Annotated in this window: 49 protein-coding genes and 2 pseudogenes (1 of these 51 running past the window's edge); 24 read left to right on the forward strand and 27 right to left on the reverse strand. The window is 66.2% G+C overall.

Features of this window, described 5'->3' with window-relative positions:
• The first annotated feature begins 328 nt into the window (after positions 1-328).
• Together AC3WRR_RS23755 and AC3WRR_RS23760 are read left to right on the forward strand one after the other, a co-directional pair.
• A complete protein-coding gene (locus AC3WRR_RS23755) occupies positions 329-1,072 on the forward strand; it encodes a response regulator (RefSeq protein ID WP_010812236.1) in 744 nt (247 codons plus the stop codon).
• A 52-nt stretch (positions 1,073-1,124) separates the two neighbouring features.
• Positions 1,125-2,396, forward strand: coding sequence for an ATP-binding protein (locus tag AC3WRR_RS23760; RefSeq protein ID WP_010812237.1), 1,272 nt, complete (start codon positions 1,125-1,127; stop codon positions 2,394-2,396).
• Positions 2,397-2,425: 29 nt separating this feature from the next.
• On the opposite strand, the gene plsY is transcribed toward AC3WRR_RS23760, so the two are convergent.
• The 6 genes from plsY to AC3WRR_RS23790 all read right to left on the reverse strand — a co-directional run bounded on the left by plsY (position 2,426) and on the right by AC3WRR_RS23790 (position 6,924).
• A complete protein-coding gene (gene plsY / locus AC3WRR_RS23765; protein ID WP_011614592.1) occupies positions 2,426-3,034 on the reverse strand; it encodes a glycerol-3-phosphate 1-O-acyltransferase PlsY in 609 nt (202 codons plus the stop codon).
• Positions 3,035-3,144: 110 nt separating this feature from the next.
• Positions 3,145-3,636, reverse strand: coding sequence for an aminoacyl-tRNA deacylase (locus AC3WRR_RS23770; RefSeq protein WP_010812239.1), 492 nt, complete (start codon positions 3,634-3,636; stop codon positions 3,145-3,147).
• Between the two features lie 23 nt (positions 3,637-3,659).
• Complete coding sequence (gene xerD, locus AC3WRR_RS23775) at positions 3,660-4,598, reverse strand: site-specific tyrosine recombinase XerD (RefSeq protein ID WP_010812240.1); 939 nt, start codon at positions 4,596-4,598, stop codon at positions 3,660-3,662.
• Positions 4,595-5,074: a methylated-DNA--[protein]-cysteine S-methyltransferase gene (locus AC3WRR_RS23780; protein ID WP_010812241.1), complete on the reverse strand. Its 480-nt coding sequence runs from the start codon at positions 5,072-5,074 to the stop codon at positions 4,595-4,597. Before AC3WRR_RS23780 ends, xerD begins: the two co-directional genes overlap by 4 nt.
• Before the next feature lie 106 nt (positions 5,075-5,180).
• Complete coding sequence (locus AC3WRR_RS23785; RefSeq protein ID WP_010812242.1) at positions 5,181-6,149, reverse strand: tripartite tricarboxylate transporter substrate binding protein BugE; 969 nt, start codon at positions 6,147-6,149, stop codon at positions 5,181-5,183.
• Between the two features lie 103 nt (positions 6,150-6,252).
• Entirely contained in the window at positions 6,253-6,924 is a 672-nt protein-coding gene (locus AC3WRR_RS23790; protein WP_492298277.1) for a chalcone isomerase family protein, read from the reverse strand.
• 187 nt (positions 6,925-7,111) lie between these two features.
• Here AC3WRR_RS23790 and AC3WRR_RS23795 point away from each other — a divergent pair, with 187 nt between their 5' ends.
• Entirely contained in the window at positions 7,112-8,005 is an 894-nt protein-coding gene (locus AC3WRR_RS23795; RefSeq protein ID WP_010812244.1) for an AEC family transporter, read from the forward strand.
• On the opposite strand, the gene queG is transcribed toward AC3WRR_RS23795, so the two are convergent.
• Positions 8,002-9,207 carry a tRNA epoxyqueuosine(34) reductase QueG gene (gene queG, locus AC3WRR_RS23800; RefSeq protein WP_010812245.1) on the reverse strand — a complete coding sequence of 402 codons (1,206 nt, stop codon included), beginning with the start codon at positions 9,205-9,207 and terminating at the stop codon, positions 8,002-8,004. The genes AC3WRR_RS23795 and queG overlap by 4 nt on opposite strands.
• Before the next feature lie 16 nt (positions 9,208-9,223).
• Between queG and tsaE the strand changes: the two genes are divergently transcribed.
• Together tsaE and AC3WRR_RS23810 are read left to right on the forward strand one after the other, a co-directional pair.
• Entirely contained in the window at positions 9,224-9,736 is a 513-nt protein-coding gene (tsaE, locus tag AC3WRR_RS23805; protein ID WP_010812246.1) for a tRNA (adenosine(37)-N6)-threonylcarbamoyltransferase complex ATPase subunit type 1 TsaE, read from the forward strand.
• Positions 9,730-11,232 (forward strand): N-acetylmuramoyl-L-alanine amidase, encoded by a 1,503-nt coding sequence (locus AC3WRR_RS23810; RefSeq protein ID WP_010812247.1) that lies wholly within the window; start codon positions 9,730-9,732, stop codon positions 11,230-11,232. The genes tsaE and AC3WRR_RS23810 overlap by 7 nt, the downstream gene beginning before the upstream one ends.
• 56 nt (positions 11,233-11,288) lie before the next feature.
• Here the strand turns inward: AC3WRR_RS23810 and AC3WRR_RS23815 are convergent, their stop codons facing one another.
• On the reverse strand, positions 11,289-12,314 hold the full coding sequence (locus AC3WRR_RS23815; RefSeq protein ID WP_058698352.1) for a bile acid:sodium symporter family protein: 1,026 nt from the start codon (positions 12,312-12,314) through the stop codon (positions 11,289-11,291).
• Between the two features lie 103 nt (positions 12,315-12,417).
• Here AC3WRR_RS23815 and AC3WRR_RS23820 point away from each other — a divergent pair, with 103 nt between their 5' ends.
• Positions 12,418-13,335, forward strand: a complete 918-nt coding sequence (locus AC3WRR_RS23820; protein WP_492298280.1) for a LysR family transcriptional regulator — start codon at positions 12,418-12,420, stop codon at positions 13,333-13,335.
• A gap of 15 nt (positions 13,336-13,350) precedes the next feature.
• Here the strand turns inward: AC3WRR_RS23820 and AC3WRR_RS23825 are convergent, their stop codons facing one another.
• Positions 13,351-14,130 carry a class I SAM-dependent methyltransferase gene (locus AC3WRR_RS23825; protein ID WP_492298281.1) on the reverse strand — a complete coding sequence of 260 codons (780 nt, stop codon included), beginning with the start codon at positions 14,128-14,130 and terminating at the stop codon, positions 13,351-13,353.
• 155 nt (positions 14,131-14,285) lie between these two features.
• Between AC3WRR_RS23825 and AC3WRR_RS23830 the strand changes: the two genes are divergently transcribed.
• Complete coding sequence (locus AC3WRR_RS23830) at positions 14,286-15,098, forward strand: MmyB family transcriptional regulator (protein WP_010812251.1); 813 nt, start codon at positions 14,286-14,288, stop codon at positions 15,096-15,098.
• An 18-nt stretch (positions 15,099-15,116) separates the two neighbouring features.
• Here AC3WRR_RS23830 and AC3WRR_RS23835 read toward each other — a convergent pair whose 3' ends face one another.
• The 7 genes from AC3WRR_RS23835 to AC3WRR_RS23865 form a co-directional block, all read right to left on the reverse strand.
• Positions 15,117-15,875: a 3-hydroxyacyl-CoA dehydrogenase gene (locus AC3WRR_RS23835; protein ID WP_011614598.1), complete on the reverse strand. Its 759-nt coding sequence runs from the start codon at positions 15,873-15,875 to the stop codon at positions 15,117-15,119.
• Positions 15,876-16,092: 217 nt separating this feature from the next.
• Complete coding sequence (adk, locus tag AC3WRR_RS23840) at positions 16,093-16,758, reverse strand: adenylate kinase (protein WP_058698351.1); 666 nt, start codon at positions 16,756-16,758, stop codon at positions 16,093-16,095.
• 382 nt (positions 16,759-17,140) lie between these two features.
• Positions 17,141-17,950 (reverse strand): 3-deoxy-manno-octulosonate cytidylyltransferase, encoded by an 810-nt coding sequence (gene kdsB, locus AC3WRR_RS23845; protein ID WP_010812254.1) that lies wholly within the window; start codon positions 17,948-17,950, stop codon positions 17,141-17,143.
• Between the two features lie 9 nt (positions 17,951-17,959).
• A complete protein-coding gene (locus tag AC3WRR_RS23850) occupies positions 17,960-18,166 on the reverse strand; it encodes a Trm112 family protein (protein WP_010812255.1) in 207 nt (68 codons plus the stop codon).
• Positions 18,147-19,250, reverse strand: coding sequence for a tetraacyldisaccharide 4'-kinase (lpxK, locus tag AC3WRR_RS23855; RefSeq protein ID WP_492298284.1), 1,104 nt, complete (start codon positions 19,248-19,250; stop codon positions 18,147-18,149). The genes AC3WRR_RS23850 and lpxK overlap by 20 nt, the downstream gene beginning before the upstream one ends.
• A gap of 150 nt (positions 19,251-19,400) precedes the next feature.
• Positions 19,401-19,832, reverse strand: coding sequence for an ExbD/TolR family protein (locus tag AC3WRR_RS23860; RefSeq protein WP_011614599.1), 432 nt, complete (start codon positions 19,830-19,832; stop codon positions 19,401-19,403).
• A gap of 21 nt (positions 19,833-19,853) precedes the next feature.
• On the reverse strand, positions 19,854-20,474 hold the full coding sequence (locus AC3WRR_RS23865; RefSeq protein WP_010812258.1) for a MotA/TolQ/ExbB proton channel family protein: 621 nt from the start codon (positions 20,472-20,474) through the stop codon (positions 19,854-19,856).
• 1,072 nt (positions 20,475-21,546) lie between these two features.
• On the opposite strand from AC3WRR_RS23865, the gene xseA reads away from it, so the two are divergent.
• Positions 21,547-22,932, forward strand: a complete 1,386-nt coding sequence (xseA, locus tag AC3WRR_RS23870; protein ID WP_492298286.1) for an exodeoxyribonuclease VII large subunit — start codon at positions 21,547-21,549, stop codon at positions 22,930-22,932.
• A 211-nt stretch (positions 22,933-23,143) separates the two neighbouring features.
• A complete protein-coding gene (sodB, locus tag AC3WRR_RS23875) occupies positions 23,144-23,725 on the forward strand; it encodes a superoxide dismutase [Fe] (RefSeq protein ID WP_010812260.1) in 582 nt (193 codons plus the stop codon).
• 187 nt (positions 23,726-23,912) lie between these two features.
• Here the strand turns inward: sodB and AC3WRR_RS23880 are convergent, their stop codons facing one another.
• The 3 genes from AC3WRR_RS23880 to AC3WRR_RS23890 form a co-directional block, all read right to left on the reverse strand.
• A complete protein-coding gene (locus AC3WRR_RS23880; protein ID WP_492298288.1) occupies positions 23,913-27,014 on the reverse strand; it encodes an efflux RND transporter permease subunit in 3,102 nt (1,033 codons plus the stop codon).
• A complete protein-coding gene (locus tag AC3WRR_RS23885) occupies positions 27,011-28,198 on the reverse strand; it encodes an efflux RND transporter periplasmic adaptor subunit (RefSeq protein ID WP_081645155.1) in 1,188 nt (395 codons plus the stop codon). The genes AC3WRR_RS23880 and AC3WRR_RS23885 overlap by 4 nt, the downstream gene beginning before the upstream one ends.
• Before the next feature lie 103 nt (positions 28,199-28,301).
• Positions 28,302-28,919, reverse strand: coding sequence for a TetR/AcrR family transcriptional regulator (locus AC3WRR_RS23890; protein WP_010811215.1), 618 nt, complete (start codon positions 28,917-28,919; stop codon positions 28,302-28,304).
• Between the two features lie 101 nt (positions 28,920-29,020).
• Here AC3WRR_RS23890 and AC3WRR_RS23895 point away from each other — a divergent pair, with 101 nt between their 5' ends.
• Together AC3WRR_RS23895 and AC3WRR_RS23900 are read left to right on the forward strand one after the other, a co-directional pair.
• Positions 29,021-30,529, forward strand: coding sequence for an efflux transporter outer membrane subunit (locus tag AC3WRR_RS23895; protein ID WP_058698349.1), 1,509 nt, complete (start codon positions 29,021-29,023; stop codon positions 30,527-30,529).
• A gap of 651 nt (positions 30,530-31,180) precedes the next feature.
• The gene (locus AC3WRR_RS23900; protein WP_037025141.1) at positions 31,181-31,966 is read left to right on the forward strand and encodes an HpcH/HpaI aldolase family protein; all 786 of its coding nucleotides are present in this window, start codon (positions 31,181-31,183) and stop codon (positions 31,964-31,966) included.
• 315 nt (positions 31,967-32,281) lie between these two features.
• Here the strand turns inward: AC3WRR_RS23900 and AC3WRR_RS23905 are convergent, their stop codons facing one another.
• From AC3WRR_RS23905 to AC3WRR_RS23915, 3 genes and pseudogenes are all read right to left on the reverse strand, one after another.
• A complete protein-coding gene (locus tag AC3WRR_RS23905; protein WP_010811218.1) occupies positions 32,282-32,863 on the reverse strand; it encodes an NAD(P)H-dependent oxidoreductase in 582 nt (193 codons plus the stop codon).
• Positions 32,864-32,904: 41 nt separating this feature from the next.
• Positions 32,905-34,203 (reverse strand): carboxylesterase/lipase family protein, encoded by a 1,299-nt coding sequence (locus tag AC3WRR_RS23910; RefSeq protein WP_492298291.1) that lies wholly within the window; start codon positions 34,201-34,203, stop codon positions 32,905-32,907.
• Between the two features lie 396 nt (positions 34,204-34,599).
• Positions 34,600-34,758: pseudogene (locus AC3WRR_RS23915) on the reverse strand (integrase); the annotation flags it as partial.
• A gap of 141 nt (positions 34,759-34,899) precedes the next feature.
• On the opposite strand from AC3WRR_RS23915, the gene AC3WRR_RS23920 reads away from it, so the two are divergent.
• From AC3WRR_RS23920 to AC3WRR_RS23975, 12 genes and pseudogenes are all read left to right on the forward strand, one after another.
• Positions 34,900-35,955 (forward strand): medium chain dehydrogenase/reductase family protein, encoded by a 1,056-nt coding sequence (locus tag AC3WRR_RS23920; protein WP_492298293.1) that lies wholly within the window; start codon positions 34,900-34,902, stop codon positions 35,953-35,955.
• Positions 35,956-36,271: 316 nt separating this feature from the next.
• Entirely contained in the window at positions 36,272-36,898 is a 627-nt protein-coding gene (gene ycaC / locus AC3WRR_RS23925) for an isochorismate family cysteine hydrolase YcaC (protein ID WP_010811221.1), read from the forward strand.
• A gap of 14 nt (positions 36,899-36,912) precedes the next feature.
• A pseudogene (locus AC3WRR_RS23930) lies at positions 36,913-37,257 on the forward strand (alginate export family protein); the annotation flags it as partial.
• 482 nt (positions 37,258-37,739) lie between these two features.
• The gene (locus tag AC3WRR_RS23935; RefSeq protein ID WP_011614608.1) at positions 37,740-38,834 is read left to right on the forward strand and encodes a porin; all 1,095 of its coding nucleotides are present in this window, start codon (positions 37,740-37,742) and stop codon (positions 38,832-38,834) included.
• 46 nt (positions 38,835-38,880) lie between these two features.
• A complete protein-coding gene (locus AC3WRR_RS23940) occupies positions 38,881-39,861 on the forward strand; it encodes a tripartite tricarboxylate transporter substrate binding protein (protein ID WP_010811224.1) in 981 nt (326 codons plus the stop codon).
• 59 nt (positions 39,862-39,920) lie between these two features.
• The gene (locus tag AC3WRR_RS23945) at positions 39,921-41,630 is read left to right on the forward strand and encodes an amidohydrolase (protein ID WP_492298296.1); all 1,710 of its coding nucleotides are present in this window, start codon (positions 39,921-39,923) and stop codon (positions 41,628-41,630) included.
• Positions 41,631-41,666: 36 nt separating this feature from the next.
• Positions 41,667-42,059 carry a 5-carboxymethyl-2-hydroxymuconate Delta-isomerase gene (locus AC3WRR_RS23950; RefSeq protein ID WP_011614610.1) on the forward strand — a complete coding sequence of 131 codons (393 nt, stop codon included), beginning with the start codon at positions 41,667-41,669 and terminating at the stop codon, positions 42,057-42,059.
• A 55-nt stretch (positions 42,060-42,114) separates the two neighbouring features.
• Entirely contained in the window at positions 42,115-43,206 is a 1,092-nt protein-coding gene (locus AC3WRR_RS23955) for a porin (RefSeq protein WP_010811227.1), read from the forward strand.
• A 244-nt stretch (positions 43,207-43,450) separates the two neighbouring features.
• Positions 43,451-46,060 carry a type VI secretion system Vgr family protein gene (locus tag AC3WRR_RS23960; RefSeq protein ID WP_492298297.1) on the forward strand — a complete coding sequence of 870 codons (2,610 nt, stop codon included), beginning with the start codon at positions 43,451-43,453 and terminating at the stop codon, positions 46,058-46,060.
• Positions 46,050-47,876: an esterase/lipase family protein gene (locus AC3WRR_RS23965; protein ID WP_492298299.1), complete on the forward strand. Its 1,827-nt coding sequence runs from the start codon at positions 46,050-46,052 to the stop codon at positions 47,874-47,876. The genes AC3WRR_RS23960 and AC3WRR_RS23965 overlap by 11 nt, the downstream gene beginning before the upstream one ends.
• A complete protein-coding gene (locus AC3WRR_RS23970; RefSeq protein WP_058698346.1) occupies positions 47,873-49,087 on the forward strand; it encodes a T6SS immunity protein Tli4 family protein in 1,215 nt (404 codons plus the stop codon). Before AC3WRR_RS23965 ends, AC3WRR_RS23970 begins: the two co-directional genes overlap by 4 nt.
• A gap of 213 nt (positions 49,088-49,300) precedes the next feature.
• Positions 49,301-49,789 carry a T6SS immunity protein Tli4 family protein gene (locus AC3WRR_RS23975; RefSeq protein ID WP_439668570.1) on the forward strand — a complete coding sequence of 163 codons (489 nt, stop codon included), beginning with the start codon at positions 49,301-49,303 and terminating at the stop codon, positions 49,787-49,789.
• A 55-nt stretch (positions 49,790-49,844) separates the two neighbouring features.
• Here the strand turns inward: AC3WRR_RS23975 and AC3WRR_RS23980 are convergent, their stop codons facing one another.
• Together AC3WRR_RS23980 and AC3WRR_RS23985 are read right to left on the reverse strand one after the other, a co-directional pair.
• Positions 49,845-50,786: a LysR family transcriptional regulator gene (locus AC3WRR_RS23980; protein ID WP_037025144.1), complete on the reverse strand. Its 942-nt coding sequence runs from the start codon at positions 50,784-50,786 to the stop codon at positions 49,845-49,847.
• An 82-nt stretch (positions 50,787-50,868) separates the two neighbouring features.
• Positions 50,869-51,882, reverse strand: coding sequence for a LacI family DNA-binding transcriptional regulator (locus tag AC3WRR_RS23985; protein WP_010811233.1), 1,014 nt, complete (start codon positions 51,880-51,882; stop codon positions 50,869-50,871).
• Positions 51,883-52,107: 225 nt separating this feature from the next.
• On the opposite strand from AC3WRR_RS23985, the gene AC3WRR_RS23990 reads away from it, so the two are divergent.
• Complete coding sequence (locus AC3WRR_RS23990; protein WP_010811234.1) at positions 52,108-53,049, forward strand: zinc-binding dehydrogenase; 942 nt, start codon at positions 52,108-52,110, stop codon at positions 53,047-53,049.
• 263 nt (positions 53,050-53,312) lie between these two features.
• On the opposite strand, the gene AC3WRR_RS23995 is transcribed toward AC3WRR_RS23990, so the two are convergent.
• From AC3WRR_RS23995 to AC3WRR_RS24005, 3 genes are all read right to left on the reverse strand, one after another.
• Complete coding sequence (locus AC3WRR_RS23995; RefSeq protein WP_010811235.1) at positions 53,313-54,233, reverse strand: dioxygenase family protein; 921 nt, start codon at positions 54,231-54,233, stop codon at positions 53,313-53,315.
• A gap of 394 nt (positions 54,234-54,627) precedes the next feature.
• Entirely contained in the window at positions 54,628-55,182 is a 555-nt protein-coding gene (locus AC3WRR_RS24000; protein ID WP_011614618.1) for a cupin domain-containing protein, read from the reverse strand.
• A 214-nt stretch (positions 55,183-55,396) separates the two neighbouring features.
• Positions 55,397-55,997, reverse strand: partial view of a UdgX family uracil-DNA binding protein gene (locus AC3WRR_RS24005; RefSeq protein ID WP_492298301.1) — the 3' portion only. It continues 11 nt past the right edge of the window; only the last 601 of its 612 coding nucleotides appear in the window; the start codon falls outside the window, past its right edge; the stop codon is at positions 55,397-55,399.

The raw sequence follows: 55,997 nt of genomic DNA on the forward strand, positions 1-55,997 counted from the left end.
CGGGGGGGCGGCGCGCGCGGCGCGCCTGCAATGTTCGGTCTGGCAAGTGACGATGCAGCAGTATGCCGCAACGCCACGGGCGCCGGCCCGCCGCGTGGAGGGGCACGCCGCGGGTGGCCGGCAGGCCGGCAAGTGCCGTGTGGCGCGCAATGCGGCGGCGCCGGTGGCACGTCATGCCGCAAGGATAATGTGCGGGCCCGGACGCCCGTATTTCGGCGCCCGGCGCTTTTATTACAGCGGATTACCAGCGCCCCGGGTGTAACCTCCGGAAACAAAACCGCCCGGCCAAACCGGCATGTGTGGCGCCGGGGCTGACTATCATGTGCCTATGCGAACGAACCAGCCTACCCAGATCCTCGTCGTCGACGACGATCCCGAACTTCGCGACCTGCTGCGCGAGTACCTGACCCAGCAGGGCTTTGCCGTCTCGGTGATGCATGACGGCGACGGCCTGCAGGCGCGCCTGGAGCGCGAGCGCCCGGCGCTGATCGTGCTGGACCTGATGATGCCCAAGGTCGACGGCCTGACCGCGCTGCGCAACCTGCGCGCCAAGAACGACGACATCCCCGTAATCCTGCTCACGGCCCGCAGCGACGAGATCGACCGCATCGTCGGGCTCGAGATCGGCGCCGACGACTACCTCGGCAAGCCGTTCTCGCCGCGCGAGCTGCTGGCGCGCATCAACGCCGTGCTGCGCCGCAAGCTGGCACGCCCCGCGGCCGCGCCCGAGGACCGCGAATCGGTCGCCTTCGGCCCGTTCCGCGTCAATTTCCGCCAGCGCACGCTGAGCCGTGCCGGCCAGACGCTGTCGATCAGCGATACCGAGTTCGCGCTGCTCAAGCTGCTGCTGATGCATCCGCTCGAAGTGCTGTCGCGCGAGCGCATCGTCGAGCTGATGTACGGCAGCGCCAGCGGCATCAGCGACCGCGGCATCGACGTGCAGATCTGGCGCCTGCGCCGCCTGCTCGATGAAGACGCGCAGCGCCCGCGCTATATCCAGACCGTGCGCGGGCGCGGCTATACCTTCGTGCCCGACGAAGCGGAAGAGATGTCCGCGGGACTCCCCGAATAATGGCCGCGGCGCCCGCCCCCTGGCGCCGCATGCCACCAGACCCTGCTTTCCGATGAAGTTGCGACGCATCGATACCCTGTTCGGCCGCATTGCGCTGCTGATTGCCGCCGTGCTTGTGATCAGCCATTTCTCATGGCTGGCCATCCTGCGCATGGACCGCCGCCAGCAGCAGGTGGACTATTCAGTCGAGCAGATGCTGTTCCAGCTCGACAGCATCGAGCGCGCGCTCGACGCGCGTCCGCCGGCGAAGCTGCCCAGCCTGGTTGAGACAGCCAACACGGCCGACGCCGAAGAGCATGCCGTCGTGCCCAAGGGCGGGCGCTCGCGCCGGCTGGTCGAGCAGTTCATCGGCAGGCTGCCGCAGGGCACCGAGATCCGGCTGGAGGACGAGACCACGCCGCGCATCTGGATCAAGCTGCCCAGCCGCGCCCGCTGGATCGCCATGCCGATCCTCTGGGTCCACAATCCGCCGCCTGACAACCGGCTGGTGCCTGGCGTGATGCTGGTGGTGGGCGTGGCCATCGTCTTTGCCGTGCTGATCGCCTGGCAGATCCAGCGGCCGGTGCGCGACATGGCCAATGCGGCAGAGCTGCTGTCGCGCCAGCACGCCGTGCCGCCGCTGCGCGAGCGCGGCCCGCATGAGCTGCGCCAGCTGATCGAGCGTTTCAACCGCATGGTGGCCGACCTGGCGCGCATCGACCAGGAGCGCAACACCATGCTGGCCGGCATCGCGCATGACCTGAAGACACCGCTGGCGCGGCTGCGCCTGCGCGCCGAGATGCTGGCCGATCCCAAGGCCGCCGCGGGGGTGACGCGCGACGTCGAGTCCATGTCGGCCATCGTCGAGCAGTTCCTGAGCTTCGCGCAGACCAGCGAGTCGACCGCGCGGCCGGTGCCGGTGGACCGGCGCGTCAATGAGCTGGCCGCGTCGCTGGCCGAGCAGGAGCGCCAGGTGGTGCTGTCGCTGGGCGCGGGCGAGGGCTTCCGCATGATCGCCACGCAGCTGGACCGCATCGTCGGCAACCTGGTCGACAACGCCTACGCGTATGGCAAGCCGCCGGTATGCATCGCGACCGCGCGCACGCCGGAGGGTTACCTGCTGGTGGTGGAGGATCAGGGCGCCGGCATTCCCGAGGATGACAAGGAACGCGCCACGCTGCCCTTTGTGCGGCTGGACCCGGCCCGGGGCGGCAATGCGCATTCCGGGCTGGGGCTGGCGATCGTGGACCGGCTGGTGCGGCAGGCGGGTGGGAAGCTGAACCTGGTGAATGCCGATGGTGGCGGGTTCCGGGTGGAGATGCTGTTCGGGGCAGCCGAGGCCTGAGCCGGCGTCAGGGCTGCCTCAGGCCGTTTTCAGACCTTCTTTTTCTCCCCGATCCGGCTTTCCTTCCCGGCCAGCAGCTTGGCAATATTCTGCCGGTGCCGAGCAATCAGCAGCACGCTGATCACGAAGATCGCCCCCGTCATCACATCCACGCCGTTCATCAGCACATGGAAGAACGGCGCGAAGATCGCCGCCACCAGTGCCGCCAGCGACGAGTAGCGGAAGAAGAACGCGATGATCAGCCACGTGGCCAGCGTGCCCAGGCCGAGGATCGGGTCGATGGCGAGCAGGATGCCGGCCGCGGTGGCCACGCCCTTGCCGCCGGCGAAGCGGTGGTACACCGGGAACAGGTGCCCCAGGAAGACCGCCAGCGCCACCATGGCCAGGCCGGTTTCGTTGAGCCCGTAGGCCGGCCCGAAGCGCGCGGCCAGCCATACCGCCAGCCAACCCTTCAGGGCATCGCCGATCAGCGTCAGGATGGCGGCCTTCTTGTTGCCGGTGCGCAGCACGTTGGTGGCGCCGGGATTGCCGGAGCCATAGGAGTGCGGGTCCGGCAGGCCCATCAGCTTGCTGACGACCACAGCGAAGGAAACGGAGCCGATCAGGTAGGCGGCGAGGGCGAATAGCAGATTGGCCATGTGTAGTGGGGTGTTTTCAGGCTGGCGCGATTGTAGCGCGGCAGGGGCCTCGCTACGTCCGTGACTTTCCGGATTGGCATCGAGGCTTGCCTCGGTTTGCGCGGGGGCTCTCAGTCAGGCAGTGCGCATTGCACCGGCTGGGCGTCCACCAGCATGGGCAGCAGCTTCGGGTCCACGCTGACCAGGTAGCCGCGGCGCCCGCCGTTGATATAGATGCGCGCCAGCTCCAGCACGGTCGATTCGACGTAGACCGGCATGCGCTTGCGCGTGCCGAAGGGCGAGGTGCCGCCCACCATGTAGCCGCTGTGGCGCTGCGCCACCTCGGGCTTGCACGGCTGCACGCTCTTGCGGCCGGCCTGGCGCGCCAGGTTCTTGGTCGAGACCGAGCAGTCGCCGTGCATCAGCACCACCAGCGGCTGCGCGCGCTCGTCTTCCATGATCAGGGTCTTGATCACGTCGTGCTCGGGAACGCCCAGCTGGCGCGCCGATTCGCCGGTGCCGCCGTGCTCGACATAGTCATACGGATGCTCGCCGAAGGCGACGCCATGCTTGCGCAGGTACTGCGTCGCGGGGGTTTCTGATACGTGCCTGGTCTTGCTCATGACAGTGGTCGCCGCCCGCTTGCTCAGCCGCGCGGATGGTGCTGCTGGTGCAGCTCGCGCAGGCGTTCGCGGGCGACGTGCGTATAGATCTGGGTGGTGGAAATATCGGCGTGGCCCAGCAGCAGCTGCACCACGCGCAGGTCGGCGCCGTGGTTGAGCAGGTGCGTGGCAAAGGCGTGCCGCAGCGTGTGCGGCGACAGCGGCGCGTGCACGCCGGCATCGCGCGCATGGCGCTTGATCAGGTGCCAGAACGCCTGCCGCGTCATGCCTTCGCCGCGCTGCGTGACAAAGAGCGCGTCGCAGGCGCGCCCGGCCAGCAGCGCGGGGCGCGCACTGGCCAGGTAGCGGCGCAGCCAGTCGCCGGCCTGCTGGCCGAACGGCACCAGCCGCTCCTTGTCGCCCTTGCCGCCGACCACGCGCGCCACGCCTTCGTTCAGGCCGATCTCGATGGTCTTCATCTGCGTGAGCTCCGACACGCGCAGCCCGCTGGCGTACATCAGTTCCAGCATGGTGCGGTCGCGCAGCCCCAGCGGCGTGTCGGTGTCGGGCGCTTCGAGCAGCGCGTCGACCTGGGACTCGGTCAGGGTCTTGGGGTAGCGCGGCGGCTGCTTGGCGGGGCGCAGCAGCAGGCAGGGGTCGGCTTCGACCAGGTGTTCGCGCAGCGCCCACTGGTAGAAGCGGCGGAACACCGCCAGGCGACGGTTGGCCGACGAGGCGCGGCTCTGCGTGTGGCGTGCGTTGAAGTAGGCCGACAGCGCGCCGTCGTCCGCGCCCGGCAACTCGCCGCGGTGCTCATGCTGCAACCAGCGCGCCAGCAGCGTCAGGTCGCGCCGGTAGGCATCGATGGTATTGCGCGAGAGGCCGTCTTCCAGCCACAGCGCGTCGCAGAAGCGGCTGACCAGTGCCACGTCGGCGTCGCTGGGCGCGGCGGCGATGTCAGGTGCCTGGGCGGCGCCGCTCATATCAGCATGGCGCCCTCATGGCGCAGCAGCCAGCGTTTGACGTCGAGGTAGAAGCCGTCTTCGGCATGGTGCGAGAACCCGCCGATGCCGCGCGCCGAGACTACGCGATGGCAGGGGATCACGATCGGGAACGGGTTCTGCCCGCAGGCCTGGCCCACCGCGCGCGGCATCGCGCCGATGGCCTCGGCGATGGTGCCATAAGTGGTCACCGCGCCGCGCGGCACCGCGCTGATGGCCTGCCACACGCGCTGCTGGAAGTCGCTGCCGGCCGGGGCCAGCGGCAGGTCGAAGGCGGCGTCGGGGTTGGCGTAGTAGGCCTCCAGTTGCGCCGCGAGCTGTTGCGTCAGCGCGTCCGCCGGGGCGCGCGCCTCGACGTGCCCGGGAAGGTACACGATGGCCCGGATGCGCGCGCCGTCCGTGCGCACCCCGATCTTGCCGAAGGGGGCGGGGAGGATGGCGTCATAGGTGGCGGGCATGGCGGTCAGGCTGGGGCGAATGCTGGATTTTAGTGCTTTTTGGCGCGGGCAAGAAAAAAGGGCCGCCTCGCGGCGGCCCTTTGCGGGTGGCGTCACACCGGCCGGATCATTGCTCCAGCTTGATGTTCTGCACCTTCACAAGATTCTTCATCTTGTCGAATTCCTTCTTGATCTCGGCCGCATGCTGCGCCGGCGTGTTGCCCGACGGCTCGGCGCCGGCGGTGCGCAGGCGCTGCTGGAAGTCCTTGTCCTGCAGGGCCTTGACGGCGGCCTCGTTGAGCTTCTTGATGACGTCGTCAGGCGTGCCGGCCGGCGCCACCAGGCCGTACCAGGCCGGGTCGTTCGGCTCCTTCAGGCCCATTTCGCCGAAGGTCGGCACGTTGGGCATGGATTCCAGGCGCTTGTTCCAGGCCACCACGATCGGGCGCAGCTTGCCGGCCTTGATGTAGGGGATCGAAGAGGGCAGGTTGTCCACCATGATCGGCACCTGGCCGGCCAGCACGTCGTTCAGCGCCGGGCCCGCGCCGCGGTACGGGATATGGACCATGAAGGTCTTGGTCGAGACCTTGAACTGCTCGCCCAGCATGTGGCCGAAGCCGCAGGTGCCCGACGAGGCGTACGAATACTTGCCCGGGTTGGCCTTCAGCACGGCCAGGAACTCCTTGTAGTCCTTGGCCGGGAAGCTCGGGTTCACGGCGATCACGTTGGCCACGTTGGCCAGGTTGGTGATGGGCTTGAAGTCCTTGATCGGGTCGTACGACAGCTTGGGGTTGCAGGCCGGGTTCACGGCCATGGTCGAGACCGTGGAGATGCCGATGGTGTAGCCGTCCGGCGCGGCCTTGGCGATCGCGTCGGCACCGATCGAACCGCCCCCGCCGGCGCGGTTCTCCACCACCACGGGCTGGCCCAGGATGCGGCTCATCTGGTCCGCGGCGCCGCGGCCGACGATGTCGGTGGTGCCGCCGGGTGCGAACGGAATGATCAGTCGGATCGGCTTGGTGGGGTAGCTCTGGGCCTGCGCCGCGGTGGCGGCGGCGGCCAGGGCCAGGGTCAGTGCGAGTTTGCCAGCTTGCATGAGATCATGTCTCCCGTCAGGAAATCCGGGCAGGGTGCCGCCCGGAAGAAAAGAAGCCGTCGCCGTGCCACAGGTGGGGCCGTGCGCCGGCAGCGTAATTGTGTCAGCCGCCCAGCAGCCCGTGCTTGACCTCGGCGTCGACCGGGCGCTCGCCCAGGAAGACCCGCAGCACGGCCTGGTAGAAGTCTTCGCCGGGGATCGGCCGGCCGCGAGGCGTGCCGTTGATGGCGATGACGGTCCCCGTCTGCGGGGAAAAATCCAGGTTGATCACGTCGCCCTTGTGCGCGGTGCCGACCTCGCCCAGGGTGCGCTCGAACTGTACCAGCCGCGTGGCCAGCCCCTGCATCTGCTGCTCGCTGTGGTTGTTGCGGATACCCTGGCGGATGGCGCGCACGACGTCCGGCGGTTCGGTCTCGCGCAGCATGCGCAACTGTAGCCGCTTTGCGCCGGGCGTGCCCAGCACCAGGGCCGCGTTGCGGGCTTTCTCCTGCAGGTACAGGGCGGCCACGTAGCCCTTGGCCAGGAAGCCCGCGCGCAGGGCGGTGCCGTTGAGCTGCAGTTCCTTGCCGCCCACGCGCGCCGCATCGTCAAAACGTATCCCTTCGATTTCCACCGAGCGTGCCGGCACCGGTACGGCGCCCGCGGCCGTGGCGGCGCACAGCGCCACCAGCACGGCGGCCAGGCGCAGACAGCGGCCCGGGTGCAGACCAGGGCGGAAGGGGGCTCGGAGGTGGGTGTCCGGGCGCGACGGCGCGGACCGGGTGCGGGACAACATGGCGGCAGGCGTACAACTTGGCATGCCATGCTGGCCTAAATCTGGAAAAATACCTATCCGTATCTGCCCTAGTCCGCACATTACGGTTTTTTGCCGTTATCTACCCCCCGCCACCGCCGCCGCAATCCCGCGCGACGGCCCGCAGGGCAGCTGCCGCGTCATGCCACCGCCACCAAAACAACGATAAATGTCTTCTGCTCTCCTGCTGGTCCCGGACTTCAGCCTGATCCTCATCGGCTGGCTGCTGGTGCGGTATACCCCGTTCGACCGTGCCTTCTGGGGCGGGGTGGAGCGCCTGGTCTACTTCGTGCTGTTCCCGGCGCTGCTGCTGCAGTCGACCAATACCGCGGTGCTGGATTTCTCGTCGACCTCGGCCATGCTGGGGCTGGCGCTGCTGGTGATGGCCACCGGCATGGCCGGCGGCTACGCCGTCAAATGGGTGTTGCGGCCGGATGCGCTGAGCTTTGCCTCGGGCCTGCAGACCGCGTTCCGCTTCAATTCCTATATCGGGCTGGCGCTGGCCTCGCGCCTGGGCGGCTCCGAGGGGCTGGCGCTGATGGCGGTGATCGTCGGCTGCACGGTGCCGCTGTGCAACGTGGCGGCGGTGTGGGCGCTGGCGCGGCACGGCCAGACCGCGCTGTGGAAAGAGCTGGCGCGCAACCCGCTGATCCTGGCCACTGCCGGCGGCCTGCTCACCAACCTGATGGGGCTACATGCGCCCGAGGTGCTGGGCATGACGCTGAACCGGCTGGGCTCGGCCTCGACCGCGCTGGGGCTGATGACGGTGGGCGCCGGGCTGCAGATGAGCGGTGCCACCGGTACCGCGGGGCCGGTGGCCTGGTGGACCGGGGTCAAGCTGCTGGCGATGCCGTGCGTGGCATGGCTGGTGGGGCGGCACCTGCCGCTGACCGCGCTGCAGTACCAGATCGTGGTGCTGTATGCCTCGCTGCCCACGGCCTCCAGCGCGTATATCCTGGCGGTGCGCATGGGCGGCAACGGGCCGATGGTGGCGGCGACGATTTCGCTGATGACGGTGGCGGCGATCGTGACCACGCCGCTGTGGCTGGCGCTGGTCAGCTAGTCCGGCGGCGGGCCGCCCTGGGCCAGGGCCCAGTCGATATGCTCGCGCACCAGCGGCGTGGCGCTCTCGCGCCGCTCCAGCAGTGCTGCGCGGATGCGCGCGGCCAGGGCCGCGTCTTCGGCGCGCGTGCCCGACAGCGCCGCGCGCAGGCTGTTGCCCAGCCCCACAGCCAGGTTGCGCAGCCAGCGCTCATGGCCGATGCGGCGGATCGGGCTGCCTTCGAGCCGCTGGTTGAATTCCGCTTCGGTCCACTGGAACAGCGCCACCATGTCGGGCGCGTCGAGCCCGTTGCGCACGTCGAAGTCCGGCACCATGGCCACATGCGCGAACTTGTTCCACGGGCAGGCCAGCTGGCAGTCGTCGCAGCCGTAGACGCGGTTGCCCATGGGCGCGCGGAACTCCACCGGAATCGGGCCCTTGTGCTCGATGGTCAGGTAGGAGATGCAGCGGCGCGCGTCCAGCCGGTACGGCGCCACGATGGCGCGCGTGGGGCAGATGTCCAGGCAGCGGTGGCAGTTGCCGCAGTGGCCGGACTCGGGGGCGTCGGCCGGCAGCGGGATGTCGACCAGGATCTCGCCCAGGAAGAACATCGAGCCGCCGTCGCGGTCCAGCAGCAGCGTATGCTTGCCGCGCCAGCCGAGCCCGCCCTGGCTGGCCAGCGCCACTTCCATGACGGGTGCGGAATCGGTAAAGACGCGGTAGCCGAATTTTCCGATTTCGGCCTCGATCCGGCTGGCCAGCTGCTGCAAACGGCTGCGCAGCACCTTGTGATAATCGCGGCCGCGCGCATACAGCGACACCACCGCCGTGGCCGGATCGTCCAGCCGCGCCAGCTCGTGCCGGCGCCAGTCGGTGGCGCCGGCCTGCGCGCCGGCAGCCGGAAGGTACGGCATCCGCGCCACGATCGCGCGCACGGTGCCGGGCACCAGTTCGGCCGGCCGGGCGCGCCGCAGGCCGTGGTTCGCCATATAATCCATGTCGCCGTGGTAGCCCTGCGCCAGCCACGCCATCAGCCCCGGCTCGGCATGACTGAGGTCGACATCGGCGATGCGCACCGAGGCAAAGCCCAGTTCCGCGCCCCATGCGCGGATCGACGCGGCCAGTGCCGCAAGTTCCCCGGGGCCCGCGGCCAGGTGGGCGGCGGTGCCGGGAACGGGGGTAGGTGGCGCATCTGCCTGCCCTGGGGCGACTCGGTCGATCATCCCTGAATTGTACGCAATGCCCTTGCTCGAAGAACGCACCCTGACGCTGCCCGACGAAGCCGCCACCGCGCGCCTGGGCGCCGCGCTGGCCGCCGCCGTGCAGGCCATGCCGCCGCGCACGGTGCATGTGCAGCTGTCCGGCGACCTGGGCGCCGGCAAGACCACGCTGACGCGCACGATCCTGCGCGCGCTCGGCCATGCGGGCAAGGTCCGCAGCCCCACCTACACGCTGTGCGAGCCCTACGAGGTGGCCCGCGCCGACGGCTCGCCGCTGACTGTCTACCACTTCGACCTGTACCGCTTTGCCGATCCCGAAGAGTGGATCGACGCGGGTTTTCGCGACTGCTTCGCCGAACCGGCCTTCAACCTGGTCGAGTGGCCGGAAAAGGCCGGCCGCCTGCTCGGGGAACCGGATCTCCATATGTTGCTCCAATCGGACATGGCCGGGGCGGATGATGCCGGCGAGCGGCGGATCGCGACGATGCGCGCCTATACTCACACTGGACTTACCCTGCTGAACGCATGCTGATCAAGCGACTTGCCACCGACCGCCCCGATGGACCCGACGGCCTGCTGCAGGCGCGCCGCAAATGGATGGCGCAGGCACTGAAGCTGGGCGCGGGCACGGCCGTGCTGACCCTGGCCGGCCCGCAGATCGCGTTTGGCGCCGGCATCGTCGCGGTGCGCGTGTGGCCCGCCGAGGACTACACCCGCGTCACCATCGAATCCGATTCCCCGCTGGCCGCCGTGCACCAGATGATCCGCGACCCCGACCGCCTGGTGGTGGACATCGACGGCCTGGACCTGTCGCCCACGCTGCGCGAGCTGGTGGCCAAGATCACCCCGAACGACCCCTATATCCAGACCGTGCGCGTCGGCCAGAACCGCCCGCGCGTGGTCCGCATGGTGTTCGACCTGAAGGAAAACGTGGCGCCGCAGGTGTTCACGCTGGCGCCGATCGGCAGCTACCGCAACCGCCTGGTGTTCGACCTGTACCCGGTCAATCCGCCCGATCCGCTGTGGAAGCTGGTGCGCGACACCGAGGAAAAGCAGCGCCGCTTCGCCACCTCGGACCCGGCGCCGGGCAACGATGGCATCGCCGGCGCGCCGGCCGGTGCCGAGGAAGACGCGATCGGCGCGCTGGTGCGCCGCTTCGACGAGAAGGGCGAGGTGCCGCCCACCACCGCGCCGCTGCCGCCGCCGGTGGCCTCGGCCCGGCCCAGGCCGTCGGCACCGCCGGTGCCGAGCCCCAATGCCCCGGTGGTGCCGCCGGTCGCACGCGACAATCCCACCGCCGAACGGCCCTTCAAGATGCGCCGCCTGCTGACCGTGGCGATCGATCCCGGCCACGGCGGCGAAGACCCGGGCGCGATCGGCGCCGCCGGCTCGCGCGAGAAAGACGTGGTGCTGCAGATCGCGCACCGCCTGCGCGCCAAGATCGATGCCCAGCCCAATATGCGCGCGATGATGACGCGCGACGCCGACTTCTTCGTGCCGCTGAACGTGCGCGTGCAGAAGGCGCGCCGGGTGCAGGCCGACCTGTTCGTATCGATCCACGCCGATGCCTTCCTGTCGCCCGAGGCACGCGGCGCGTCAGTGTTCGCGCTGTCCGAGCGCGGCGCCTCCAGTACCGCGGCTCGCTGGCTGGCCAACAAGGAAAACGCTTCCGACCTGATCGGCGGCGCCAACATGGGCAACAAGGATGCGCAGGTGGCGCGCGTGCTGCTGGACCTGTCCACCACCGCGCAGATCAATGACAGCCTGCAGGTCGGCAAGGCCGTGCTGGGCGAGATCGGCGGCATCAACAAGCTGCACAAGGGCAGCGTCGAGCAGGCCGGGTTTGCGGTGCTGAAGGCGCCGGATATCCCGTCGATCCTGATCGAGACGGCCTTTATCAGCAATCCGGAAGAAGAGCGCAAGCTCAACGATAACGCGCACCAGGAGCAGCTGGCCAATGCCATCCTGAAGGGGATCCGGTCGTACTTCGCGCGCAATCCGCCGCTGTCGAAGAATCCGTCAGTGTGAGTCTGGCGGGCACAAAAAAACCGGGGCATGCCCCGGTTTTTTCATGGCTGCGTGCCTCAGGCCCGCGCCGCGGCCTGGTCCTCCTGCAAGGCATCGCGGTCGGCATAGCGCGACGCGATCACCGAGCACACGATCAGCTGCAGCTGGTGATAGACCATCAGCGGCAGCACCAGCAGGCCCAGCGCCGGATGGCCGGCAAACAGGATCTTGGCCATCGGGATGCCGTTGGCCAGGCTCTTCTTGGAGCCGCAGAACACCGCCGTGATCTCGTCCTCGACAGAGAAGCCAAGGCGGCGCGCGGTCAGCGTGGTAAAGCCCAGCACCACGAACAGCAGCACCGCGGCGATCAGCATCACTGCGCCGATGGTCTGCCACTGGTACTGGTGCCACAGGCCCTGGGCGGTGGCATCGCAGAATGAGGAATAGACGATCAGCACGATCACGCCGCGGTCGATCTTGTTGGTGATGTGCTTCTTTTTCGCCAGCCAGCTGCCGATCAGCGGACGCAGCAGCTGCCCCAGCGCGAACGGCAGCAGCAGTTGCAGCGCCACGCCGGTGAGCGCCTTGCCCAGCGGCATCGAGGCGCCGCTGGCGCTGATCACCAGCCCCATCAGCAGCGGCGTGACCAGCATGCCGATCAGGCCCGAGATGGTGGCGTTGAAGATCGCTCCGGACACATTGCCGCGCGCCATCGAGGTCATGGCCACCGACGACGATACCGTCGACGGCAGCGCGCACAGGAAGAACACGCCCAGCAGCAGGTCCGGCGGCAGCGTATTGCGCAGCGACAGCATCAGCAGCACGCCCACCACCGGGAACACCACGTAGGTGAAGGTCTGCACGAACACATGCAGGCGCCAGTGCTTGGCACCCGACACCAGCTTGTCGCGCGAGAGCGCCGCGCCGTGCAGGAAGAACACCAGCGCCACGCCCAGGCTGGTCACCACGCCCAGGTGCAGCGGGCCGTCGCCGGCGCCGATTTCAGGGGCGGCCAGCGCAATGGCGATGGCCGTCAACATGACGAGAACGAAGCCGTCGATCAGGTCATAGAGTTTCTTGAGCTTGCGGACAATACGAGACATGACTGCGGGTGGATCCTGCAATGTTAGGGTTTTGCCTAGTATTGGACGCCAGCCAAGTCTAGAATGCAAATTCATTTATAGAATCTATTTATCCGGCCGTTGCATGAATTACACACTGCGCCAGTTGCGCGTCTTCCTGGCCGTGGCCAATGCCGGCGGCTTCAGCCGGGCCGCCGATGTGGTCGGCCTGACCCAGCCTGCGGTCAGCCGCGGCGTGGCTGAGCTGGAAGAGGCACTTGGCGTGCGCCTGCTGGACCGCACCACGCGCGAGGTGGTGCTGACCGAGGCCGGCCACGCGCTGGCGCCAGCGCTGGAGCGGCTGCTCGGGCAGCTCGACGACACGCTGGAAGAGACGCGCCAGCTTGGTGAACGCTATCGCGGTCGCGTAGTGATAGCTGGTGCGCCGACGATCTCGGCCCGGCTGATGCCGCTGTACGTGGCCGCCTGCGCCGCCCAGTACCCCGAGATCCGCCTGACCGTGCGTGACAACGTGCAGGCCGACGGCCTGGAGCAGGTGCGCGCCGGCGCCGTGGACTTTGGCGTGCTGATCGATCCGCTGGTGCGCGACGGGCTGGTGGTGGAGCCGGTGGCGACCGACCCGTTCTGCTTTGTCTGCCGGCGCGACCATCCGCTGGCGCAGTCGCCTTCGGTGCCATGGGCGGCGCTGCATGGAATGCAACTGGTGCTGCTGGACTTTGCCTCCGGCAGCCGGCCGCTGATCGACCGCGTGTTCGGCCGGCATGGCGTGGTGCCGCTGGTGGTGCAGGAACTGGGCCACTCGGCGAGCGTGTTCGGCATGGTCGAGGCCGGCATCGGCGCCTCGGTGCTGCCGTCGTTCTCGCTGCCGCTGCCGGCGGCGTCGCCGCTAGTGTGGCGGCCGCTGGTGCCGCGCGAGGAGCGCAGCATCGTCATGGTCCGGCGCGAGGACCGTTCACTGTCGCCGGCCGCGGCGGCGGTATGGGACCTGGTGCGCCGCCTGACCGTGCGCGCCGAGGCGCCCGCAATGAGCGCCGCGGCCTGACCCGGTCACACTCTGTCAACGCGCGGTGACCATCACCGCTTCCAGTTCAAAGCTGCCGTCGGCCTGTACGCGATAGTGCGCGCGCACTTCCGCAGGCGCCATCTGCCACAGGTGGCGGATGGCCTCCACGGCCACCGGCGCGGTGCGCATGCGCCTGACCCAGCTGTCGAACTCGATGCCGATGCGCCAGATGTCCGATACGGCGATGCCATCGGCGCCAAAGCCTGCCGCCTCGAACATCGACTGCCACCCCGCCGGCGTGTAATCGCGCACGTGCGAGGGATCGCGCAGCAGTTCCACCGATTGCAGCCAGGTATCGCGCAGCGGATCCGGCGCACCGGCAATATCGATCAGCACCACTTTGCCGCCGGGCTTGAGCACCCGCCGGATCTCGGCCAGTGCCGACGGGACGTCGCGCCAGTGGTGCGCGCTCATGCGCGAGACCACCGCGCAGAAGCTGACATCGTCGAACGGCAGCTGCTCGGCAGCGCCCTGGCGCGTGCGGATATTGGCCAGCCCGCGCTCGCGCGCCGCGGCCTCGACCACAGCCAGCATGTCCGCCGACAGATCGTAAGCCGTCACTTCGCCCGCAATCGCTGCTGCGGCGAAGCTGGCATGGCCCGCGCCGCAGCCCAGGTCCAGCACGCGGCTGCGCGGGCGGCTGGCTGCGGGGATCAGCGCGGCCAGTTCGTCTTTCAGTTGCTGCAGGTCCGCGCCGCTGGCGTGGACGGCGCTGGTGAGGTAGGCGCTGGCGGTGGCGCCGAACTGGGCGGCGACGAGTTCCTGCTGTTGCATGGTGCTGGGCTCCTTGGGCCACGCCCAGATCGGCGGGCGGCCTTCTTTGTTGGGGGAGGGGACTTGCCCGCGAGGCGGGTTCGGCATACTGTAGGCGGGCAGTTTTCCCGGTACAAGTTACCGATTTATCCTGGTATAAGCGACACCAGCCTGTCATGCCCTTGTCTGCCGATCCCGCTGTTGTCCCGTCTGCATCGCCATCGTCGCGCGAATCCGTGCTGGGCGCTTTCCTGCGTGCGCACCGTGAACGGCTGGCGCCGGCCGATGTCGGGCTCGCACCGGGCCGGCGCCGCCGCACCCCCGGCCTGCGCCGCGAGGAAGTCGCGCAACTGGCGGGCTTGAGCGCGACCTGGGTGACGTGGCTGGAGCAGGGGCGGCCGGTATCGCTGTCGGCACGCGCGCTGGCCAGCCTGGCTGCCGCGCTGCGGCTGTCGCGCGCCGAGCGCGCCTACCTGTTCGAACTGGCGGGCCGCCGCGACCCGCAGCAGGCCGCGGACGAAACCGTGCCGCCGGTGGTGCTGGCCAGCGTGCATGCCATCGGCGGGCCGGCCTACCTGCTCGACCGGCAATGGACCGCGCTGGCCTGGAACGACGCCGCCGCGGACCTGTTTATCGGCTGGCTCGATGCCGCCAGCGCCGAGCGCAACCTGCTGCGCGCGATGTTCGTGTCGCCGGGGCTGATGGCGCTGGTGGAAGACTGGCCGCACCGCGCGGCACGGCTGGTGGCGGAATTCCGCGCGCACAGCATCCGCCATGCGGACGAGGCGCCGACGCGTACGTTGATCGAGGGGCTGATGGCTGAGAGCGCGGCCTTCCGCGATGCCTGGTTGTCGCAGGACGTGGAAGACCGCGAGGGCGGCCGCCGCGGCTTTCACCATCCGCAGCAGGGCGCGCTGCAGTTCGAGCAGCTGACGCTGGTGCCGGCGGCGGCGCCCGGTCTGATGCTGGTAATGCTGCTGCCCGGCTGAGCGGGCAGCGCCGGGGCTTTACTTGGGCTGCATCCGGATCGCGCCGTCCAGGCGGATTACTTCGCCATTGAGCATGGTGTTCTCGATGATCGAGCGGGCCAGCTTGGCGTATTCAGCCGGGCGGCCCAGGCGCGGCGGGAACGGCACCATCCTGCCGAGCGCATCCTGCACTTCCTGCGGCATGCCCAGCAGCATCGGCGTTTCGAAGATGCCGGGGGCGATGGTCATGCAGCGCACGCCGTCGCGCGACAGGTCGCGCGCGATCGCCAGCGTCATCGCCACCACGCCGCCCTTGGATGCGGCATAGGCGGCCTGTCCGATCTGGCCGTCAAAGGCCGCCACCGAGGCAGTATTGATGATCACGCCGCGCTCGCCTTCGCTGTCGGGGGTGTTTTGCACCATGGCCGCGGCGGCCAGGCGGATCATGTTGAAGGTGCCGACCAGGTTGATGCGGATGGTCTTGTCGAAGGCTTCCAGCGGATGCGGGCCGTTCTTGCCGACGGTCTTGTTGGCGGTGGCGATGCCGGCGCAGTTGACGATGCCGGAGAGCCGGCCCAGTGCCTGGGCGGCCGCTACCACGGCCTGGCCGTCGGCTTCGGAGGTGACGTCACAGCGGACGAACTGGCCGCCCAGTTCAGTTGCCAGTGCCTGGCCGGCGGACTCGTTCAGGTCGGCGATCACGACCCTGGCGCCGGCTTCGGCCAGCATGCGGGCGGTGCCTGCACCCAGGCCCGAGGCGCCGCCGGTGACGATGAATACGTTGCCTTGGATTTGCATTTGGGGGTTGTCTCCTTGGATTGGGTATTTGTTGCCGTTTACGTAAACGTCAATTCGTTGGCGGTATTTTACGGAGTGGTGGGGGATGTGCAAGGGGTGGGTTTGCTAGGCGCCAAGCCAGAAACCATCCCTGCCAGGCGCGACCCCATTCAATCGCCAAAACAAAAGCGGCCCAAAGGCCGCTTTCATGACGCATAAAACTGAGCAGTCGAAACGATTACTTCAACGCCTCAAACACCCGCGCAGTAATCTCATCGACATTACCCACCCCCAGGATCTTCCGATACTGAGGCGGCGCCACCTTGGCCGAGGCATCTCCCTTGGCAGCCCAGTCCGAGTAGTAATCCACCAGCGGACGCGTCTGCTGCGAATAGACATCAAGACGCTTCTTGACCGTCTCTTCCTTGTCATCGTCACGCTGGATCAGCGCCTCGCCGGTCTCGTCGTCCACGCCCTCGGTCTTGGGCGGGTTGTACTTGACGTGGTAGGTGCGGCCCGAGGCCACGTGCACGCGGCGGCCGCTCATGCGCTCGATGATGGCGTCGAACGGCACGTCGATTTCCAGCACGTAGTCGATTGCCACGCCCGCTTCCTTCATCGCCTCGGCCTGCGGAATGGTGCGCGGGAAGCCGTCGAACAGGTAGCCGTTCTTGCAGTCGTCTTCCTTGAGGCGGTCTTTCACCAGGCCGATGATGATGTCGTCCGACACCAGTCCGCCCGCGTCCATGACCTTCTTGGCTTCTACGCCCAGCGGGGTGCCGGCCTTTACCGCGGCGCGCAGCATGTCGCCCGTGGAGATTTGCGGAATGCCGAACTTCTCGCAGATGAACTTGGCTTGCGTGCCTTTGCCGGCGCCGGGCGCGCCCAACAGGATCAAACGCATTTACGGGTCCTCAGAGTTTTTAATCTGTATGGCGGGAGATCAGAAGGAGGGTAACGCCGTAACTTGACGCAGGACTTACTGCGGTCCTGATGCGTTCTGACTGCGTTCAGCGCGGGCACTGCTCAGGCGTACCCACGCATACGGCCGGCGGCGGCTGCCAGGGGGATGGCGGCGCAGCACACCGGACGGGCTCTATCTTTATCTCCCCACCGAGCCTTGGCCGGCGGCACGCTTGCGCATGCCGGCCGGGCGGCTCTGTATCGGCAAGCATTATGCCATGAGGCGGCGCCAAATCGGCCCGAAATCCGCCCCCTGGTTCAGGTTGCAGCTGTATGAACCTGAGCGGGCAGGCGCCCGCGCGGGTCACTTTCCGGCGGTTTGGTCAGGGCCCTTCCTGGGCCATCGACTGCGCCCACAGCGCGCGCACCCGTTCCAGGTCGGCCGGGGTGTCGACCCCGGGGGCCGGCGCGGCGCTGGTCTGCAGCACCGCAATGCGCTCGCCATGCCACATGGCGCGCAGTTGCTCCAGCGCCTCGGTCTGCTCCAGCGGCGCCGCCGCCAGCGTCGGGAAGCGGCGCAGGAAGCCCGCCCGATAGGCGTACAGCCCGATATGGCGCAGCACCGGCATGCCGGGCAGCGGCACCTGTGCCAGCGCCGCGGGCACGGCCGGCACGCCCGACCAGGCATCGCGCGCCCACGGGATCGGTGCGCGCGAGAAGTACAGTGCGCGGCCGGCGGCGTCGCATACCACCTTGACCACATTGGGATTGAAGACTTCGGCGATGTCCTGCAGCGGATGCGCCGCGGTGGCGATGGCGCAGTCGGCGTGGTGCGCCAGGTGCAGCGCCACCTCGTCGATCAGCGACGGTTCGATCAGCGGCTCGTCGCCCTGCACATTGACCACGATGGCGTCGTCGGCCAGCCCCAGCTGGGCGGCCACTTCAGACAGGCGGTCGGTGCCGGAAGGGTGGTCGGCGCGGGTCAGCACGGCTTCGATGCCGTGCGCGGCGCAGGCCTGCGCCACCGCGGGCGCATCGGTGGCGACCACGGTGCGCTGCGCCGACGACGCATGCGCGCGTTCGGCCACGCGCACGATCATCGGACGCCCGCCGATATCGGCCAGGGGCTTGTCAGGCAGGCGCGTCGAAGCGAGCCGCGCGGGAATGACAACAGTGAACGCAGGGACGGTCATGGCGCGCACTCAGTTGCCGGAGGCAGGGCCGTCCGGGTTGACCGCGCGGCCCGGCACCGACTGGCGGGCCTCGTCGGCCAGCATCACGGGGATGCCGTCGCGGATCGGGTACGCCAGCTTGTCGGCGTGGCAGATCAGCTCCTGCGCGGCGCGGTCGTATTCCAGCTTGCCCTTGCACAGCGGGCAGACCAGGATTTCAAGCAGCCGGTTGTCCATCTCGGTGTTCCTCGTTGCGCCCTGCGGCGCCGGGCGTGGTTGCCGGCGCGGTCGGCGCGGGTTTGATTTGCGCCAGCACGGCGCGGCGGATTTTTTCGATCAGGCCGGCATCGATCACGGGCCTGGTGGGGACGACCCAGATGCGGGGGTCGTCGAAGCGCTCGCATTTTACGGCATCCTTCTCGGTGATCAGGATCACGTCGGCGTCGAGCGCGTCGGGATGGTCGACGAACGGGTCGGCGACAAAGTCATAGTGGTCCGGCAGCGGCAGCGTCTTCGGTGTCAGGCCCGCGCCGCGCAGGCTGGCGAAGAAGCGCTCGGGGTTGCCGATGCCGGCCGCGGCCAGCACGCGCCGGCCGGCAAAGGCGCTGACCGGCCGCGCCATGGTGGGGTCGGCAAGCTGCCAGGCATCGTCCAGCTCCAGCCGCATGCCGTACATGCCGGGGCGGTCGGGCGTGGCGCGGAAGTTGGGGTCGTTGATCAGGGTCGCGTCGCGCGGGCGCGAAAGCGGCTCGCGCAGCGGGCCGGCCGGCAGCAGCAGGCCGTTGCCGCCCATGCGCGAGTCGAACATCACGATCTCGAAGTCGCGCTGCAGCTTGTAGTGCTGCAGGCCATCGTCGAGCAGCAGCACATTGACGCCCGGGTGCGATACCAGCATGGTCTGCGCGCACAGCGCGCGGTCGGGGAAGACCCAGACCGGCACGTCGGTGGCGCGCGCAATCAGGAGCGGCTCATCGCCTACGTCGGACGCCTTTGATGTCGGCTTCACGCGGCGCGGGTGCTTGAGTTCCACGCCGTAGCCGCGCGACACCACGCCGGGGCGCAGTCCCGCCTCGGTCAGCGCTTGTGCCAGCGCGATCACCGCCGGCGTCTTGCCGGTGCCGCCCACGGTCACGTTGCCGACCACCACCACCGGCATCGGCAGCCGCGTCGACTTGAACCAGCCGCGCTGGTAGCCATGGCGGCGCACCCGCGCGATCAGCCCGAACAGCAGCGAGAACGGCAGCATCGCCCACGCGAACCAGCTGCGGCGTTGCCACTGGGCGGTCACGAAGTCGGCAAGGGCATGTCGGGGAACGGGCATGGGCGCGGCGGGCGGTGGAGTCGGTGGTTGGGATGGGATTGTAGTGCGCCCGCGGCTTCGCTCCCTGGGGGCGCAGGCGGCTCAACCATTATGGGCATTGCACAGCGCATGCGGCAAGCCCGCCGGCCGCATGCGCCACGGCGCCCGGGGTCAGCGCGGCTGCGCGCTCTGCGTGGCGAAGGTCAGGCGCGACAGCCCGGCCAGCCGCGCGGCCTCCATCACGTTGATCACGGCCTGGTGGCTGGCCTGTGCGTCGGCATTGACGATCACCACCGGCGGCTGGCCACCGGAGTTGGTGCCCGAGGCGGCGCGCAACTGGTCGGCCAGGCTGGTGACGTCCTTCTGCTCCATCACCTGCCTGTTGACGGAGTAGACCCCGCGCGATGACACCGACACCACGATCTCCTGCGGCCGCTGCTGGGCGCGCTCGGCGTCGGCGGTGGGCAGCTGGATCTGCAGCTCGGTAAAGCGCGAGTAGGTGGTCGTGATCATCAGGAAGATCAGGATCACGAGCAGCACGTCGATCAGCGGGATCAGGTTGATCTCCGGCTCTTCGCGCCGCTGGCGGGAACGGAAGTGCATGGCGTTCGTTCCGTTCGGCGATCAGGCGCGGCGCTGCGGCAGGATCGCGTCGAGGAACGACGTGGCGCGGAATTCCAGCTCGGCCACGTAGTCATCCACGCGCCGGCGGAAGTAGCGCCAGAAGATCAGCGCCGGGATTGCCACGATCAGGCCGAAGGCGGTGTTGTACAGCGCCACCGAGATGCCGTGCGCCAGCTGTTCAGGGCTGGCGCCGGTGCCGCCCTGGCTGCCGAAGATCTCGATCATGCCGATCACCGTGCCCAGCAGGCCCATCAGCGGCGCCACCGAGGCGATCGTGCCGAGCGCGTTCAGGTAGCGCTCGAGCTCATGCGCGACCACGCGGCCGGCTTCCTCCACCACGTCCTTGGCGGCATCGCGCGAGGTGTGCGGCTGCAGCACCACGTGGCGCAGCCCGGCGGCCAGCACCCGGCCCAGCGGCGAGTTCTGCTCAAGCGTGTTGACCACTTCCGGCGTGGCGCGGCGCTGCTGCGCGGCCGCCAGCGCCTCTTCATAGAGCCTGGCGGGCAGGACCCTGCTGCGCTTGAGGGTAAGAAAACGTTCGACGATCAGCGCCAGCGCGATGACCGAGGCGAGCAACAGCGGCCAGATCGGCCAGCCGGCCGCTTGAATGATGGAAAACAATTGGACCCCCGGGATCGACAACCGAATAACAAAACCCCAAACCACCTGGACGGCATGCCTTGATGCGCGTCTGGCCGCTGGCGGCGCGCGCTCCGGCATTGCTCTGAAAAATCAGGCGCCACTCTAACCTGCGCCCTGTCGCACGGCAAGACGGCACCCGGCGCTGTCTCGGCCACGCATCGCTCGTGCCGGTCCATTTCCACAGCAAAGCGGGACAGTGTTGTGGATCGATTGTGGAAAGCCGCCTGACAAGCGTGCTAACACATTGATCCATAAGGGCAAAGATGTTCCTGCCTAAATTTTGTGCAAATGCCCGCCGCAAGCCCTGCGGCGCATGGTGCACGCAGCCAGGCACCGCTCTCCACAACCTGACGAGGCGCGTCGGTGTGCTGGCGCACCTTGCGGTGCGGCTTTCCACACAGCGCCGGGACAGGATTGTGGAGCGCTTGTGGAAAGCTGCCTGAGATGTCATCTAAGTCGTTGATTTATAAGGTGGCACCATGGGTTGCTTAAAAAACGGGCAAACGGGTGTATCAGTGCCGCGCGCGGTCGATGTGGCGGCAGGTAGGACAAAAACCGGATTTTTCCACATTCCGCAGGGAGAGCACTGTGGACGGCCTGTGGACAAATCCGGGAGAAGCCGGTTAACCCATTGATTTTTATAGCCTCCCAGAGTCCTGCTCAGAAATTGTGCAAATGCAGCATGGACGCTGCGCCGCGGACGGCCGGCAACGCTGCGGTACGCCACGCGCCGGGTTGGTCGCTTTCCATGGGACCGCAAGCGGGGTTGGGGCCACTTGTGCTGGAAAAGTGGGGTTTACGGCCCGTTTTATCCAGAGAAGCTGTGGATAACTTTGTGAACAAGCCTGCCGGGCACTTTGTAAGTGATTGATGCAAAAGAGAATTGGTTATATTGCCTAATTTTTGTTTTACGCGTAAAGCTCATAAGAATCAAAGGGTTGCACGAACCCATGCGCCTTTCGGGGGAGGCCGCCTGCATCAGCGCTACCCCCTTGACATAGAGGTTATGCTGTGGACATGTCCCATTCACGCCGCTTGCCACCAGTGCGCCATGCCAGACTTGCCGAATTTTTCGCGTGACCCTTCCTCCACCGCGCCGCGCAGCGGCCGCGATGTCATCCCTGTCGGTGAGCTGAACCACATAATCGCCAGGCTGCTTGAACGCAGTTTTCCGCTGGCCTGGGTGCGCGGCGAGATTTCCAATTTCACGCGCGCCGCCAGCGGGCACTGGTATTTCTCGCTCAAGGATGCACGCGCGCAGATCCGCTGCGTGATGTTCCGCGGGCGCAACCAGCATGTCGACTTCCAGCCGCGCGAGGGCGAAGCGGTGGAGGTGCGCGCCGTGGTCACCATGTATGAGGCGCGCGGCGAGGTGCAATTGGGCGTGGAGGCAATGCGCCGGGCCGGCCTGGGCAACCTGTACGAAGCCTTCCTGCGCCTGAAGGAAAAGCTGGCGCAGGCGGGGCTGTTCGCGCCGGAGCGCAAGCGCCCGGTGCCGGCGCATCCGCGCACCATCGGCGTGGTCACCTCGCTGCAGGCGGCGGCGCTGCGCGATGTGCTGACCACCTTGCGCCGGCGCGCGCCGCATGTGCCGGTGCTGGTCTATCCGGTACCGGTGCAGGGCGCGGGGGCGGCGCAGAAGATCGCCGACATGCTCAATGCGGCCAGCGCGCGGCGCGAGTGCGACGTGCTGATCCTGTGCCGCGGGGGGGGCAGCATCGAAGACCTGTGGTCGTTCAACGAAGAGGTGGTGGCGCAGGCGATTGCGCGCTGCGCGCTGCCGGTCATCTCCGGAGTGGGCCACGAAACCGACTTCACCATCGCCGACTTTGTCGCCGATGTGCGTGCGCCCACGCCGACCGGCGCGGCCGAGCTGGTCAGCCCGGATCGCGCGCACCTGCTGGCACAGGCGATGCGTGCGCGCGACGCGCTCACGCAGTGCATGCGGCGCGGGCTGGACCTGCGCGCGCAGCACCTGGACTGGCTGGCGCGGCGAGTGCGCAGCCCGCAGGCGCAGCTGCAGGAGCGGCGCGCGCGCGTCGACAATCTGGCGCGACACTTGCGCTCGGCATTGCGCGACACGGTGGTGTCGCAGCGCCACCGCCAGCAATTGCTGGCGATGCGCTGGAGCGCGTGCCGTCCCGATGCCAGCGCCGCCCATGCCGACGTGGCCCGCCTGTGGCAACGCCTGCAGGCCGCCGCCGTGCGCCAGCACGAGCGCGCCGGCCAGCGCCTGGCGCGCAGCGCCGGCGCGCTTGAGTTGCTGGCGCCGCAGCGTACGCTGGAACGCGGCTATGCGGTGCTGCTGGACCAGCGCGGACGCGCGCTGCGCTCGCCCGCCGAGATCCGCGCGGGCAGCGTGGTCGAAGCGCACCTGGCCAAGGGCGTGGCCGACCTGGCGATTGCCGGCGTGCAGGCCAAGCTGCCGGATTTCTGAGCGCCTGCGCGGCCCGGGAACGCCTCCCATTCGCGATGCCGCGGCGGGCGCGAAACGCTCAGGCAAGCCGGGCGGAAATCCCCCCGGAAACCCCTGCCAGGACAAACTAACATCGGAGCAGGGGGCTTTGTCCCGCGGTTTGCGCGGGTATTGCAAGTCCCCTACAATCGCCAATTCCGGACCCACAACCCCAACCCACAGAGACAGAACAATGGAACACAAGCTCCCCCCGCTGCCGTACGCGCATGATGCCCTGGCTCCGCATATCTCCAAGGAGACGCTGGAGTTCCATCATGACAAGCACCACCAGACCTACGTCACCAACCTGAACAACCTCATCAAGGGCACCGAGTTCGAGAACTCGACCCTGGAAGAGATCGTCAAGAAGTCGTCGGGCGGTATCTTCAACAACGCTGCCCAGGTGTGGAACCACACCTTCTACTGGGATTCGATGAAGCCCAACGGCGGCGGCCAGCCGACCGGCGCGCTGGCTGATGCCATCAACGCCAAGTGGGGCTCGTTCGACAAGTTCAAGGAAGAGTTCACCAAGACCGCCGTGGGCACCTTCGGTTCGGGCTGGGCCTGGCTGGTCAAGAAGGCCGACGGCTCGCTGGACCTGGTCTCGACCTCCAACGCCGCCACCCCGCTGACCACCGACGCCAAGGCGCTGCTGACCTGCGACGTGTGGGAACACGCCTACTACATCGACTACCGCAATGCCCGCCCGAAGTACGTCGAGGCATTCTGGAATGTCGTGAACTGGGACTTCGCCGGCAAGAATTTCGCTGGCTGATCCGCTGTAGCGTGACAATTTAGTTTGGAAAGCGGCGCAATAGTTTGGAAAAACCAAGCTGGCTGTCGCGCTAAAGTCGAGAAAGTGCAATCAGAGCAGGGCCCTCCATAAGCAGAGGGCCTTGTTTTTTTTGGGGTATCCGAATTTCGCAAGTGATGCCCCATCGCATGCTTGCAATGCAAGCCGCTTACGCCACCTCCGCCACCTCGCCCACGGGGGCCTCCTGCACCGCCACCTGCGCCGGCGGCCGGATCCGGAACCAGATCGCATACATCGCCGGCAGGAACACCAGCGTCAACAGCGTGCCGGCGAGCGTCCCCCCGATCAGCGTATAGGCCAGCGTGCCCCAGAACACCGAGTGCGTGAGCGGGATGAAGGCGAGGATGGCCGCCACGGCCGTCAGTAGCACCGGCCGGGCCCGTTGCACGGTAGCTTCCACCACCGCGTCGTACGGCGACAGTCCCTCCTTCAGGTTGCCCTGGATTTGCCCGATCAGGATCAGCGTGTTCCGCATCAAGATGCCGGACAGCGCCACCAGCCCCACGAGCGCATTGATGCCGAACGGCTGGTGGAAGAGCAGTAGCGTCGGGACCACGCCGATCAGGCCGAGCGGACTCGTCAGGATGACCATGACCATGCCCGCCATCGACCGCACCTGAAACATGATGATCAGCAGCGTGATCGCCAGCATGATGGGGAACAGCGGCGCCAGCGCCTTGTTCGCCTTGCCCGATTCCTCGATGGAACCGGCCATCTCGATGCGGTAGCCGGAGGGCAGCTTCTGGATGACCGGCTGCAGTTGCGCCAGGATGGCCTTCGATACGTCGGGCGGCTGCTGGTTGTCGGCAATGTCGCCCCGCACGGTGATGGTCGGCGTGCGGTCGCGTCGGCGCAGGATGGGATCTTCCATGCGCACGTCCACCGTGCCGACCTGCGAGAGGGGAACGCGCCCGCCGTTGGCGCCGATCAGCGTGAAGCCGGCGATGCGCTCCGGGTCGAGGCGGATGTCGCCCGCGGCGCGCGCCACCACCTGCACCGAGCGGATGTCCTCGCGCACCTCGGTCACCGGCACGCCGGTCAGCAGAAATTCAAGCTGCTGCGCCACGTCGTGGGAGGTCAGGCCGACCGCCTGCAGCCGGTCCTGCTGGAGCGTAAAGTGCAGCCCCGGCACCCGCGGGCCCCAGTCGGTGTTGACGGTGCGCATCAGCGGGCTGGCGTCCATCACGCCCTCTACCTGCTCCGCGATGGCGCGCAGCTTGTCGGGGTCCGGGCCCATGACGCGGAACGCGACCGGGAAGGGCGAGTAGGGCCCGAACACCAGTTGCGTCACGCGCACCCGCGCGCCCGGCGAAAGGCCTTCGGCGATGGCCTGGCGGAGCCGGCCCTTGAGCACGTCGCGTTCTTCCTGGTTGTCGGTGCGCACCACGATCTTGGCGAAGGACGGGTCGGGTAGTTCCGGCGACATCGCCAGGTAGAAGCGCGGAGCCCCCTGGCCGATATAGGACGTCACGATCTTCGCTTCTGGCTGTTTGTCGAGCCACGCTTCCACCTTCTCCGCCGCGGCGCTGGTCTGTTCGATGGACGTGCCATAGGGCATCTGCACCTCCACCAGCACCTCGGGACGGTCAGAGGTCGGGAAGAACTGCTTGCGCACGGCGCCCATGCCGACCACGCTCGTGGCGAACAGTCCGACGACGATTGCCGCCACGAGCCATTTCCGCCCGATGACCCGCCCCAGCAGCCCACGAAAGTGCTGGTAGTTCGGCGTGGCGTAGATGGCGCCATGGCCGCCTTCCACCTTTGTCATCTCGGGCAGCAGCTTCACGCCGAGATAGGGCGTGAAAACGACCGCGACGATCCACGACGCGATCAACGCGATCCCCACGATCCAGAACTGGTTGCCGGTGTACTCGCCTGCGGAAGACTTTGCAAAGCCGTTCGGCATGAAGCCCACGGCGGTGACGAGCGTGCCAGACAGCATCGGCGCGGCCGTATGGCTCCAGGCATAGGCCGACGCCGCGATCCGTCCATACCCTTCCTCCATCTTCACCACCATCATTTCGATGGCGATGATGGCGTCGTCCACCAGCAGTCCGAGGGCCAATATCAGGGAGCCCAGCGTGATGCGGTCGAAGCTCTTTCCGGTCGCGGCCATGACCACGAAGACGGCGGCCAGCGTCAGCGGCACGGCCGCCGCGACCACGATACCCACCCGCCAGCCCATGCTGACGAAGCTCACCACCAGCACCACGATCAGCGCGGCGAAGAACTTGACCATGAACTCCTCGACGGCCGACTTGATGTTGACGGCCTGGTCGGTGACCTTGCTCAGTTCCATGCCCAGCGGCAGCTCGGCGTTGACCTTCGCTACTTCCGCTTCGAGCGACTTGCCGAGGTCGAGGCCGTTCCAACCGTCGCGCATCACGATGCCGAGCAGCAGCGCCGGCTCGCCCTTGTTGCGCACGACGAAGGTGGCCGGGTCCTGGTAGCCGCGTTCGACGGTGGCGATGTCAGACAGCTTCAGCGTGCGGCCGTGTGCCACCACGGGGGTGTCGCGGATGCGTTGCAGCTTGTCGAACGCGCCGTCGAGCCGCACGAAGACCTGCGGCCCGTCAGTGTCGATGGAACCCGCGGGGGTGAGCACATTCTGGCTGTTGAGCGCGGCGAAGATGTCCTGCGGCGTCACGCCGAGCGTGGCCAGCCGGTCGTGCGAGAACGACAAGTAGATGCGCTCCGCCTGCTCGCCGATGATGTTGACCTTCTTCACGCCGGCCACATGCAGGAGGCGCTGGCGGATGGTCTCCGCCTCGCGTACCAGCAGCCGCTGCGGCTCGCCCCTGGCCTTCAGCGCGAAGAGGCCGAAGGTCACGTCGGAGTATTCGTCGTTGATGAGCGGGCCGATGACGCCGGCCGGCAGGGAACGCGCCTCGTCGCCGAGCTTCTTGCGGGCCTGGTAGAACTCCTCGGGGACTTCCTTTGGCGGCGTGCTGTCGAGCAGCGTGACGGTGGTGAACGCCAGTCCGGGCCGCGTGTAGGTTTCCGTGCGGTCGTAGTAGCGCAGTTCCTGCATGCGCTTTTCCAGCTTTTCAGCGACCTGGTCCTGCATTTCCTGCGCCGTCGCGCCGGGCCATGCCGTGATGAAGATCATCGACTTGACGGTGAATGGCGGGTCCTCCGCGCGGCCGAGTTGGAAGAAGGCGACGAAGCCGGCGACCGAGATGAGGATGATCAGGAAGAGGGTGACGGCACGCTCGCGCACGGCGAGTGCCGAGAGATTGAAGCCACTCATTGCTGCTCCCGCACGCCGTTGACGGGGTTGCGGCCTTTACCGTCGGTGGCGGCTTCGGCCACCTTCACCTCCGACGCCAACCTGACCTGCTGCCCTTCGTTCAGCAGGTGCGCCCCCAGCGCCACCACGCGGTCGCCGGGCTGGATCTGGCCCTCGACCCTCGCGGCATCGTCGCTGATGGCGCGCACGGTGACCGGCCGCCACGTCACGTGCGCCGGGGTGCCGGTGAGCACCCAGACGCCGGGGCCCTTGCCCGGATCGTGGAGCGCGCCGATGGGAACCTGCAGGCCGGATTGCGACGCTTCCTGTGGATCGGCCACCTGCAGCGTGACGGTGGCGCCGAGCGGCGCATCGGTCAGTGCGCCGCCAAGCACGTAGCGCGCCTCATAGGTGCGGGTCTGGCGGTCGGCGGCGTCGGAAAGCTGCCGCAGGGTCGCGGTGACTGCCATGCCGTCCTTGCCGTAGAGTGTCGCGCGGGCTGTGGAGCCTACCGGCGGGCGCAGGGTTTCGGGCAGGTGGATGATGGCCTCGCGTTGTCCGGCGCGGGCCAGCCGCGCCACCACCTGGCCGGCATTCACGACCTGCCCGGGTTCGGCGAGGGTCTCGACCACGACGCCGTCGGCATCGGCCAGTAGCACGGCGTAGTCGGACGCGTTGCGCGCCACGTCGGCCTGTGCCTCTTCCGCCCTGAGCTGCGCCCGCGCCGAATCGGCGGAGGCCTTGATCTGGTCATAGGCAGATGCCGATACCGCCCCGGCCGCCACGAGGTCGCGGTAGCGCTCCTCGTCAGCCGCCAGTTGCGTGGCGCGCGCCTTGGCGGCGGCCACGGCTTCCTGCCGCGCGCGTGCTGCCAGCTTCAGGTCGACGGGGTCGAGCCGCATTAGCGGCTGGCCGCGCTTCACGGATTGGCCAGTGTCGACCAGGCGCTCCAGCACCTTGCCCGACACGCGGAAGCCCAGGTCGCTCTGCACCCGTGCGGCGACGATGCCGGTGAAGGCGCGCCGGGCGGCTGACGCGTCCTGCACATTTTCCACCCTCACCAGTGGCGCTTGCACGCGGGGATCGGGCTGTGGCTTGCCGCTACATGCCGCAAGTGCGAGCGGTAGGAGGCACATGGCCGCGAAGGCAGGAGCACTGGTGGCGGCGTGGGTGACGGTGGATGCGGAAAATCGGCGCTGAAGCATGAGGGCCCTCCATACAGATGGCCTTCACTGTAGTAATAGTGACCAATTTAGTCAATGGTCACTCTCATTTTCGCGCCCGAGGACCTGCGCACACCCGGAGGGATCAGGGTGCCAGGCTGCGCAGGATCAGGCTGCTGAGCTGCGCCGGCGCCACTTCGACGAAGTCAAGGTTGTGCTGGAGCTGTAGCGGGTCGAGGTAGGGCTTCATCACGAGGTAGATGGCGTGAGCCGTTTCGTCGAGCGGCGTCTTGCGCTCGAACTCACCCGACTCGCGCCCCTCGCGCACGATCTGCAGGATCAGTTGCTGCATATGGGCATCGTAGGCGCGGGCCGAAGCCCACTGTTCCTCGCAGGCCACCACGGCAATGGCGTACAGCTTGCGGTCCTGGAAGAAAAGCCGGCTGCCAGCCTCCGCCAGCGTGCCGAAGAGGCGTCGCAGCCGCTCGGAGGCCGAGTCGGCGCCGGCCACCGCCTCGTCCACGGCCTGCCGCATCTGGTTGAGGCAGTTGCAGCAGATGACCTCGCCGATTGCCTGCTTAGAGTCGAAGAACTTGTAGACGTAGGCCTTCGAGAATCCGATGGCCTTGGCCAGGTCGGACACCGTGGTCTTTTCATATCCGTAGAGGCTGAAGTGCTCGGTGGCCGCCTCCACGATTTGGTTGCGCACGCCGTGGTCCACGGGACCGCGCGGCTGGGGAGTGGTGGGTTGGGTATCGGTCATGTCGTGAGCTTACACGTTGAATCGTCATTGACAAAGAGTGACTAGTTTGTATTATGGTCACAAGTCACGAAAAAAGTTCGACCATGTTATTCCGGCAGCCCATGCATTCCCGACGCCTCCCTTCCCGTTCCCGATCGCTCACTCACCTGTCCGGCCTCGTTGCCGCCGTGACTGCTCTGGCGGCGCTCGCCGGCTGTGCCGTCGGCCCCGACTACCGCAAGCCCGAGGTGCCCACCGCCGACCGCTTCCTCGGGCAACGCGACGTGGAGCAGCGCCGGGCCGCCACCCGGGCGGATCTCGAAGTCTGGTGGGAAGGGTTTGGCGACCCCCAACTGACGCGCTTCGTGCGGCTGGCGCTCGACCAGAACCTCAACCTGGCGGTCGCCTCCGCCCGGGTCACGCAGGCCGGGGCCGGACTGCGCTTCGCCACGGCCGCGCTACTGCCCTCGGGCGCCGTCAGCGCCCAGGCCGCGAAGCAGTACCAGTCCCTGGAGACGCCGCTGGGCCGGGTGCTGAATGCAACGCCAAACTTCGACCGGCATGGCAGCCTGTACGAGGCCGACCTCACTGCAAGTTGGGAGATCGACATCTTCGGCGGCCTGCGGCGGGAGCGCGAGGCGTCGCAGGCGGAGTACCAGGCGTCGGAGGCCGGGCTGGCTGCCACCCGCGTGGAGGTGGCGGCACAGGCCGCCGACACCTACGTGACCATCCGTGGCCTGCAGGCCCGGCTGTCGATCGCGCGGCAGCAGGTGGATACGCAGCAGAAGCTGGTCTCGACCGTCAGGCTGCTCTACGCCAAGGGACTGGCCGCCGCGCTGGAGGTGCAGCAGGCGGAAGGTGCCCTCGCGCAGGTGGAGGCCACCATTCCGGAACTCGAATCCGGACTCGACGCCGCGCTGAACGCGATGGACGTGCTGCTCGGCAGCCAGCCGGGCACCTACCGCGCCGAACTCGCCGACATCAAGGCGATCCCGGCCGCGCCGCGGATCGAAGCCACCGGCACGCCCGCCGACTTGCTGCGGCGGCGCCCCGACCTGATCGTGGCGGAACGCCGGCTGGCGGCGTCGAATGCCCGCATCGGCGCGGCCATCGCCGAGTACTACCCGAAGGTCTCGCTCAGCGGGCTGCTGGGCAGCGCGACGACCGTGGCCAGCGGCAACCTGTTCTCGGCCAGTGCCAACCAGGCTGCCGGCGTGGCCGGGCTGCGCTGGCGACTGTTCGACTTCGGGCGCATCGGGGCGCAGATCGACCAAGCGAAGGGGCAGGAGGCCGAGGCGCTGGCGGGCTATCGACTGGCCGTGCTGCATGCGTCGGAGGATGTCGAGAATGCCTTCACGGCGCTGGTCAAGCGCGAGGAACAGACCAATGCCCTTGAACGTGGGGAACAGGCGCTCCGGCAGGCGCGGAATTCGTCGTTCGCGGCCTACGAGAAGGGCGTTGTCCGCCTGATCGAGGTGCTGCTCGCCGACGAGAACCTGCTGAAGACATCCGATGCGAAGGCGCAGGCCGAAGCGCAGTCAGCCCGCGCGGCCATCGCGGCATTCAAGGCCTTGGGCGGGGGGTGGCAGGCGGCTGCGGTGCCGCCGGCGCCGGGGGGTACGGTGCTGTAGGCGGGCTGCGACCGGCCTGCGCGTGTGTTGAGGGCACGGCATGACATGACTCGCGCCATACTGTCTCGTCCGAGGTTCACTATCTTTATCAGGCAAACGCTTGTTTCCGGCCTTCGAGGCTGCAGCCTATGTTACCGGCGCCATCATTCCTGCCGACTGTGGGTGGTCTGTAGCGGGCGTGCGACTCAACAGTTGACGGGCGTGCCGGTTCAGGAACCGGGTTGACTCGCCGCACCCACTACGGCCGCCTGGAAGCGAGAAGCGACGCTTGGACGTTCGACGCGCTGGCGTGGACGAATGTCACATCATGGCCCGACACCGGCCGAAGCTTGGTAATTCGCGAAGGGCCGTGAATCGGCCGACGCGGTCACCCAAAATGTTGGGATGACTGACTCAAATTGGCCGACTACGGCCCGACGCTGAACACAGCCGAGTGCTCGTCCTGCACCGATCCACATAGGACAGAAGGCGACCCCAAAGAGGCGTTCGAGGCAACGCGCTGAACGGCAGAATCTGCGGGCCCATATCCGACGCCACCCTTTCGCGGAAACTGCAGCTTTCCTCTATATCAGCTTTTGACCCAACAGGTCTCCTTGGCAAGGCCGGCACGAGATGCATAGACTACGATGGCGCCCGTGCCCAGGAGCCATCATGACAACTACCGTCCCTGCCGCCAAAGGAATCAACCGGCTGAAATCGATGTGGCGAAATGGCCAAGCAACGCTTGGCGCCATCGCGACCATACCTTCGGTTCAGACCATCCAGATCATGGCTCATGCCGGTCTCGATTGGGTCCTCATCGACATGGAGCACGGCGCAATCGATGCCGGCACTGCTCACGCGATGATTTGCGCGACTTCCGGCACCCCGCTCGTGCCGCTGGTCCGGGTTGCATCAACCAATGCGTGGCAGGCCAAGGTCCCTCTTGACCTCGGCGCTTTGGGAGTCTGCTTTCCGATGACGACGACCCGGGCCGCTGCAGAGGCGGCAGTGCGGGCTGTCCGCTACCCGCCCGAAGGAGATCGCTTCTGGGGCCCGTTCTATGCCCCGCCGCGATGGGGTCTAACCATGCGCGAATATCTGGATTGCGCAGATGGCGAGGTGCTTGCCATTGGCACGATTGAACACGTCGATGCCATTGGCAATATTGAAGACATTGTCGCAACGCCCGGACTTGACCTTGTTTTCATCGGTCCCGGGGACCTTGCCACCAGCATGGGATACCGGGGCCGGACGGATCTCCCCGAGGTGCAAGCGGTAATCGCACAACTTGAGACCCCAATTCTAAAGAGCCGGGTTTTGCTCGGCGGCGTCGCGCCGACTACCGACCTGGCAAATGCCATGATCGCACGCGGCTACCGCGCGGTCGTCATCGGTATGGACTGGTCCCTGCTCCAAAGGGGGCTAGCATCAGTCGTTGACGGCATCAGTCGGTAGAAGTTCGTCACAATCAACAAATCCTCCCTAAGCGGCGAGTCCTCGCCCATCGCTTCGCGAAGCCGCCATACTCGGCATCTCAGCCGTGGGTTATCAGTGACCGTGATGGCCGCACAACAGCCCTTAGGCTTCGGTCGGCGACCGTCTCTTGATGGCCGGAGGGTTACCGCGCGAGCGGTTTAGGCCACCGACCCTTCTGAGCCATTCAGACTCCCGAAGGCGAAGGGCCGGTTTGGCCGATGAACGGACGGTGGCAGGGAGCCACCACAACGACGGCAACCGCCCAGGAGCGCGCATGTGTCTGCCGAGTTCCGGTCAGTTCCCGTGCGCACCATGTGCACGCATGTTTTCCAGCCACCGGGTACGTGTCCTCTCGTTGGCAAAGGTAAGCCCATACAGGTTCTCGCGGATCGGCTTGATCCCGGCGAAACTCAGCATACTGCGCTCGAAGCCGCGGACTCCGTATGCGCCAAAGTACCAGCGATACAGCAGCGCCGGCATTCCCATGGTCACGATGATGCGTGCCGAGCGGCCGGCGAGCAGTCGTCTGGGGAACCCTTTCTCCTTGTAATCCATGGCAAATCCGGGCCGAAAGATGTGTTCGAGAAAACCCTTGAATAGCGCCGGCATGGTTCCGTGCCATAGCGGAAACAGGAAAACCCAATGCTCCGCCCAGCGCATGTCCTCCCTTGGCTGCTCCAATGCAGGAGGCAGTGTGCCAGTCTCGAACTCAGCCTGCGTGCGAAGCAGCGGGAAGTCGAGCTTCGCCACCTCGATGCGCCGTACGCCGTGTCCTGCCGTGGTCGCGCCTTGAGCGTAGGCGTCCGCCAGCGCATGCAGCAAGCGCTGGCCCGATGGGTCTGGATGCCCCTGGATGATCACGATGCGCTTGGACATGTTGCGGGTGGAGCTGTTCGGAAGGCCAGCGGTACGACGCACTAAGGCACGCCGTGCCAGAGGGCAAGCCTCACGGCCAACGGGTCGTCTACCACGGCAGACGGCGTGTCGAAGCGCATCGTTGACCTGTGGACCGGATCGTAGGTGGGCCAGCCGCAATCGCCGTTGACGGCGAACGCAACCCAGGCCCGGTGCATCGCGTCGGCGAGCGACTGTGGCGGTGTTGGGCCGACCAGCGCCTCTGCTCCGGGGCCCAAAGTATCGAAGATGAATGGTATCTCCACCCCATGCGCCGCGCCCAGACGACCTCCCAACTGAGGCGAACGCCACGCGAACTCATACATGTACGTCGAAATCCGGGCATTCGCCGCGTGGGCGTCTGCGAGTCGAACGGCAGGGATGCGCCAGTACCAATCCGTCTGGATTTCCGAGAACAGCTCACCAGCGGTGGCCGTGGGATGTGCTGCGCGGTAGCCGCTCAGGCCTCCGGCCGACAGGCCGTACGCGGCCACCAGCGCCAGGACGGAGGCCTCGGTAATGCGATCTATGGCTCCGCTGGGGACCAGGAAGAGCCGGGTCTCCTTGGTATTCGAACCGACCAACAGTGCTGTGTTCGCGGCCACGCCCGCGCGAATGGCGTCGATTGGGGGGGCAGGAAGAATTGCTCCATCGACCGTAGGCGCCCACGGGAGGCTGCTAAGCGCAACCTCCCCCCAGAAAGCCGGGTCCGGATCGGCAGTCAGTTCCTCGCGCAATTGCGCCTGTGCCTGCAGAACCTGCGCGGGCGTGGTTGAGGCAATCGCCTCCCTGGTGGGATCGACCTTCAGGAGCGCCGCCAGCCTGTGGCCAATGCGTTTCGCCGTGTTGGCCGAAGTGACATGGGGTGTGTTTCCGCTTTCCACGATTGCCCGCCGAAACAACCCTTGCGCGCGTGGCACGGTAAGGAGGGCTGCGACGCTCATCCCGCCGGCCGACTGCCCAAAAATAGTGACCTGACCTGGGTCCCCGCCAAATGCATCAATGTTCTGCTGCACCCACTCGAGCGCGGCGATCTGGTCAAGTAGTCCGAGATTGGCGAGACCGTCGCCGAGGCAATCCTCGCCGCCGCCAACGAGTTCTCCGAGTGCCTCCGCGATGCCGGGCGGGTACGCAATCTGTGGCGATTTCGGCCCAAACGAGAGCGCATCCCGCACGCCACGCCAGGGTGCTGCGGATTGCGGCGGCCGCAGCCTGTTCATGCCGAACGGTGGGCCAGCATATGGGATGCCCTTGAACGCGTACACGCCATCGCAGCGGAGGCCTCGCACCTTGCCAAGACGCGTTTCGACAATCGGGTACATGGCCGGCTCCCCCGAAAGGTTGGCACTTGGATAGTGAATAGTCATGAAGGGCCGTGGCTGCTTTGCGCCGGATCAAGAGAAAGCGAGTCCTGGATGTCCCCGCTTCGACCGCGTTCCAATTGCTGCGGATCACCGACCGTTTCAAGGTCGGGAACGGCGCTTCGCACCGTTTTGAAAAACCCATTAGGACAGAATTGGCCTGGCTTGCCCTGAATTCTTGCTTGTCCACGCAAGTCGCCCGCCTCAACGGTATTGGCGGCGTACGCTTTGGGGACGAACTCAGGGCGGTCGCGCGAGTGGCCACATTAGAAGGAGCTTCCGCCGTTGGGTGCCACCTGTTGGATGGCAGAAACTGGCAGTTACTAGGCCGGCAAGCGACCGCGATCCGGCCACGCACTTCACTCCAAGATAGCGCGCTGTGCTCTCAAGTGGTATGGCCGACAAACAATTGAACGGCACGCAGATTCTTGGTCCGTCGATAGATCAGTGATGCTCTTTGGTGCGTCGGATGGAATGCATTCTGTAGGCTGAATCGTCAAGGCCAACCCCGTTGACTTAGGTCAACCGCGCTGGCGAGATAGCACCTAGTTTTAATGCAGAGGCTGCGTACATACGAGCCGCTAGTCTCAAGGCTTTGTCGCTAGTGTCGACGATCTGCGACGTTGTTGTGGTACGAGACGGATACTCTCCAACGCTATGAAACACAGGCGCATCATAGTCACCAACTACGGCGGGCCCGATGCGCTTCACGTAGTGGAGGAGGAATGCCCCGAACCCAAGGTCGGCGAAGTGCGGGTGAGGGTGCTGGCAGCAGGTGTGGGCCAACCGGACATAATGATGCGCGAGGGCTTTCACCCCGAAACGCCCCCGCTGCCTTTTACGCCCGGTTGGGATCTGGTCGGCATGGTGGACAAACTAGGCAGTGGGGTCTCCGGGGTTGAACCCGGTCAGATCATTGCAGCCTTGCCGATCAACGGCGCATACGCCGAGTTCGTCTGTCTGGCTCAGCGCGAACTGGTTCCCGTGCCTCCGGGAGTGGACGTGGCCGAGGCTGTCAGCCTCGTACTGAACTACGTTACTGCGTACCAGATGTTGCATCGCTGCGCCAAAGTCGAGCCGGGTCAGCAGGTCTTGATTCACGGTGCGGCGGGCGGAGTTGGCTCGGCACTATTGCAGCTTGGGCGCCTCGCCGGGCTGCAAATGTACGGGACCTGTTCATCGCAAGATGCGATGGCGGTTTCTGGCCTGGGCGGCATACCCATTGACTATCAAAGGCTTGATTTCGTGGAAGAGATACGCCGCCTGACGGGTGACGGCGTAGACGTCGTCTTCGACGGGATCGGCGGCAGCAACATCTGGCGTTCCCGCGACGCTCTCCATCCCCGCGGGAAAGTCGTAGCCTATGGCCTTACTGCCTCGCTACGTGGGGGACGCCTGGCATCAGGTCGCTCGGGGCGTCGTAACCGCTTCCAGCGACTTGCGATTTTCGGTGTGTGCATTGTTGGAGGCTGGCTCCTCCCGGGCCGGAAGCGGGTGGTCCCCTACAGCATTCAATGGCTCAAGCGGATGAAACCGGCATTGTTCCGGCAGGACTTGACTGTTCTGCTGGACCTACTTCAACAAGAGAGAATCAAGCCGCTGATTGCTCGGAAATTCTCTCTTAGCGAGGCAAAACTTGCGCACGAGTTGCTCGGTGAGAAAGGCGTGGCCGGCAAAATCGTGCTCATGACCAACGAGGCATTGATGGGGTGACCGACGCCAAGCTCGAAAACTCGCAAGTCAGGATTGGCCTGACTGAGGCGGAAAGGGCGAGCATGTAACGCTGGCCTGCCGCAACCACAGACTTCCGTTTGCGACCCATCTCCGCCATCGACTGGGTGTCGATTCAACGACCGTTCATGCCGTCTCTACGGACAAATGATCATACCCCGTTAGTCGGAGGAAAGATCCACGGCCGCCCCGGCTTTCAAATTCTGGTTCGATCGACAAGAATAGGAGTCGGCGGTGAGTCGCCGTCACCCACAGAAAGTGCCGAATTTGGCTCAATCCTGCTACAAAGGAGATTGCCATGAGCAAGCCCTACAAGCGGTTGGACAAGAATGATGCAGCCGTTCTCTTGGTCGATCATCAGGCCGGTCTTCTCTCCCTCGTTCGCGATATCGAGCCAGACAAGTTCAAGAACAATGTTCTGGCCGTTGCAGACCTTGCCAAGTATTTCAAGCTCCCCACCGTTCTGACCACCAGTTTCGAGGATGGACCAAATGGCCCTCTGGTCCCGGAGTTGAAGCAGATTTTTCCCGATGCACCTTTCATTCCTCGGCCAGGACAAATCAATGCGTGGGACAACGAGGACTTTGTCAAAGCAGTGAAGGCCACGGGAAGGAAGCAGTTGATAATTGCCGGCGTGGTCACTGAGGTCTGCGTTGCCTTTCCAGCGCTTTCCGCGATGGCCGAAGGCTATGATGTGTTCGTCGCCACGGATGCATCGGGTACGTTCAATGAAGTAACGCGCCACTCGGCGTGGAACAGGATGGCAGAGGCTGGGGCACAGTTGATGACGTGGTTTGGTATCGCCTGCGAACTGCACCGCGACTGGAGGAATGATATCGAGGGACTTGGAACGCTATTTTCGAATCACATCCCTGATTATCGAAATCTGATCACGAGCTACACGACCGTAAAGGCAGGCCAGTAACGCAAGAGGCCTACTTCAATCAAGCCGGCCTGATCGGCGCCTCCAACGTGCTGGATATCCAGCCGTCGCTGACGCTGGTTCCCGCGGCCGGCATCAAGCTGACCTTCGCCTGTGACTTCATCTGGCGGGCAACCACGCACGACGCGGTCTACACCTCGGCGGGCATCCCGGTTCCCGGCACCGCGGGCCGCTCCGGCCAGTACAGCAGCAGCCAGCTCTCTGTGGATGTTGCATGGCAGGCGAGCCGGCATGTGCTGGTCAATGGCGGCGCCGTGTATGTGGATGAGAGCCGCACGCTGAAGGCCGTTGGCGGACACAACACGCGCTTTCTCTACCTGGCGCTCGGCTATACGTTCTGATGCGGCGGGTGCCATGCGACACATCCACAAGCTATTGAGCGCGACGAGCGGTCATGGGTGCCTGCGGCCGCGCCCGGGAGTGCGCGGCATAGCGCACGGCTTCCGGCGTCCAGCGTCCTATGCCTGGAACGCAGTGGTACAGCCACACCCGCTACCAGGCACGTCCCCAAGTACCTATGCTCAAGCCCGACAGCGTCGGCTTTTGCGGCACTGGCAAGGCGTGGCGCGGGCCCGGTATTCCAATAACAAATCGGTATGGTGACGAAAAGAAAATGCGAATGGACGCTGTGATTCGCCATTTCTAGAATCACCTCACGCTGAATGGTCGCGTAAATCCGCCGCACTAAAAGAGCGCCACCAAGAATCCACCAGATGCTGATGCCGTAAATGGGGCAGGGGTCGTTGTTGCCCGCGGTTTCGTGCACAGGGCGGGGCAGGCATCCCCGTATCGGTTCGGACAGGCGCAAGACACTGGAGACAATATGAAGAACCCCCTTGCGGGTGCCGCCTTTGCGGCGCTTGCGGCCTGCTGCACCGGCGCCTTCGCACAGAGCAATGTCACGCTCTATGGCCGGCTGAATACATCGATGGAGTATTCCGATGCGTCGACGGCTTCCGACGGCACCAAGCTGGGCGGCACCGGCCGGCTAACCAACAACCGCTCGGTCTTCGGCATGCGCGGCGAGGAATCGCTGTATGGCAGCCTCAAGGCGATCTGGCAGATCGAGAGCAATATCTCATTGGATACGGGCAGCGGACAACTGGCCAGCCGCAACACCCGCATTGGATTGGCCGGCTCAGCTGGCAGCTTTTTCATGGGCAACTGGACCACGCCCTACCTGGAAGCCACCTCGTCCTACGATCCGTTCTATCCGACCACGGCCGGCTACATGGCGCTGATCGGCAATGGCTCGACCCCGACCTCCGACAATGTCCAGGACACCAGCTCCTTCGATCGCCGCCAGAAGAACAGTGTCCATTACCGCAGCCCGAAGTGGAACGGCTTCAGCGGCGGCGTGACCTGGGGTATCAACGAAGAGCGCATTACGGTGCCGCGCAACCCGAGCCTGTGGTCGTTCGCGGGGGCCTATGACAACGGCCCGCTCAATGTCGTGTTGGCCTATGAGCGCCACAACAACTACCAGACCGCGGGACGCGATGACGAAGGTATGAAGATCGGGCTGTCGTACCAGTTCCCGACCACCAAGGTCTCGGCCATCTATGAGCGGCTGCACTACCGCACCGCCACCGGCGACCTGAAGCGCGATGCCTACTACGCGTCTGTGGTGCAGAAGCTATGGACGGGCAGCCTGCGCGCCGGCGTCGGCGTGGCCGGCAACGGCCGTGGCAACGCCACCGAGACTGTCGGCTTCTTCCGCAGCGGAGCGGATACCGGCGCGGTCCAGGCCACCCTGGGCTATGAGTACCCGCTGTCCAAGCGCACCTCGGTGTTTGGCTTCTACAGCCGCATCTTCAACAAGAAGAATGCCACCTACGACTTTGCGATCAATGAGCTGGGCATTTCCGCCGGCGCCGATCCGCAGACCGTTGCGCTGGGCATGCGCCACGTCTTCTGAGCACGGCGCACGTCAGGCCATCCCCCACGATTCCAGGAGTACCCCAATGAAATTCCAGAACATCCTGCGCGCGGCGCTTGCGACGGCGCTCTGCCTGCCGCTGCTGCACGGCGCGGCGCAAGCCGAAGCGTATCCCGACAAGCCGATCCGCATGATCGTGCCGTTTGCTGCCGGCAGCGCCACCGACCTGCTCGCACGCATCGTCAGCGCCGAGATCGGCACCAGCTCGAACATGCAGATCGTGGTGGACAACCGCCCCGGCGCGGGTGGGACCATCGGCACCGCGGTGGTGGCCAAGGCGCCCGCGGACGGCTACACGCTGCTGCTGACCTCCGCCGGGCATGCGGTCAATCCCACGCTCTATCCCAAGCTGCCGTACGACACCACCCGCGACCTGAAGGGCATCTCCACGGTGGCGACCATGCCCTACCTGCTGGTGGTCAGCGCCTCCAGCCCCTACCGCACGCTCAAGGACCTGCTGGCGGCTGCGCGCGCCAGGCCCGATTCCGTCACCTACAGCTCGGCGGGCAGCGGCAGCTCTTCGCACCTGAGCGGCGAGCTGTTCAACGTGACCGCGGGCGTGCAGACCCGGCATATCCCGTACAAGGGCGCGCCGGCGGCGATCACCGATGTGATGAGCGGGCGCGTCGACATGTTCTTCGCGCCGTCCATCACTGCGCTGCAGTTCGTCAAGGACGGCAAGCTGCGCATCCTGGGCGTGGCCACGGCGGCGCGGGTGCCGTCGCTGCCGGACGTGCCCACCATCGCCGAAGCGGGCGTGCCGGGCTATGTCTTCGATGCCTGGTTCGGCGTGCTGGCGCCCGCGGGCACGCCCAAGGATGTCGTCGCCCGCCTGAACACGGCGATGCAGCAAGCGCTCAGCGCGCCGGCGACCAAGGAGAAGCTGATTGCGCAAGGCGCCGAGGCCAAGCCCTCGACGCCGGCTGCCTTCGACAAGCTGATCGCCGCCGACATCGCCAAGCTCGAGCCCATCGTCAAGCGCTCGGGCGCACAGCCGGGCCAGTAACGCCGCCACGGCGCCCGGGGGGCCGGGCGCCACCTCTCCTGCACGAAGGGAACATCGATATGCGTTGCATTGCACGGGCCCTGGCGCATGCCATGGCCGTCGGCTGCCTGGTGGCGGCTTCGGGAGCGCAGGCGCAAGCCGGCGCGTATGCCGACCGGATCCTGGTCAATGGCACGGTACTCACCATGAACGCCACGGACACAGTGGCGCAGGCCCTGGCCATCCGCGGCGACCGCATTGCCGCGGTGGGGACCAGCCGGGACATCCGGCGCCTGGCCGGCCCGCGCACGGAGGTGATCGACCTGGGCGGGCGCACGGTCATCCCCGGCCTGATCGACACCCATATCCACGCCATTCGCGGCGGCCAGAGCTATGCCTTCGAGACTTACTGGTATGAAGGCGAGACTACCAGCCTGGCCGCGGGGCTGGAGCTGCTGCGCAAGACCGCGCTGTCGCGTGGCCCCGGCAAATGGGTGGCCGTGACAGGTTCCTGGCACCCCGACCAGTTCACCGAGAAGCGCGCGCCGACCCCTGCCGAGCTGACCGCGCTGCTGCCTGACAATCCGGCCTATGTGCAGTACCTGTACGACTATGCACTGGTCAACGCCAGGGCGATCGAAGCGCTCAAGCTCGACCAGCCGGATGCGCTGCCGCCGGGCATCCGCGTGGAGCGCGACAGCGAAGGGCGCCCCACCGGCCGGATCTTCGGCGCGATCCGGCCGCTGTCGGCGCTGTTCGGCCGCATCCTGGCGCAGAGCCAGGTCGACGCCAAGGCCAGCCTGCAGTCCTTTTTCAGCCGCCTCAACAGCCTGGGAGTCACCGCGCTGATCGATCCCACCGCGGGACCGGGCCCCGCCTACGATCCGCTGTACGCGTTGTGGCGCGAGGACAGCCTGTCGCTGCGGGTCGGCTACCGCATCCCGACCATGGTCGCTGGCAACGAGGCCGAATGGTTCCGCAATACGCTGGCTTACCTGCCGCCGCGCCTGGGCGACGGCAAGCTGCGCTTCCTCGGCCCGGGCGAGATGCTGGTGTTCGGCATGGACGACGGCGTGAAGATGGGACCTGGCTTCCAGCCGTCGGCGAAGGACCGCGAGGAACTGCTCAAGGTGGCAACGTTCGCCGCCAGCCGCGGCTATCCGGTCGAGATCCATGCCTATACCGACGATGCCGCCAGCGCGATCCTCGATGTCTTCGAGGAAGTGGGCAAGCGCCATGACCTGGGCAAGCTGCGCTGGGCCATGGCCCACCTGAATACCGGCAAGCCGGAGACGTTCCGGCGCATGAAGGCGCTTGGGCTTTCCTACACGGTGCAGATGGGGCCGTACTTCGAGGCCGGCGCCATCGGCCACGCCAACGACCACCATGTGGCCGAGGCCGCGCCGCCCGTGCGCCTGGCCCTGCGGCACGGGCTGAAGGTGGCGGGCGGCACGGATGCCACGCGCATCGGCATCCCCGGCGTCTGGCGCGCGTTGGAGTTCCACGTCGGCGGCTATTCGATCGGCAAGGAAGTCAGGCGCAAGGAGGACTTCCGGCTGTCGCGGCTGGAGGCGCTGCGGCTGTACACCGCCAATGCCGCGTGGATTTCATTCGACGAGGCCTCGCGCGGCACGCTGGAGGCCGGCAAGCTGGCCGACCTGGCGGTGCTCGACAAGCCCTACCTGACCGTCCCCGTTGAAGACATCCACCGCATCCGCTCGGTGCTGACGATGGTCGACGGCAAGGTGGTCCATGCCGACGGCGGCTTTGCCGCGCGCAAGGCGCGCTAGCCATCGGCGCCGCAAGCGCACAGGAGGGAATACGCCATGCCGCACCTGATCGTCGAATACACCCACAACCTCGCGCCGGTCGTGCGCATCGATGCCTTGCTGGCCGGACTGAGCGCGGTCCTGATCGCGCAGGACGGCGCGTTTCCGGTGGGCGGCATCCGTGCGCGCGCGCTATGCCTGGAGTCCTACCGCATGGCCGACGGCAGCAGCGACGATGCCTTCGTGCACGTGACGCTGGCCGTCGCGCGGGGGCGCTCGCAGGACGTGCTCGACCGTACCGTCAGCGCCTTGTTCGATACCTTGACCGCACATTTCGCCGAGCCATACCGGCGCCGCTACCTGGCCTTGTCGCTGGAGCTGCGGGAGTTTGCCGGTGCCTACCGGAGCCTCAACAACATCCATCAGCGCTACAACACCACGGCTGCATAGGGCGGCGGCCGCGTACCACCACAACGACAAGAAAGACCCACGGAGGAGACAGCAAATGAAGATCGGAACCATGGGGGCCGCGCTGCTTGCGCTTAGCCCGACGCTGGCCGCGGCGCAGTCCGTGACGATGTACGGCGTGATCGATACCGGCGTGGAATACGTGAACAAGGTCGGCGCGGGCGGCGACAGCCTGGTGCGCATGCCGACCCTCACCGGCACCGTGCCGTCGCGCTGGGGCCTGCGCGGCACCGAGGACCTGGGCGGCGGGCTCAAGAGCGTGTTCGTGCTGGAGTCCGGCTTCGCCCCCGATACCGGCGGTGCCAACCAGGGCGGACGGCTGTTCGGGCGGCAGGCGCTGGTGGGGCTGAGTGGCAAGTGGGGCCAGCTGTCGCTGGGGCGGCAGTACACCATGCTGTTCTGGGCCAACCTGGACTCGGACATCCTCGGCCCCAACGTGTACGGCGCGGCGTCGCTCGACAGCTACCTGCCGAATACGCGTGCCGACAATGCGGTGGCTTACAAGGGCACCTTCGGCGGGCTGACCGTCGGTGCCACCTACAGCTTCGGGCGCGATGCGATCAACGCCGGCCCCAGCCCGGCCGGCACCAATTGCGCGGGCGAGAACCCTGCCAGCAAGTCTGCCTGCCGGGAATGGTCGGCGCTGATCCGGTATGAGCACAAGGGCTGGGGCGTCACCGCTGCCTATGACTCGCTGCGCGGCGGGCCCGGCGCATTCGGCGGGCTTGGCAACAAGTCGCTGACCGACGACCGCCTGTCGCTGAGCGGCTATGTACTGCTGTCGCGCGCCAAGCTGGGCGTGGGCGTGATCCGCCGCGACAACGAAGGCAGCGCGACGCCGCGCAGCGAGCTCTGGTATGGCGGCATGGCCTACGACATCACGCCGGCCTTCACGCTGGCCGGGCAGGTCTATTACCTCAAGTTCCATGACAGCGCCAACAAGGCCATGCTGTATGCGCTGCGCGGTGCCTATGCCTTTTCCAAGCGGACTTCGGTCTATGCCACGGCTGGATTCATCGATAACGGTGGGCAGCTTGCCCAGTCAGTCAGTGCCGGGGCGGCGGGGTCCAATCCCAGGGCGGGTGGGTCGCAGTTCGGGACGATGGTGGGGGTCAAGCACGTCTTTTAGCGGACTGTCTGCATTGGCGCCATGCGGTCGGGTGTCGTGCCGAGGCAGACAGGTCTGCAGGCGGCAGCGGAATGCGCTGCATGATGGCTAGGAATCGTCCTAATTTGCTGGCTTTTCGATAAACGTTGCAATCTTTGACACGTGTAACGCACGTTTTGCGGATAACATCGCCTGCGCTCCGCAGAAGGTGCTTCGCGCGTAATACGGGTGCCATGCGGTAATCCTCTCTCAGGAGGCCGCTCGCATGGGTATTCGCGACAACCTGCCTTTTCCCGCCCGCACCGTCACGGTCTCCGGCCCCGCCTTGCCGGATATTCTCGGGCAATCCCCCTTCACCTTCGTGCGCCTGGAGGGCAAGGAAGGCGTCTGCGGCCTGTTCGAATACGACATCGAACTGAAGACGCCGGACAAGGCCTACAACTTCCACGGCCCGGAAGGCAACTTCGACTTGCGCGAGATGAACGGGCGCGAGCTGACCGTACATGTCGAACTCGACGGCATGGGTACGGGGTTGGCGGGACGCATTGGCGCAGGCACTCGCGAGATCAGCGGCATTGTCGATCGTGCCCGCTACCTGCGCGCCGAAGGGCGGCACTTCGTCTACGGACTGACGCTGCGCCCCTGGCTGTGGATCGCCTCGCAGAACCGGAACAGCCGCGTCTTCGAGAACCGCACCGACATCGAGATCATCGAAGAGGTCCTGTCTGCGTACTCCTTTCCGGTTGAGCGCAGGCTCGACGTGGCGAAATACCCCAGGCGGGTCTACCGCACCCAGTGCGACGAGAGCGACTACACCTTCATCGCCCGCCTCATGCAGCACTGGGGAATATCGTGGTTCTTCGAACACTCGGAGAGTAAGCACCGCCTGGTTCTGGTCGATCACGTCGGCGGTTACTTCAACATGCCGAGCGAGGCGTATCAGGTGCTGGAAATCCATCCGCCTGGCGCCCGGGTCGATCAGGAACACCTCGATGCCTTCTCGGTTGTCGATGCCGTGGTCGCAGGCAAGTACACGACCAATGCCTACAGCTTCACCCAGCCACGCGGCAACCTGAGCGCCAGCAGTTCGGACCCGCGGGACACGGGCCTGAACACTGGCGCGCTGCATCAGGAGGTGTACGACTTCCCCAGCGAGCACGCCCAGCCCGCCACGGACAACCGCCCGTGGGACGAAGGCGACATGATCGCCCGCATCCGCATGGAGGAGATCCGTTCGCGCGGCCTGCGCTGCTTTGGCGCCGGCAACCTGCGTGCCGTGGTGCCCGGCTGCACCATGCACGTCAAGGGACACCCCCAGCACGCCGCCAACCGCGAATACGTGGTGCTCAACACCAGCCTCAGGCTGGAAGACGTGGCCGAAGCCTCTGGTGAAGGCCAGCGGTGGCACTGCCGGGTGGAATTCGAGTGTCACCCCACCCATGAGGTCTTCCGTCCGGCACTGAGCATCCCGTGGCCAGTGGTCACTGGCCCGCAAAGCGCGACGGTAGTTGGCCCCGAAGGCCATACCGTATGGCCCGACCGCTTCGGGCGCGTGCGCGTGCAGTTTCCGTGGGACCGCTTCAACAGGATGTCCTGCTGGGTACGCGTGGCGACGCCATGGGCGGGTTCGCAGTACGGCCAGGTCAGCATCCCGCGCATCGGCAGCGAAGTGCTGGTGATGTTCCTGGACGGCGGTGATCCGGACAAGCCCATCGTGATGGGCGCGGTGCCGAACAGCCTCAACATGCCGCCGTGGCAGCTACCGCATCAGCATGCGCTGACCGGCATTCGCAGCCGTGAGCATGACGGCTCCAGCAGCGGTCATCTGGTGTTCGACGATACCAAGGGGCAAATCCAGTCCCAGCTGTCCTCGGACTACCAGCGCTCGCAACTGAGCCTGGGCTACCTGAGCCGCATCGAGGACAACCGGGGTCGCCAGGATCATCGGGGCAACGGCTTCGAATTGCGCACCGATGGGCACGGTGCCGTGCGCGGCGGCGATGGCCTGCTGATCAGCACCGAGCCCCGACCCGATGCCAGGGCGCACCATAAGGACATGGGCGAGACGGTTGACCGGCTGCAGCAGGCCCAGCATGCCCACGACACCATGGGCCAGCTCGCGCAGCACCATCACGCGCAGGATGAGGAACAGCAGGACGTCGCCAAGGCGCTCAAGGCCCAAGATGAAGAAATCCGCGGTTCGGGCGAGGTCAATGGCGAGTTGACCGCGCCTCATCTCGTCCTTGCGTCGGCAGCAGGATTGGCCGCGACGACCGCCAAATCCACCCAATTGCACAGCGGCGAGCATCTGGCTGTCACGACTGGCAAGCATGCATCCATCGTCAGCAGCGGCGGCATCTTTGCCAGCGCGGCGCGACGGATTGCGCTGTTCGCGCACAGCCTCGGCATACGGCTGGTGGCCGCCACGGACCACATTGCGCTCGAAGCGCAGGATGGCGACATCAAGGGCACCGCCAAACGCAACATTCATTTCCGCGCGCTTGGCGACATCGTTTTCGAGGCCGACCAGGGCATTCTGTTCAAGGTCGGGCAGACCTATATGCGCGTGACTCCCTCGCAGATCGTCGAGGGCATGGGCGGGGTAAGGCAGATTCACGCGACCGATTTCAGTGTCGATGGCCCGGATGGCATGAACCCCAGCGCCCTGGCGCTACCACAGAGCGATTTCGATCAGGAGGTGTACTTGTATCTGCCCGACGGCTCGCCCGCCAGGAACCGGAAATTCCGGCTGACGCAATCCGACGGCAACGTGATCGAGGGCCTCACCGGCCCCGATGGGCTGACCAAGTTCCAGCAAAGCCAGGGCGCTGAAAACATCATGATTCAGATTCTGGAGTCCGCAAGTGGCCACTGATCGCATCCATCTGAAAACCGGCGAAGAGATCGGCGGACACGCCGGAGCCGTCGTTGCACTCACACCTTCGACCGACACGCGCCGCGCCAGTCTGCCGGTGCCGCCTGACAAGGTGATTCCGGTCATCTTCCTGCCGGGCATCATGGGGAGCCACCTTCGCATGAGCCGGAAGCGGCAGGAAGATCTCAAGCGCGACGACAACATTGCCTGGCGGCCGGATGACACTGGGGACACGCTTGCCCGCCGCAACGACTCTCCGGGTCGCCGGCAAATGAACTTCGATCCCGATGAAACCGAAGTGGACCGTTACGAGATCACCGAGGACGCCGGAAAGTTCGACATGACCGGCGAGGAAACGGTCAATTCCGACAAGCGGCACGCCAACGTCCCCAATGGGCTGCCCGATATCGGCTTGCTGATGAGCGCGCCGTTGCCGCCTGCCGCCGAGCAGTGGAAGGCCAAGCGTGGCAAGCACGAGGCCACCGCCGCGCAGAAGGCCCGCTGGCGCGGCTGGAGCGAAGTCATGTTCGAGACCTACGGCGAGGTGATCAAGCTGATGGAGGCTCACCTGAACGACATGCTGGTGGCCGGGGAACTCTCGCCGGCCTGGAAGAAGGGCAAGAAGGTGGAAGTGCTGGGCGTCAACCCCGCCTATTGGGGCGGCGCCGGCGATGCGCTGACCGAGGCCGATGTCCTGCGCGTGGCGAACTGCTGGTATCCGGTCTACGCGATGGGCTACAACTGGCTGGAAAGCAATGGCACGTCCGCAAAGAAGCTGGCCAGGCGCATCGACGAAATCATCGGGATGTACAAGGCCAACGGGCGGCAGTGCAAAAAGGTGATCGTCGTCACGCACTCGATGGGTGGCCTGGTGGCCCGCGCCCTGCTGCATCCGGACTACGGCAACGCGCAGGACAAGATTCTCGGCGTCTACCATAGCGTCCAGCCCGCGCTCGGCGCCGGGGCGGCCTACAAGCGCGTGCGCACAGGGTCCGACGTGCAGGACAATCTGGTTGGGAACATTGCCCGCAATGTCATGGGCAGAACAGGCAAGGAAGTGACGGCGGTATTTGCCAATGCCTCGGGGCCGCTGGAGCTGCTGCCGACCGCCTCCTATCCGCGAGGATGGTTGCGTCTGCAGACCGGCGACTACCGGCAGGCCATGGCGCTGCCGATTGCATCGGATGCACCGCTGAAGGCGTATCTGAGCGATCTGGACTTGCATCAGAAGCTGGGCGTGGACAAGCCGGCGCCGCCGATGGCGGTGGGCGATCCGGTCTACGACATCTACACGCGCAATCCTCAGGCATGGTGGCGGCTGTTGAATCCGGAATGGATTAATCCGGCAGATAAAGATCTTAGAGGGGCGGAGCCGTACGCACTTGCGAAGAAGCGGATTGCCGCCGCGCAGCTTTTCCACAAGAACATCAAGGACCTGTACCACCCCACGACCTATGCCAGCTACGGCGAGGACAGTTCGCAGAAGTCCTACGGCAGCGTGACCTGGCGGGCGGAGACGGCCGATCTCGCGCCACATGGCGACCCACTCACGTGGACCATCGAGAGCGAGGATGCCGAGGGCCGCATCGTGGTGCGCACCAAGAGCAGACAGCCGCTGACACTGCGCCTGGAGCCACCGATTGACGCAGGTGACCAGACGGTGCCTGCCAAGGCGTCCGCCGAAGCCGTGCGCGGTACGCTATTCCGGCAAACTGGCTACGAGCATCAGGGCAGCTATCAGAATGACCAGGTGCTGGCGAGCGCGCTGTATTCGATCATCAAGATTGCCAACACTGCGACATGGTGGGGCCAATGACCCGCCGCGGCTTCACCAAGGTCTTGGCTGGCCTGCTGCTCGCGGGCTGCCAATCGTTTGCGTATCCGGAGAACAAGATGTCGGAACCCGTTGCGCTGTCGCCGCGCCTGCAGACCCTTTTCGCCAAGACCAAACCGGTGTGCTTTGGCCGCTATGTGATGGAAGTCCCGGTCGAAGCCGAGATGCTGTGGGGATTCCGGGAGTTTCCCGGCAAGATTATTACGCACGACGGACAAGCGGAGCGCTTGAAAGAACGAGCGGAGTCATTTCGTCGCGAGATACTTAGTAAAGATCGAACTGCCAAGATTAGCTATTTTGGTCAGGCGGCGACTTCGCGAAGCTGGGAAATTCGATATTTTGAAGACCAGCTCTCGATCGACTACGGGGTGGAAATGAAGCATACCTTCGTAGCATCTGGTTCGAATCTGTTCGAGTGGTTTACTGGTGGCGATAAGCTCGCCCCCTTAGTGCGTGGCATACGGGCACGCGACAACGCAGAAATCCCCACGGCCCCCGGCGTCTGCATCGACCACGGCTTCGTCGCGGACGCGTCCGGCAGCTATCAGGAAATCTTTGGCGCAGGCATTCGGCTGCCCAGCCTGCCCGATGTGAGCTTTTCCGTGGACTCCAACAAGCTGGCCAGCGTGGACGGCGAACCTGGTCTGCTGACTTCGATTGCCGAGCAAAGGAAGTACCTGGGTAGCCGCTACCCGAAATTGACGACCCTGCGCGAGGGCAAGCGCACGGTCGGCGTCTGGCAAGGGGAAGAATCGCTGGTCCGCCGTGCGGATGGCACACATGACTTCGAGTGGGAAGCTGTTGGCAGGGAGCGAACGACGCTGCATCCGGCAGTGATCGGCGCCAAGATGTACACCAAGGTGGCGGCCAATCGCATCGGCGCTGCGGATCAGGCATCGCTGACGGACGAAGAAGCTGTAGCCCTCTGGGACAGGCTGCTGGATGGTGTGCGTTTCCGCGTGAACGCACCGCCGACGCAGACCGGCGATCCGGTCACGGTTCGGTCGGGCGAAACCACCCCGCTGTCCGGCATCTGGCGCGCCTCGCTTCCGCCCGGACACCCTCAGGCGGATTGGGTGGCCAGCAAGTCCGGCATCCTGCGGCAAAAAGGGATGCCGATGATCCGCTTCGGGCTTTCACCATCCGACGAAGCGCTGGTTGTCTGGACGTGGATGGGCGAGGCCAGCACATGAGCCCCCGCCGCATCATCACGGTCGGTGACATGACAGATCGCACAAGCACTACAACATGGGAGGAGCAATGATCCACCGCGCCTTGGCCATCATCAGCATGACTGCCCTGCTGATGGTGGGCGGCCAATCGTATGCCGCGCCGGAGAACGGAAAGTTGGAATCCGTAGCGATGTCACCGCGCTTGCAGACCCTCTTTGCCAAGACCAAGCAGGTTTGCTTTGGGCGCTCGGCGCGGGCATTGATCTGCCGAGTCTCCCAAATGTCAGCTTTCGGGTTCGCTCCAACAAGAGGGTGGACGCCCCCAACGGGGAAGGTCTCTTGGACTTGATCGCCCGGCAAAAGAAGGACCTCGGAGACCGCTATCCGAAACTGACCACCCTACGAGAAGGACAGCGCACGGTCGGCGTGTGGCAAGGAGAGGAATCGCTGGTTCGCTATCCGGATGGCACGCACAGCTTTGATTGGGTGGCTGTTAGTAGGGAACGTTCTACGCTGCACCCAGCTTGGATCCACGCGAATATGCGAACAGAGGTCGTCGCTGCGGACAAGGCATCGCTGAGCGACGAGGAAGCCATTGTCCTTTGGGACAAGCTACTGGAAGGCGTGCGTTTTCGAGTCAACGCGCCGCCCACCCAAACGGGCGATATGACCGACCACAATGGCGTGGTGGCCACGGGTTCCCCCAAAATACAAGCGCCGTAGCGCGGCTGTATGACGAGGTGGACTGCCCAACAGCCGCGCCCGCCAAGCGCGTCCGCTAACTATCCAAGACCTCCCCCAACAACCGACTATTAGGCCAGTTCCCATCAACCGCCAATTCCCTGGCAACATCCCTGAGCGTTTCCATCACAGCCAGCGTCGCCCGCGACGGCGGCCGCGCGGCCGCATAGCCGATCATCCGATGCAACTCCAGCCCACGAATCGGCAAGGCCTGCAGACGCTGCGCCTGCAGCTCGTCGCGTATCGCCGCGGCAAAGTGCACGGTCCAGCCGAACCCGCGCACCACCAGGCGCCTGGCCACCTCGATTGATTCGACCTCCATCGTGACTTGCAGCTCCACCCGCTGGCGCGCCGCCAGCGCTTCCAGCGCCAGGCGCACGCCTGACTTGGACACCCCGGTCAGGATCAGAGGCAGGCCCTGCAGCTGTTCAATGTCCACAGGCCCATCCCCCAGCGACGCAGCGCCCCAGGGGCCGATCGCGCACAGGCTTTCGGCAACCAGCGGCACTACCGAGACCCCGGGGCTCGACACCGGCCCGCTCAGCAGCCCGACGTCGAGCGTGCCTTGCAGCAACGCATCCTGTAGCGCGGGCGCAAAGTTCTCGACCAGTCGCAGCCGGATTTCCGGATAGCGCTGGCGCAGCGCCTCGGCCAGCGGGATGAACAGCAGCGGCGCCAGCGCCGGGGTCAGTCCCAGCGCCACCAGCCCGCGCGGCGAGGCCGCCAGGTCGGCGATGTCGACCTTGACCTGGTCGGCATAGCGCAGCAGGAAGGACGCGCGGTCCAGCAACACCAGGCCTTCCGGCGTGGGCGTGGCGCCGCGCACATGGCGTTCCAGCAGTCGCACGCCCAGCTCTTCCTCGAGCAGCCGGATCTGCCGGCTCAGCGCGGGCTGCGCGATGTGCAGCGCAGCCGAGGCGCGGCCGAAGTGCTGCAGCGTGGCCAGCACCTTGAAATAGCGAAGCTGTCGGAGATCCATCGTCATGCCTCAGGGTAGGTGCCTTATCGTGCAATCGATTGCACGATAAGGCACAAAGAAGCGGAGCCATATGGCGGCCGCCTTACAGGGGCCGGGTTGATGCCCGCACCACCAGCTCGGGAGTCAGCAGGGTCCGCGCCGTGGTGGCGATGCTGCCGTCGAGCGCGCCCAGCATCAGCGCCGCCGCGCGCGTGCCCATCTCGTAGAACGGCACGCGGATGGTGGTCAGTGCCGGCGACACCGCGTGCATCAGCAGCATGTCGTTGTGACCGACCACGGACAGGTCCGACGGACAGCTGCCGCCCGCCGCGCGCACGGCCGCATAGCAGCCGAGCGCAAGGAAATCATTGGCGGCCACGACCGCGGTGATGCGCTGCCGCCGCGACAGCAGCTGCGCGCACGCGGCCTGGCCGGCGTCTTCCGTATAAGCCGGCGCACGCTCCACCGGGCATTGGGACGCGGACAGGCCCAGGTCAGCCACTGCCTGCAGGAAGCCCGCCTCGCGTTCATGCCCGGTCGACAGGCTGGATGGCCCGGCAACATGCCCGATGCGGCGGTGGCCCAGCGCATGCAGGTGGCCGACTGCCAGCGCCATCGCCTGGCGGCTGTCGCCGACCACGCTCGACACGCGCCCCGCATCGTCGCTGCGGTTGACCATCACAATGGGCACGCCCTGCGCCAGGCAGTGCGCCACCACGGGGTCGTTGCGCTCGGCGGTGGCCAGGATCAGGCCGTCCACCTGGCGCGCCAGCAGCTGGTCGACGATAAAGGTCTGGCGCGCCTTGTCGCCGCCGGCATTGGCCACGATCGGAATATAGCGATGCCGGGACAGGGCGTTCTCGATGCCCAGTACGATCGGCGGGAACACCGGGCTGCCGATGTCAGGCACCACCACGCCGATGGTGCCTGAGCGCCGCGTGCGCAGTGCCGCCGCGATGCGGTTGGGCGAGTAGTGCAGGTCCTGTGCCGCCTTGAGCACGCGCGCCACCAGTTCGTCGCCGATGCGGTGGCGGGTCTCGGGGTTGAGCACGCGCGACACGGTGGAAGGATGGACGTCCAATGCCTCGGCGATCTGCTTGATGGTGGGTTTGCTCATCGCTGTCGTGCCATGTGCGGCAGGCTGCTTGCCATACCTTCTGGTTATCGGGATGCCGCCAAAAAGTGGATTGGACGCCGGGCTGCGGCCATTCCTAGAATCGGCCTCGATGCCGGCCAGCTTCGCGTTTGTTGTGCAATCGATTGCATTGTAATCTGCTGACCAGGCGATGCCAAGTCGCAGATCGACCCGGACCAGAAGGACATCAAGGACAAGGAGAAGCACATGAAAGGAGCGGTTTCGCTCGCCGGCAGGGCGCCGGTGTACCAGGAGTTTGACGATCCCACCCCGGCGGGCGGGCAGGTGGTAGTTGACGTAGGCGCCGCGGCGCTGTCACGGCTGGATATGGCCATTGCCGAGGGCCGGCATTACATCAAGCCGGCGGCGGGCAGCTTTGTCGTCGGGCGCGAGGGCGTGGGGCGGCTTGCGGATGGACAACGGGTCTACTTCAACGTCAACGCACCGGTCGCGCCGTTCGGCTCGATGGCGCAGCGCGCGCTGGTGGATCCGGCGCTGACCTTCCCGGTGCCGGACGGCATCGATGACGAGCGCGCCGCCGCGCTCGGCAACGCCGGCCTGGCGGCATGGCTGCCGCTGTCGTGGCGGGCGCGCATGCAGCCGGGCGAGACCGTGCTCGTGCTCGGCGCGACCGGTATCTCGGGATTGCTGGCGGTGGCCGCGGCAAAGCTGCTGGGTGCCGGCCGCGTGATCGCGGCAGGGCGCAATGTGCAGGCGCTGCAGCGCGCACGCCGGCTTGGCGCGGATGCGGTGGTGCCGCTCGACCAGCCCGGCGACTTGCTGGATGCCTATCGCAACGCGGCCGACGGCAACGTCGACATCGTGCTGGATTACCTGTGCGGCGCGCCGGCAGAGGCCGCGCTGCTGGCGCTTGGCCACGGCGGGCGGCTGGTCCATATCGGCACCACGGTGGCGCCCACCATTGCCTTTGCCGGCGCCGCGGCGCGCAAGGCGTGTTTCGACATCATGGGCTTTGCCTACTACCACGCGCCCGTCGCGGTCCAGGCGCAGGCCTATGCCGAGCTATGCCGGCATACCGCGGCAGGGCGCATGGAAATCGATATCGTCACCGCGCCGCTGGAGGATGTCGGGCAAGTGTGGGCCGCGCAGGCCAGGGGCGCGCGCCAGCGTTTCGTGCTGGTGCCCTGAGTCGGCAGGGGTTCTTGCCAAGCGGCATCGAGCGATGCCGTTTGGTCATGACGCCGGAAAAACAAGCCCGGCCGGATCGCCGCGTCCGCGCATGGCGCCGGACTGGCGACCGCCAGCACTGCCACGATTGCGTGGACATCCAATGCTGGCGGTCGCGTGACCTGAATGAACTACGGAGCGAGCACGTCAGGGTCCGCGGCTTCGGCGCCAAGTTGCAGGGCGCCGGGCGGGCAGGTTCAACATCTCCGTGAGTCGAAAGAGGTTCAGGGCAAGGGCGGCTTGGGCAGGCGCGTCTCCCCCGGTTCGAGTTTCAGTTCGACATCGAGACGGAAGCCGCCGCCATCGACCGGCTCAAAATCGCGCAGCAGCGAGCCGACGGCGCCAAACGCCGCGTCGCTGAAGGCAAAGGGATCCAGGGCATCGAAGATCTGCGTGGTCAGTACCTTGTGCCCTGGTGCGATGGCGATGAAGTGAAGATGGGCCGGGCGCATGTGGTCGCGGTTCTGCAGGGCCAGGAGGTCGCCGCAGGGGCCGTCGATCGGGACGCCATAGCCTGAGGGCCGCACGCTCTCGAACCAGAAGCGCCCGTCGGCATCGGTCTCGAACGCGCCACGCAGGTTCATGTCCTCCTGGTGTTCGTCCTGGTTCTCGTACAGGCCGCTTGGCGCCGCCTGCCATGTCTCGACGCGCGCGCCGGCGATCGGCGTGCCGTCGATCGACACGACGCGTCCCTGCACGAACAGCGGATCGCCCGTGGTATCCGGGGTTGCGATGTGCGCGCCGTTGGCGCGAACCGGCTGGTTCGCACGCCAGAACGGGCCGATCAGCGCGGGCTCGGTGCCGCCGGCTGCAAGCACGGCCTTGGCATCCATCAGAAGCACCAGCGTGGCAAGCCCGAGAATATCCGCCAGCAAGATGCCCTCGTGTTTTTTCGGTCCGGTGGCCTGGCCGATGCGGACCATGAAGTCCAGGCCATGGTGGAGTTCCTCATAGGTCAGTTGGACCTCTGACGCGAAGGCGTGCGCATGCCGGATAAGCGCATCAAGAATGGTCCTGGTGCGCGGGTCGTGTGTCCCGGAATTCGCTTTGAGCACGGCCTTCAGCAGTGCCTCGGGGGTGGCTGGAATCGATTGCGCGTTCGATGCGGAGGGCGCGAGCGCGCTTTCTGCGGAGGCAGATGTCATGATGGTCGGCTCCTGATGATTGAAAGAGTGGATGTTGCCTGGCGAGGAGACGGACATTGGCGCCCGGTCTCAGTCGCTCTGGATACGTGCCTTGTTCGCGACTTCGGCGCGGCGCGGGACATTTTCCGCGACCCGGGCAGCGAGTTCTGTGGGCTGGCACAGCCACGGCCTCGAAGCCGAGATCGCGCGACTGTTGCCGCACTTCGCTGCTCGCCAGGATGCGACGGACGTACAGGTGGCGGCTCGGGTGCGCCTGCCGGAGCAAACAGCGCCTGTATGGTCTCGGAACGATAGCCCGCAAAGCCGGACTCGGCCAAGGTCGGAATCTGCGGCAGCCCGGGCCAGCGCCGAAGGCTACCGGGCGCAAGCACCCTGAGCGACCCGGCGGCCGTCTTCAGTCTGCGGCGCGGTGTTCCGCCTTGTCCGCTTCCGTTTCCGTGATGTAGCCGTCCTTGCCGTAGACGAGACCGGTGGCCTCGGCGGCCTTCACTACGTCCGGGTGCCAGGCAATGCGGCCGCACTCCTCGTCGGTGCCGCCGACCACCGAGTACACGACCAGGGCGTGGTCGTTAGGGTTGCGGAACCCTCTCATCACGCCGATCGGGCAGGAGATCACATCCCACTGGTTCAGCATCAGCGAGTACTGGCCCTTCTCGCCCCAGATGACTTCCATCTGGCCATTCAACGGGCAGAACACTTCCTCGGTCTTGTGCGCGTGCAGGCTGGCGCCTTGCCCGACCGGGATTTCGATAAAGGTCACGCCGAAGCGGTGGTTACCCGGAATCGCCGGCTCGACGCCTTTGTTCTCGAGCACGCCGCGGTTCATGATCTTGTAGATGTTCTTCTTCATGCCGGGCAGGCGGCTTTCGATGAAGGTCTCACCGTAAGGTTTGACCTTGCCCCAGCGCGCGATGCGGGTGGCTTCCATTTCCTGAGGAGTGGGATCCATGCTGATTCCTTGGTGCAATGAAGTTGGGAGAACGAGAGGGCGATCGCCTTCTGTCCGTGCAACTTTAAGAAGCGCCCAGCGATTAATCCATTACCATTTTTCTCGCGACTCGATAACATTTCGGTATCGAGAACTTGCAAGACTTCGGTACTTTGTCGTGACGGTATCCTGCCGGCCGATGGAATCTTCTCCCTTCAGGGAGTGGCCTGCTGCTTCAGCCTTCCGCGCCGCCGCGCGCCCGCCCCGCGGCGGCGCGCAGGCTGCGCACGATGCGGTCGAAGGTGGCGGCTCGCGCCTCGTCGGTGCGCTGGCGCAAGGCGAACGACGGGTGGTAGGTGGCGATGACAAGCCGTCCCTCGTGCTCGACTGGCGTCTCCATCATTCCAGCCAGGGACACGCTCTTGCGGCCCAGCACCGCACGAGCCGCGGTGGCGCCAAGCGCGACCACGACCCTGGGCCCGACCTTCTCCAGTTCGCGCTCCAGCCACAGGCTGCAGGCCTCGATCTCCTGCTGCGCCGGCGACTTGTGCAGCCGGCGCTTGCCGCGCCATTCGAACTTGAAGTGCTTGACCGCATTGGTCATGAAGAGCTTGTCGCGGTCCAGCCCCGCGCTGGCCAGTGCTTCGTCCAGGAGGTGCCCGGCCGGGCCGACGAAGGGGGAGCCCTGCAGGTCTTCCTGCGCCCCCGGTTGCTCGCCAACCAGCATGATGCGCGCATGGGCGGCGCCGGCGCCGGGCACGCCCTGGGTGGCATTGCGCCACAACGGGCAACGCCGGCATTGGTTCAGTTCATCGCGGCTGACGGGCAGCTTCCTG

It is taken from the genome of Cupriavidus sp. FW305-3-2-15-C-LB2 (assembly GCF_058787575.1).

Bases quoted from the DNA above. Each gene is read 5' to 3' on its own strand.
- AC3WRR_RS23970 (WP_058698346.1), top strand. From the start codon at position 47,873: ATGACCCGCCGCGGCTTCACCAAGGTCTTGGCTGGCCTGCTGCTCGCG.
- AC3WRR_RS23935 (WP_011614608.1), top strand. From the start codon at position 37,740: ATGAAGAACCCCCTTGCGGGTGCCGCCTTTGCGGCGCTTGCGGCCTGC.
- AC3WRR_RS23885 (WP_081645155.1), bottom strand. From the start codon at position 28,198: ATGCTTCAGCGCCGATTTTCCGCATCCACCGTCACCCACGCCGCCACC.
- AC3WRR_RS23835 (WP_011614598.1), bottom strand. From the start codon at position 15,875: ATGCAAATCCAAGGCAACGTATTCATCGTCACCGGCGGCGCCTCGGGC.
- AC3WRR_RS24000 (WP_011614618.1), bottom strand. From the start codon at position 55,182: ATGGATCCCACTCCTCAGGAAATGGAAGCCACCCGCATCGCGCGCTGG.
- AC3WRR_RS23905 (WP_010811218.1), bottom strand. From the start codon at position 32,863: ATGTCCAAGCGCATCGTGATCATCCAGGGGCATCCAGACCCATCGGGC.
- tsaE (WP_010812246.1), top strand. From the start codon at position 9,224: ATGCCCTTGCTCGAAGAACGCACCCTGACGCTGCCCGACGAAGCCGCC.
- xseA (WP_492298286.1), top strand. From the start codon at position 21,547: ATGCCAGACTTGCCGAATTTTTCGCGTGACCCTTCCTCCACCGCGCCG.
- AC3WRR_RS23780 (WP_010812241.1), bottom strand. From the start codon at position 5,074: ATGCCCGCCACCTATGACGCCATCCTCCCCGCCCCCTTCGGCAAGATC.
- AC3WRR_RS23945 (WP_492298296.1), top strand. From the start codon at position 39,921: ATGCGTTGCATTGCACGGGCCCTGGCGCATGCCATGGCCGTCGGCTGC.
- AC3WRR_RS23830 (WP_010812251.1), top strand. From the start codon at position 14,286: ATGCCCTTGTCTGCCGATCCCGCTGTTGTCCCGTCTGCATCGCCATCG.
- AC3WRR_RS23950 (WP_011614610.1), top strand. From the start codon at position 41,667: ATGCCGCACCTGATCGTCGAATACACCCACAACCTCGCGCCGGTCGTG.
- lpxK (WP_492298284.1), bottom strand. From the start codon at position 19,250: ATGCCCGTTCCCCGACATGCCCTTGCCGACTTCGTGACCGCCCAGTGG.
- AC3WRR_RS23890 (WP_010811215.1), bottom strand. From the start codon at position 28,919: ATGACCGATACCCAACCCACCACTCCCCAGCCGCGCGGTCCCGTGGAC.
- AC3WRR_RS23825 (WP_492298281.1), bottom strand. From the start codon at position 14,130: ATGCAACAGCAGGAACTCGTCGCCGCCCAGTTCGGCGCCACCGCCAGC.
- AC3WRR_RS23980 (WP_037025144.1), bottom strand. From the start codon at position 50,786: ATGGATCTCCGACAGCTTCGCTATTTCAAGGTGCTGGCCACGCTGCAG.
- AC3WRR_RS23815 (WP_058698352.1), bottom strand. From the start codon at position 12,314: ATGTCTCGTATTGTCCGCAAGCTCAAGAAACTCTATGACCTGATCGAC.
- AC3WRR_RS23995 (WP_010811235.1), bottom strand. From the start codon at position 54,233: ATGACATCTGCCTCCGCAGAAAGCGCGCTCGCGCCCTCCGCATCGAAC.
- plsY (WP_011614592.1), bottom strand. From the start codon at position 3,034: ATGGCCAATCTGCTATTCGCCCTCGCCGCCTACCTGATCGGCTCCGTT.
- AC3WRR_RS23960 (WP_492298297.1), top strand. From the start codon at position 43,451: ATGGGTATTCGCGACAACCTGCCTTTTCCCGCCCGCACCGTCACGGTC.
- AC3WRR_RS23990 (WP_010811234.1), top strand. From the start codon at position 52,108: ATGAAAGGAGCGGTTTCGCTCGCCGGCAGGGCGCCGGTGTACCAGGAG.
- AC3WRR_RS23860 (WP_011614599.1), bottom strand. From the start codon at position 19,832: ATGCACTTCCGTTCCCGCCAGCGGCGCGAAGAGCCGGAGATCAACCTG.
- AC3WRR_RS23820 (WP_492298280.1), top strand. From the start codon at position 12,418: ATGAATTACACACTGCGCCAGTTGCGCGTCTTCCTGGCCGTGGCCAAT.
- ycaC (WP_010811221.1), top strand. From the start codon at position 36,272: ATGAGCAAGCCCTACAAGCGGTTGGACAAGAATGATGCAGCCGTTCTC.
- AC3WRR_RS23850 (WP_010812255.1), bottom strand. From the start codon at position 18,166: ATGGACAACCGGCTGCTTGAAATCCTGGTCTGCCCGCTGTGCAAGGGC.
- AC3WRR_RS23910 (WP_492298291.1), bottom strand. From the start codon at position 34,203: ATGTACCCGATTGTCGAAACGCGTCTTGGCAAGGTGCGAGGCCTCCGC.
- kdsB (WP_010812254.1), bottom strand. From the start codon at position 17,950: ATGACCGTCCCTGCGTTCACTGTTGTCATTCCCGCGCGGCTCGCTTCG.
- AC3WRR_RS23940 (WP_010811224.1), top strand. From the start codon at position 38,881: ATGAAATTCCAGAACATCCTGCGCGCGGCGCTTGCGACGGCGCTCTGC.
- adk (WP_058698351.1), bottom strand. From the start codon at position 16,758: ATGCGTTTGATCCTGTTGGGCGCGCCCGGCGCCGGCAAAGGCACGCAA.
- AC3WRR_RS23955 (WP_010811227.1), top strand. From the start codon at position 42,115: ATGAAGATCGGAACCATGGGGGCCGCGCTGCTTGCGCTTAGCCCGACG.
- AC3WRR_RS23760 (WP_010812237.1), top strand. From the start codon at position 1,125: ATGAAGTTGCGACGCATCGATACCCTGTTCGGCCGCATTGCGCTGCTG.
- sodB (WP_010812260.1), top strand. From the start codon at position 23,144: ATGGAACACAAGCTCCCCCCGCTGCCGTACGCGCATGATGCCCTGGCT.
- AC3WRR_RS23895 (WP_058698349.1), top strand. From the start codon at position 29,021: ATGCATTCCCGACGCCTCCCTTCCCGTTCCCGATCGCTCACTCACCTG.
- AC3WRR_RS23785 (WP_010812242.1), bottom strand. From the start codon at position 6,149: ATGCAAGCTGGCAAACTCGCACTGACCCTGGCCCTGGCCGCCGCCGCC.
- AC3WRR_RS23985 (WP_010811233.1), bottom strand. From the start codon at position 51,882: ATGAGCAAACCCACCATCAAGCAGATCGCCGAGGCATTGGACGTCCAT.
- xerD (WP_010812240.1), bottom strand. From the start codon at position 4,598: ATGAGCGGCGCCGCCCAGGCACCTGACATCGCCGCCGCGCCCAGCGAC.
- AC3WRR_RS23790 (WP_492298277.1), bottom strand. From the start codon at position 6,924: ATGTTGTCCCGCACCCGGTCCGCGCCGTCGCGCCCGGACACCCACCTC.
- AC3WRR_RS23770 (WP_010812239.1), bottom strand. From the start codon at position 3,636: ATGAGCAAGACCAGGCACGTATCAGAAACCCCCGCGACGCAGTACCTG.
- AC3WRR_RS23755 (WP_010812236.1), top strand. From the start codon at position 329: ATGCGAACGAACCAGCCTACCCAGATCCTCGTCGTCGACGACGATCCC.
- AC3WRR_RS23880 (WP_492298288.1), bottom strand. From the start codon at position 27,014: ATGAGTGGCTTCAATCTCTCGGCACTCGCCGTGCGCGAGCGTGCCGTC.
- AC3WRR_RS23810 (WP_010812247.1), top strand. From the start codon at position 9,730: ATGCTGATCAAGCGACTTGCCACCGACCGCCCCGATGGACCCGACGGC.
- queG (WP_010812245.1), bottom strand. From the start codon at position 9,207: ATGATCGACCGAGTCGCCCCAGGGCAGGCAGATGCGCCACCTACCCCC.
- AC3WRR_RS23920 (WP_492298293.1), top strand. From the start codon at position 34,900: ATGAAACACAGGCGCATCATAGTCACCAACTACGGCGGGCCCGATGCG.
- AC3WRR_RS23795 (WP_010812244.1), top strand. From the start codon at position 7,112: ATGTCTTCTGCTCTCCTGCTGGTCCCGGACTTCAGCCTGATCCTCATC.
- AC3WRR_RS23900 (WP_037025141.1), top strand. From the start codon at position 31,181: ATGACAACTACCGTCCCTGCCGCCAAAGGAATCAACCGGCTGAAATCG.